We start from the raw sequence: 40,580 nt of genomic DNA, 5'->3' as shown, positions 1-40,580 counted from the left end.
TTCCGAACAGAGAAGTTAAGCCCGCCAGCGCCGATGGTACTGCCTTATGGTGGGAGAGTAGGTCGTCGCCATCTTTACCAAACCCGTTGTTCCTGAGAGCAACGGGTTTTTTTATGCCCGGAAAGTTCTGCCATCACCGGGTTTTACTATCTTTCGGATTGACAATCAACTCCGAAACATGAAGAGCTCTTTCAAGCAAAATCTATTCTATTATAGTGTACTTTTTTTTTGTGTTGCACTTCCCTTATCAATTGCATTAATATCATTGGCAGCAGTGCTTATTCTTATCGCAGCACTGGTTAGCGGCGATTATGCGAATTTGAAAGAGGAGTTAAAGAATCGTAAGAGTCTGGTGATTGTCTCGGCTACATATTTGATAACCATTTTGGGCCTATTGCAGAGCAGGAACTTTAGCGCTGCGCTTTATGATCTGAACAAAGCGTTACCCTTTTTAATCCTTCCATTGTCATTTTCCGTTGCGCCTCGATTGAAGCAAGAGCAGTTCCGAAGGGTATTGGAGCTTTTTTCGCTTTCGGTATTATTTTCAGCATTAATTACTTTTTTTCGCTTTCAATTGACCCGTAATCCCGATATCCTAGATGCGCAGTTTGTCGGTTTTATGCATCATATTCGGTTTAGTTTGATGATTTTACTCGTGTTTGTGGTTCAGGCATTTCTGATGAAAAGATATTGGATGGCTTATAAACCTGGGTGGCGGTTAACGGTGATTCTGTCGAATCTGTTTTTGTTGTTTTTTTTGTTTTGGCAACAGTCGCTTACAGGTATCATCACCCTGGGAGTCGTTGTCTTGGTTTTTTTGTTGGAGCTTATCAGCCGACCGGGAAGCCAGAAGGTACGCATAGGTATCGGAACGGTACTGATTTTAATCCTCTTGATTCCTTCGATTTATATTCTTAAGGTGATTGGTGATTATTACAACAAAGATCAAATTGACCCAAACACGCTGCCGGCAGCTACTGCTGAAGGACATCAGTATGTACATGATTTTTCAAATCCTTTTACCGAAAATGGACATTATATCGGCTTATACTTATGCGAAGACGAGTTGAAGCCGGCCTGGAACAAGCGTTCGGCTTATCGGTACCAAAGTGCTGATGCGAATGGTAACCGGCTATCGGATACACTTGTGCGATATTTAACGTCAAAGAATTTGCCCAAAGATGCTTCAGGAATAGCTGCATTGGATGAGCAGGATATCCAAAATATTGAGGCTGGTATCAGCAATTACAAGCTGGCAGGTGCGAAATTTTCGCTGTACCCCAGGTTGTATGTGAGTGTGTGGGAGCTCGATCACTTCTTCAAAACCGGAAATTCGAACCATAAATCAATTGCTCAGCGAATTGAATATCTCAAGGCAGCATGGATGATTTGGCGTGATAACCTTTGGTTTGGTGTAGGAACCGGTAATTGGAAGGAGGCTTACCGCGAGGCATACCAGGCGATGGGCTCGAAGATGGATGAGAGCCAATATGCCGATGCGCACAATCAATATATGGCGTGGTTGGTGCGCTTCGGAATCGTTGGAACCAGTGCCATTATCATTTTGTTGTTATGGCCCGTCATCGCTTACCGAGCTTATCAAAGTTCACTGATTACATCGCTGTTGTTGATCTTTTTCGTTGCGAATTTGGGCGATTCGAACTTAGATACCCATGCCGGTGGCTATTTATTTCTGTTTTTCTACGCTTTGTTTTTAACGAATCGTCAATATCTACTTTCGTCAGTCAGAAACGCCTGAATAAGGCGAAAGACAAGTGCGCCCGTTTTCGTCTTTATTGCTGCATTTTTTGTTACTTTGAAATCCAGAAAACAAAGAGCAGATGATTCAGAAAGTCACATTGGTGGGAGCCGGAAATTTGGCTACCCAGCTTGGTAAAGCACTTTACAAGTCGGGAATAGATATCTTACAGGTTTACAGCCGCACAAAAAGTTCGGCCGAGTTGCTGGCGAAACAATTGGGCAGCCAGGCAACCAACGAGCTGCACGAACTGAACATGCAGGCCGACTTGTATATATTTGCCCTGAAAGACGATGCGCTTGAACGTATTCTGAAACAAATCGATGTTCGGGGAAAGTTTATTGTGCACACAGCCGGGAGTTTACCGATGCGTATTTTACAGCCTTATTCCGATTCTTACGGCGTGTTTTATCCTTTACAGACATTCTCTAAACAACGTGATGTGGCTTTTGAACAAATTCCGATGTGTCTGGAAGCAGCTAGGCCTGAACTTTTAGCTGAACTGAAGAAATTAGCAGAACGTTTGTCTGGCAAGGTGGAGGAGATTAGTTCAGCGCAGCGGCAAAGCCTTCACCTGGCAGCCGTTTTTACCAATAACTTTGTCAATCATTTTTATCATTTATCTCATCAAATTGTGAAAAAATACGGGGTCGATTTTGAATTATTGAAGCCCCTGATTACAGAAACCGCGGCGAAGGTAATGGAGATCGATCCTTTCGATGCCCAAACCGGGCCAGCCAAACGATTCGATGAAGCGATTATTCAAAAACATCTGAATTTTCTGTCCGACCAACCCGAACTTCAGGAAATCTACAGCTTTGTTTCCAAAAGCATTTTTGAAGCACATAAATCCAAATAAACATGACTTTTGTAAAAGACAAATTGAAAAGTATAAAAGCCCTGGTTTTCGATATCGATGGGGTATTGTCGTTGGATACTTCACCGTTGAATGAAGACGGCGATCCCATGCGCACCGCCAATGTAAAGGATGGTTATGCCTTGCGCAATGCCCTGAATATGGGCTATCATGTTGCTATCATCACCGGTGGAGCAGTTGAGCGGGTGAAACTTCGCTACGAAAAGCTGGGCGTCCCCCACATCTATATGGGCGTTCGCGATAAAGTGCAGCCGCTGAATGATTTTATGCAAAAGGTTGGGGTAACAGCCGATCAGGTTTTGTATATGGGCGACGATTTGATCGACTATCAAATTATGTCGTTGGTCGGATTTCCTTGCAGCCCGAAGGATGCTGTGCACGAAATCAAAGAAATTTCTTCGTATATTTCCGATAAAAACGGGGGCGAAGGTTGCGTGCGCGACGTCATCGAGCAAGTGATGAGAGCGCAGGATACCTGGATCAACGAGAAATCATATTATTGGAGGTCGACATAATGCCATTGACGAATCTTGAAAAATATAAATTGGTTTTAGCATCAGCATCGCCACGTCGGCAGCAATTGCTGAAAGAACTGGGATTGGAATTTGAAGTTAGGCCCGCTGATGTGGACGAGTTTTATCCCGAAAACCTGGGGATGACGGCAATTCCTGAATATTTAGCACAGCTGAAGGCTGATGTTTTAGTGCAGAACATGGCCGACGATGAGTTAATCATCACGGCCGACACGATTGTTTGGAAGGATGACAAAGTGCTGGGGAAACCGGCCGACAAGACCGAAGCTGTTACGATGCTGAAATCACTTTCCGGAACGCAACACCAGGTAATTACCGGGATCAACCTGCAAAGTAAGCGCAAGAAAATTTCATTTCATGCCGTTACTGAGGTCTGGTTCGACGAGCTGAGCGATCAGGAAATTGATTATTACATTGAGAAATACCAACCTTACGATAAAGCCGGATCTTACGGTATACAGGAGTGGATTGGTTTTGTGGGAATTTACAAGATTGAAGGTTCGTTTTACAATGTGATGGGCTTGCCGATTCATAAACTCTACCAATATCTGAAAGAATTTTAGAGGCAAGGGGCCTTTGTTGAATCCCGACTCTTGTTCATCGCATTGAGGTTGAAAAGCAAAAATAGCTTGCTTTTGCAGGGCTTATTTGTACATGCTGGCTTGCCGGCATTTTTTATTTGAAACGATTCATATTAAATACCGTTCACTAGAGCAGAAAAATAGAAAAATGGGGAAATTTAGATTATTACTACTAGGAGTCTTACTGCACGTTTTTGTTGGGGCTATGGCCAACGAAGGGATGTGGATTCCGACTTTGTTGAAGAAATACAATATTGAAGAGATGCAGCAAATGGGCTTTCGCCTCTCTGCCGACGATGTATACAGCATCAACCACAACAGTATGAAAGATGCTGTTGTTTTGTTTGGCCGCGGATGTACCGGCGAACTGGTCTCCAACCAAGGCTTGCTACTGACCAACCACCATTGCGGCTATTCGCAAATTCAGTCGCACAGCTCGTTGGAGAATGATTATCTGACTGATGGTTTTTGGGCTAAATCGAAAGACGAAGAACTGTCCAACCCCGGTTTGGAGGTGCGTTTCCTGGATCGTATGGAAGATGTTTCAGCGCAGGTGTTTGCCGGAACCGACAGCCTGAAGGAGGCCGAAAAGCAATCGGCAATGGCCGAAAATATCCAATTAATTGAAAAAGAAGCGAAAATCGACGATCGTTTCGATGCGGTTGTGAAGCCCATCTTTAAAGGCAACCAGTACTTCCTGTATGTATATAAGGTATATCGCGATGTGCGTTTGGTGGGCGCTCCGCCTTCGGCCATCGGAAAGTTTGGCGGCGATACCGATAATTGGATGTGGCCGCGCCATACCGGCGACTTTTCCATCTTTCGGGTTTATGCCGACAAGAATAACGAGCCGGCCGATTATTCGCCCGACAATGTGCCATACACGCCGAAGAAATTTTTTCCCATCTCGCTGAAGGGAGTGCAGCCCGAAGACTTTGTGCTCATTTTTGGTTTCCCGGGCACAACCAACGAGTATTTGCCATCCGATGCCGTTGAGCTTTTGATGCAGCAAAGCAATCCGGATCGCATTAAAATTCGCAGCCGAAAGTTGGATATTTTGCGCAGTCAGATGGAGGCCGATCCGAAAGTACGGATTCAATATGCTTCAAAATACGCTTCTACCAGCAACTCGTGGAAACGCTGGCAAGGTGAGATCCGTGGTTTGAAACGCATGAATGCGCTGGACATGAAACATCGATTCGAGCGGGATTTCGAAAACTGGTATCAGCAGTCGGAGGCGTTGACCCATAGATACGCTGGGGTATTACCGGCATTCGAAAAGCTGTACACCGAACTACGGCCGTACGACCGGGCTTATAATTATTATAGCGAGATTGTATTTCGAGGAACCGATATCTGGACCCTGGCCAACCAGTTGCCACGCAACAAAGGGGCGTGGTCGGCAGCTTCGGCCGAGGCGCAACAAAAACTGAAGCAAAAACTTCGCACAGCCATCAAAAACCATTTCAAAAATTACCATCAGGCAACCGACGAGCAGGTGTTCGTGGCTTTAATGCGTATGCTGAAGGCCGATTTGGATGCTTCATTTCTTCCCGAATCCTTTCGAACTCTGCTGGAAAAATATCCCGATGAAAAGTTGTTGAAGAAAGTTTACCGCAAATCGCTGTTAACCGATCAATCCAAGCTAACAGCACTGATCGATCAACTGGATGGCAAGCAAATTGAACGCTTGCAAAAGGATCCGCTCGTAGCGCTATACGATCAGCTACGAGGCTATTTTCTGTCCAATATTGAGCGCCCTTATCGCGAAATAAACCTGGAAATCGGCAAACAACAAAAAACATACATGGCCGGCATTATGGCGATGAAAGAAGGACAGGCGCTGTACCCGGACGCCAATCTGACTTTGCGCGTGGCTTACGGAAAGGTGGAAGGATACAAGCCGGCCGATGGTGTGGTGTACAAACATTACACAACATTAAAGGGGATTATCGAAAAGGATAATCCCGAGATCTACGACTACGACGTACCCCAGCATTTGCGCGATTTGTACGATGCCAAAGATTTTGGCCGCTATGGCGACGATGACCGGATGCCGGTTGCATTTACGGCTTCAGTTCATACAACAGGAGGCAATTCCGGAAGCCCGGCCATTAACGCCAATGGCGAATTAATCGGCATTAACTTCGACCGTTGCTGGGAAGGAACCATGAGCGACATCATGTTCGATCCGGATCAATGCCGAAACATCATGGTCGATATTCGCTATGTGCTTTTCCTGATCGATAAATTTGCCGGAGCCGGCTATTTGCTCGACGAAATGAAGCTGGTAACCGAATAAAAGAAAACACCGTTTATCTTTAATCGATAAAGGCGGGATAATTCCATGAATCGGAATTATCCCGCTTTTGTTGTTTATCCTCTTGCTCGTGAAGCAGCAGTGGCATCTGTAAGCACCGATTCGACAACTTGAGTTGAAGTTGACATTTCTTCAACCGAAGGTGGCCTAACTTCGGTCGAAGAAATGTTTTTTTCGGTCGAAGATGCCGTAACTTCGATCGAAGATGCGGCTCCTTTCATCGAAGAAGAAAAATCTTCGATAAAAGAAATGATTTCTTCGATCGAAGACGCGACAACTTCGACTTAAGATGCCGTTTTTTCGATCGAAGATGGCTTAACTTCGATCGAAGTTAACGCTTTATTGTTCAGTACAACCCTGTTTTATAGGTTGAAAAGCAGAAAAATCGAAAATCGTTGTTTTGTTTGTCGTTGCTGTGCTGCTCGGACAAGCGGGATTGAATCGTATAATCCGGGCATAAATCAGACACCAGCCAGCTATGCTTCAATATTTAGCAATCTTGTTGAGTAGGGGAGGCTGTCCAAATTTGTTTTTCGGACAGCCTCGTGAATAAACAGGCTGAGATCACTAAGGATCAACTAACGGGAACGAATTTCTTTTCGCATAAATCCGACATAACTGAAGGCAAAACAAACCAAGGTTAGCGCAATCAGGCCGGTAAGCTGGGGCCAAACAAGCAACAAGCTTTGCCCAATCGGAAGCGGGCTGGGAATCGCTCCCTGTACTTGCTGCATGGTCAACGGGCCAAGACTTCGAACCGAAGGCATCAGCATCGTCGAGGTGGCCTCGCTAAAAAGTGTACTGGGCGATATTCGCGTCAGGTTAAGCATCAGGTTTTCGTGCCCCAGAATAACAGCTGGTGGTGCATATTGCGGAGGCATGGTCGCTTTGTTGATTAAATTGATAATCATGACAAAGAAGATGCTGAAGAATAACCAAACAGCAATACCTGCCAGAGCCGAGGTTGCCGCCTGGCGGAACTTGACGGAAAATAAAATCGACAAGTTGAGCCAGAAAGCAACATAGAAAACACTGATGATGATAAAAAATACAACGCGCCAGAATTCCTCGGCGGTGGGCGGAAGGCCAATAATGAGCATGCCGATTCCCATAACCAGGAATCCCAAAGCGAAAAGCAGCACGCTAATAACGCTAAGCGATGCCAGAAATTTAGCGTTGATCAGATAATCGCGGTGGATGGGTTGAGCCATTAATCTGCTTAAGGTTCCCCGGTTGCGTTCCGAGTTGATTGCATCAAATCCTAAGCTGAGTCCGAGCAGAGGCCCTAAAAAGGAAATGAAAACAGAATAAGAAGGCAGCGAGCCATCCGTTAGGGTGAAAAGTTTCAGAAAAAAGAAATCTGCTTCCGGATCATTCGCTTTGATGGCATGCCCGATATTAGTAAGCGATGTGTAGAGCGAGCCCAGGCAAGTGAGCGCGATGATCCCGAGCAGGATGATGAATTTCCAACTCCGCACCTGATCCGAAATTTCTTTTTGAACCAGCACCCGAAACGGATGAATAGCTTTTGTCTTGAGTTTATGCTGTTTTTTCTGCTTTGTTGGTTCGGCGACTGTATGCGCGTTTAATGTAAGGTCGCTGTCAGGCATAGTCACCTCCTCCCTGGAAATAGCGGTTGTAAATATCGTCGAGCCCGTGTTCGCGTTTGTATAAAGCTTGCAAGCCAGCGCCGCTTTCAACAATTGTTTCAGCTATTTTTTCAGAAATATTCGACGCACATCCCAGTTGAAATTTCAGGCCGTCTTGCTGCAAGCTGATTAAGCCGTCGATTTGTTGCAGTCGCTTTGCAAGCTCCGCTGACTGGTTTGTTTGTTTTGGTGTTACTTCGGCATAAATGGTGAAAGGCTCATTGGCAAAAAGCTGCTGCGACAAACGATGAATATCGCCTTCAGCAATCAGTTTTCCACGCACAAAAATGCCAACCCGGTCGCATACTTGTTGTACCTGGTGTAAGTTGTGCGAGGAAAAAAGCACCGTGATTCCTTCTTCCTTACTCAACTGCACAATCAGCTCCAGAAATTCCTGAACTCCTTTGGGATCGATGCCCGAAGTAGGCTCGTCCAGGATAATAACTTCCGGATTTTTAATCAACACTTCAGCCAAGCCAAGACGTTGGCGCATGCCCCGGGAATAAGCTCCGGTTTTTTTGTTGGCTTGCTCAAGCAGGCCAACCCGTTTCAGAAGAACTTCAGCTCTGTCAGCTGCTTCTTTGGGCGACAGACCATTCAGCTGAGCGATAAACAGCAGGTTATCCCAGCCACTGCGGTCGGGATAGAAGCCCACATCCTCGGGTAAATAACCAACTCTGCGTTTAACGGCAATGGGGTTCTCGGCCGAATTGGTTTGGCATACGCGCACCGATCCCGATGTTGGTTCGGTGAGGCCCAGCATCATCAGGATGGTTGTTGATTTGCCGGCTCCATTGGGGCCAAGCAAACCAAAAACTTCGCCTCGGCGGATCGTCAGGTTGAGTTGGTCAACTGCTGTAAACGATCCGTATTTCTTGGTCAGATCGACAAGCTCAATAATTGACTCGCTCACGATTACCTCCTTCCGTATTTGCGAAACAGAAAACCAACACTGCCCAAGGCGACAAGAATTATCAGGATGCCCATTCCTCCTAAGATCATCGGCGTACGAACCGACATGCGAAATTCGGCGTTGGATGAGGCTTCCGGAGTTTTGGCTGTGAATTTGGTCACATAATCTCCGGCAATGGCGTTCTTCGATGCCTTTACCGTAGCCTGTACGGTTGCTTTTTTCCCCGGTTCAATGCGGATTACAGCTTTGGGATCAAAAGTCACCTCCCAGTCGCTGGGCTTCGAGCTCGTCAGCTTAATGTCTTCCAAGGGTGCCGATCCGGTATTGCGGATAACAAGCTCGACTTGCTTTTTGTCGCCGGCCGTAATTTTGGTGCTTAGCAGTCCGTTTGGTGTGGTGAGGTCCATGCCGTACGATCCGGTGATCACAACAGTCAGATCTAGTTGCGAAGTCATACTGTTGGTTGCGGCAACAACCGGAATTTTGTAGGTGCCGGCTTCAATTTGTGCCGGTGGCTTGATCTCGATGCTTACATCTTTGGCGCTGTTTTCATCCACATTAACCGATGCCACTTGCTTGTAATTGGCTTTGAAGGTAACATCCCAACCACGCGGAGCATGAGCTTCCATGGCGTATACTTGTTTTTCGTCGGTGCTGTTGTTTAGCTTGGCTTTAAAGGTAAACGATGAGTTGGCGTGCCCCGACATATTATTTTGATCGGTGGTAAACTCCGTTTTGAAAGTGCCTTGTTTCGAGACAGTCACCGTAAGCGGAAGGGTGTTGGTGCTTTCGGTTTCAACATTGAAATGGTAGTTCCCTTTGTTCACTTTCAGCGGAACCTGAACATCCAGGGTAAAGGTTTTTTTCTCGCCCGGCAACACCGCCAATTGCTTCACATTGTAGTTTCCCGATTTTAACGAATAGTCCCAGCTTCGAGGTAAACCCGTTATTCGAATGGGTTCATTCCGAAGCTCGTCGCTGTTGTTAATAAGCTCGATGGAATACTTGATTGACTGCCCCGGCGGAACAGATACTTGCGTGTAAGGGGTGTAAAGGGTCACACTTGTTTTTTCATCAGCAGCCTTGGTGCTCGCTGCTGTTAATCCCAGTAGGGAAAATAGAAACAGATAAGAAAAGGTTTTCCGTATTGACATAAAATTTCCTCCATAAATTTTGTTAGACTTCTCAATACGGTCAACAAGTTTAAGTAATGAATAAATTCGATGGCTGTTAAAAGATATCAAAAAGATTAAATGAAGTTTTAAATTCACAGTGATACTGAGTGTTATAAGAGGAGGGTAAGTAAGCCGGAGAGCCTATTTTTTACAAGATTTGGTCTTGTTTTGTTGATGAATTGAATGATAATAACGCCGTGTTGTGCAAATTTTCTATCTGTGTTCGTTTTTATTATGAAACGCGACTGGTGCGGTTTTCAATTCGGTGGTTGAATCATAAATCAGCACAGGTGAAACCTGTGAATATGAATAGCCATGGGGGACAACCCATGGTGAAAATGTATAACCGATGTCGGTACCCATGGTTGCGGATTACCAGCTGTCCCCAACCCCGGAAAGGGGTTGAATAGGATTGAATCCGAAGGAAAACGCTTCACTCAGCCCGTGCTAAAAACTCCACTTCAACCGGGCAAAAGCCAGTTGCCCGATATTCCCGTATTCACTCTCGGCATTGCCTAAAAAAAATTGCCCGGTCAGCATGAGTTCAATATTGGTTTGTAGCGAATAACTGGCAGAAGGCCCCAGATACATCGATCCGTCGGCCGGGTTTACAATGAGTACGCTGCTTGCGTTTAGAAGAGGCGTGATCGGGTAGGAGCATTGCCCGAAGAGTTCGTATTTCCCGAATGCTAACGATTTTGCCGATAAGTTTTCAGTCATAACGGGATTGAGATCAGTCCGTCCCTTTCCTCCTAAGCTATTGAAAAGCGCGCTAAAGTGAATATATAAGGAGGACGCAAAGGTATAATCGGCCGAAACCGAGGCTACCGTTGCCGACTGAGAGTCGGAACCGGATTGTCGGGGAATAAACTGGCTAAACTCGCCTCGGAAACCAGCGCCCTTGATGTCGCCGGACCAGCCACATCCCACAACCAAGTCGGGCCCAACCCAACCACCGAGAAACTGAAAATCGTAGTTCCAGTTTGAAAAGCGGTACAATCCGGCCAAAGCCATGTTGTTGGGACTATCGCCCAGTTTATAGACCAGTTCGGCCGACGAGGTGGCACCAGTGTAATACTGAATGCGGGCAGCATCGGTGCCCGGGCGTTCCTCATAATCGAAATCGAAGTAGGAAAAGCTATTAAAAAGATCATTGGGATTCCAGACCAGGTTGACGCCCCAGTTCACGCGCTGGCGTCCCAGGCGAATCTGCCAGTTGCCGGCAGACCAATCGATATAGGCGCGATCGATCATGCTGTGCAGAAACCAGGAATCGCCGTCGAATGGAATTGCAGACAAATCGAAATAGCCCTGGTCGGTCTTCATTCCGGATTTATAAGTTGGAAAATTCCGAACCAGATTTCCCGCGATAAGACGATTGCGATTTTCGATTACTACGGTGAGTTCATCAGTTGGCAGCCATTCAAAATTCAACCGGTTATGCACGGTATTGGTATATTGGTCATCGATGGAAAATCCGTCGAATGGTTTCGGATGATAATACATGAACAAGTCTTTCACATAGCCGGTCAGTGTCCAGTCTCGCTCCTGTGCGTGCGAGGACCCGGATAAAAATAAGAGTAACAGACAAATGCTAAGAAAATTCAGCTTCATGATGCGGTGTTAGCTAATTGGTTCTTGTTTCCTGTTCTTTTCTGACATCGGAGATGATCTGACCATCCTCGAGGGTGATTACCCGTCGTGCTTTATTGACAACGCGCTGGTCGTGTGTGCTGAAAATAAAGGTGATATTTTCTTGTCGGTTTAACTCTTCCATCATGTCGAGCAGGTTTTCAGTTGACTTCGAATCCAGGTTTGCTGTTGGCTCGTCGGCTAAAACAAACTTGGGTTTCGAGGCCAATGCACGGGCAACGGCAACCCGCTGTTGCTGCCCACCGGACAGCTTGGCCGGTCGGCTGTTGATTCGTTCACCAAGGCCAACCCGATCGAGTAATTCCCTGGCCCGTTGTTGCCGTTCTTTCTTCGGAACTTGCTGCAATTGCATGATGAACTCTACATTTTCAAGCGCGGTGAGCACCGGAATCAGGTTGTAAGCCTGGAAAACAAAACCGATGTTCCGAAGCCTGAAATCGATGAGTTGCGACGAGGAGAGGGTTTGGATATTGGTGCCGCCAATCCTGATTTCGCCATCGCTCGGCTGGTCAAGTCCTCCCAGCATATTCAGCAGCGTTGTTTTCCCCGATCCGGAAGGGCCAACAATGGCTGCAAATTCACCCTGTTCAAATTCAAGGTCAACGCCGTTTAACGCGTTCACCTTTACCTCGGTGGTGTTGTATATTTTTTTCAATTGTTTGACTTCAATTACTTTCATCGTGTTTCGTGTTATGTGTTGCGAGTTGTGGATTTTATGAGTTTCAAATTCTAAGTTTCAAGTTCCAAGTTCCAAAATCCAAATTTCAAGCTTTCTGTTTTGTATCAATCTCATTTGTCCATGGTCTTTATTCTTCTGTCTTTTGCCTTTTTACTTTTAACTTTTGCCTTTTTGTCTTTTGCCTTTCTTTTCATCTTCTACATATCAATCCGAATGGCTTCCACCGGTTTTAGCCGTAACGCTTTTATGGCCGGATAAATAGCCGCGAGCAGGCCTGTGCCAAAAACCAGTACAGCAATCTGCAGGGTGATCGACCAGTTAAGCCGGGTGTAAACCAGCGTATCAAACCCCATCGACTTATAGGCCGTTGACCAGGCGCCCAAATCAATTCCGTGGATGCCCAAATAGATGTTGAGCAGCCATCCCAGGATGATTCCGCATAAACCACCAAGAATGGAAAGCAAGATGGTTTCGGTCATGATCATCGTAAATATGCGGATGCGGTTCATGCCAACAGCCATCAACATACCCAGCTCTTTGGTCCGTTCGAGCACGGCCATCAGCATGGTATTGACAATGCCGAAGAGTAAAGCGAGCAAAATGATACCGATGAAGATGTACATGGTCAGGCCGAAGCTGCTTTCCAGCAGGCTCACTTCGGGCATGATTTCGCGCCAGGTTTTGACGTCTAGTTTGGGCAATTGACTGGTTAAATCCGCTTGTACAGTCGAAAGCGCTTCATTTTGTCTCAGCAGAACAGCAATTTCGTGGCAGCTGTTGTTGTCGATTGCAAGCAGACGATTTAGATCCGATGCCTGAACAAAGACTGTGGTCTCATCATAAATAGTGTTTGATGTTTCGTAAATTCCCACCACCTTAAAAGCTGCTCCGGTGATGTTGCCATTAAAATCCTGCAAGGTGATAACAACTTTTGACTTCAGTTTCACCTTGAGTTTTTCGGCCAGTTTTTTGCCGATAACGATTGGGTTTCGTCGACTGGTTTCAAAATAATCACCTTCAATCAATTTTGAATGGAGATTCGTTACCGCAGCTTCTTTTTCGGGACTGATTCCGGTTATCTTAACGCCGGAGCCTGTTGTGGCCGATTGGATCATGCTGTTGATGATTGTGCGGCTACTAACCGCTTCAACCGCCTCTTCGTTCTGAATAAGTTTGACAATTGAATCCGAGTTGTTGATCATCAGTTTTTTATCCGGATTTTCGAGGTATTGCTTGTTGTGAATCTGAATATGCGATGCTTCGGTTTTGATGGCCGAATTGATCCGTTGGTCGAGCATGCCCTTGTAAAAGGCCATATAGAAGATGCCCGATGCCAAACCGAGTGTTAACGCAATGAGGATCACTAAACTTCGTGTTCTGCTCCTCCATATATTTCTCCAGGCAATTGCAAGTATCATGGTTTTGGGTTTTTAAGTTAGGCTCGAAGTGCTTTGGTCAACTTCAGTCGGACTGTCTTGATTAACGGGTAGCAAAATACCAGTAGCGTGAGGATGAAGATGATGAGCACCTGGCGGGCAAAGATGAACCATTGCGCCGAAAAGTACATGGCCGGCTCGAAGCCGAACTCTTCATAAGCTTTGGCCGACTCGCCCGTTAGCGGAATCGGGTGATAAACAAAATAGGAAATAAAGGGAAGGCTAAAGGCAAAGCCGGCCAATACACCGATGAAGCCAAGCAGCACAATCTCAAAAAAGAGGATTGTACTTAACCTGCCTTTTTGCATGCCGATAGCGACCATGATTCCCATTTCTTTGCGTCGCTCAGCCATCATCATAATGACCGTTCCAAATATGCCAAAGCCCACCAGGGTGTACAAAATTCCTTTGGTGATGTATGCCCCTGATCGGTCGGCATCAATCATGTTTTTGGTGAGCGGATCCATCTCGTCCCAGGTCATGATCTCGTATTGGTTGCCCAGCTTATTGTGAAGCAGATGTTTTTGTTTATTGACTTCTGAATAATCGTTGACCATCAAAACCAGCGAACTGAGTTGATTGGATACTGAAAAGAAGTTTTGTGCGGTTTTCAGGTCGATATAGCCACCCATATTGTTCATCGTGGGCGAGGGGAACTTCAGGATTCCCCGGACCGGAAACAGCGCAGCAGCCGTTGCCCCGTGATATCCCTGGCTCAACAGCACGACCGTGTCGTTGACTTGTACGCTCAGATTTTTGGCCAGATTGACTGCCAGCAAGATTCCATCGTCGTTGGGCTTTAGGTAGGAGCCTTCAGTTACCCATTGCGATAAATGGCTCATCTCATCTTCCTTTTGCGGATCAACACCGATTAGAGCGCCTCCCTTGGTGTTGTTGGCATAAGCCATCAGGGCAAATGACTCCAGTCGGGGGACAATCAATCGAATTTCCGGATTTTTCGCCAGCGATTCCAGCAGCGTATCATCGGGCGTAAAGCAATAGTCGATTGTTTTGTTTTCCCAATAATCAGTATGGTGTATCTGGATATAACCCGAGTAGAAACTTACCACATTGTCGATCATTTTCGAGTAAGTACCTTCCTGCATCGAGGTCATGAAGGTGCTCAGCAAAACGCCGAAGAAAACCGAGGCCGCGGTGATGTATGTTCGTCGTCGGTTGCGCCAAATATTTCGCCAGGCCAATTTAAAGTTCGTAGACATATTTGACGGATTGAGGGATTGAATAATTGAAGGACTGAGGAACAGAAGGATTGAAGTGTTGAATACAGTGCCGGTTTTTCATGACTTTTTTAGTTTGAGTTTTTGCGGGCGGTTGCCATTATTTTCAGGATTTCGAGGCTTTCGTTGTGAAGCCTTTTTGTTTGATCGTTATTGCTGATCTCTGAAAGGATCAGTAAGTCGAGCCACATTTCGGTTTCATCGGCTTCCTCGACGACGATGCTGAGTTTTGCGAAGAACTCATTTCTCGAACGTGCCCGGCATGCTGCTCTGTAGTTTGCATACACTGAGCTCCCCGACCGGATGAGCTGAGCTTTGAGTGTTTTCGATTCTTGGGAATAGGGAATCTGTTCGGTCATTTTCAGCAAATCGAGTACGAAAGTTCTCAATCGAATTTTCATTTCATTTCGAAAATTAATTTGATCTGGTGTCGTCATATTTTGGTTTTTAAAGTTTAATTCCGATCGGTGTTCCGGGTTCAGCTAATTCAATCCGTCATTTATTCTATCCTTCAATCCTTCTATCCTTCAATCCTTCTTTCCTTACTTTATTCTTTTCATATTCTGAATGGAGAAGAAGGATTCCTGTAAATCGACATTGAATTTGATCCGCTCGAACACCATGATCGTTTTTTGTCCGGGCTTGTCTTCCGGGATCATTTCCAGGTGTGTTGGCATCATCCGGTCGTCCATCATTTTGATGTCGGACAGGATTTCGGTATTGATCAACTCTTCGTCTTCGTCGTAGTATTCCGCCTTCAGCCACAAAAAGTCGTCTTTACTGACCCACATGACGATTTTGCCCCAGACAACGGCTGCATCTTCATGCGGGATCAATTCAATTTTGTAGCAGGCATAGTTTTCAATCGTTTCCGTTCCGATCAGCTTTTGGTCGTAGTCTTTCACCAGCGACGATTCTTTAACCAAATCATCGTTGGTAAAATCGGAGCCCATCCACGACTGCATCATCATCGAGGGCGGAATTTTGATGGTGCGTTCAATGCTGGGCATCCAGTTCCACATTTCATTTTCGCGTTTCAGGAAAACCTGTCCGCGTTCTTTGGCCGGAGAACTAATGTAAATCAGCGAATATTCGGTTCCCAAGGTCCAGCTTTTCATGCGAATGGTTCGCGACCAGTTCGAGCGTTGAATAGTCATGCTCAGGGTTCCTTCGCTGGATTGTCCCCGAAACTTTTCGTCGGCCTGCCTGACAATATCTTTAATGTCGATTTCCTGAGCTTGCCCGACCAAACTTAGAAGGAGAACTGCGAAAATTAGCTGGATTCGTTTCATGCTTGCACGTTTTTACCGGTTTGTACGATTCAGAAGAGTCGATCGATGCCTGAACCAATGCTAAAAGTTAACGCATGAGGAAACTAAATCCAATTAAATTGGATTTTAAATGATGGCTTAGGCCATTCGGACAGCTGTGCTATTTAATTGAGAGGCAGAAATCCCAAAAAGCGGTGACCGAAAATGGCTTGCTCAGGTAGGTCCACTGAAAGGCCCGGAACGCCAAGCCGCCCGATCATCACGAGCCGTTGATGCTATTGGGGACGAAAAACAGAAAACCATGACAACTTGTGATAACCTGATAACCCAACAACCGGTGACAACCAAGACAAAAAGATCTCAGATACCCCGCAACTTTTACTCGGTTGGAGATTCTCCATGAATCAGGCGTTTTTCGGTGAAAGTCCCTTCTGCTTTTCCTTTCTATCTAATGTACCCACCCTGGCCCTCCCTCGCGAGGGAGGGAAATTCCGACTTTGTCGGAATGGGAGGGTCAATCTAATTCAAAAGCATCCACTTTCATCCCTTTGGGTGATTCTCCGCAATCATGTCGTTTTTTTCTGCATCATCTCAACCGGAAAAGGCTTGGTTGCCTCGCCGGTATATACACTGATGTGCGGAAATGGAATTTCAATTCCCTCGCGGTCGAAGGCTTCTTTAATCTCGATGATGACACTGTTTTTGGCGTCGCGGTAATTATTCTTTTCAAACCAAACCGCAAACAGAATGTCGATGCTGCTGGCACCGTAACCTTGGAGTAAAATTAAGGGTTCCGGCTCTTCCAGGCAGAGTGGGTTTTTGCGGGCCACTTCTTTAAGTACTTCAAACACCTTCCGCAAGTCTTCTTTGTAGGCCACCCCGACCGTAACATCCAGACGGCGAATGGGGAAGCGCGTGACATTGATGAGCTCACTGCTGATGACCGTTTGGTTGGGGATGCGCAGCAGTAGGTTGTCGTAGGTGCGGATTTTAATGCTCAGCAAATCGACGGAATAAACGGTGCCGGCTTTGTCGCCAATGCGGACAACATCGCCCAGCTCGAAGGATTTTTCCGACACCAGAAAGAATCCGCTGATGATGTTGCCAATGCTGGTTTGCGAGGCTACCCCAATGATGATCCCGACTACTCCGGCAGCACCAAAAAGAGCGGTAATGTCGAAATTTAGCTCTTTGAGCACCATGAAGCTTAACAGGGTATAACCGGTATAAACAATGATCCGGTTGATAATCATCCGCGATTGTTTCGACAGGCGGTGCGTTATGCTTCGCTTGATCAGAAAGGCAACGCCCTGAATGACAAATACGGACAAGAGAATCAGAAATGCAATTCGGATGATTTTATCGAGCGTTTCAGTATTGAAGTATTGGGCGAAATCAAAGTTCATAAGCATCATTTTTAGGCCGGTTAAAGTTGCGTGATTTGTTTAATAACGTGGAAGCTGTGTCCCAGGATTGTGCGGTTGGAGGCGATGCGCGATTTGGCAATTTGATGCGGCGTTGCCCCATGAATGGTTTTGTCGGTCGCAAAATTCAGTTGGCCGGTATGTCCCTGTCCTTTAAACTCGATGGTGCCAAGGTCCGCGATTAGCTGATGATTTACCAGGTAGATATTCATTAAATCGACGCGCACCAGCAGGCGTTGCAGATCGAGTAGCTGCGAACTGTTGTTGAGGATGTTTACCGGGACGATAATTTCGTGAGGCTGTGCTGCCAGTTCTTTAGCTTGCAGGGCAAAACGGCTGCCAACGGTAAAAGCCGGTGTTCCGCTGTCGGGTTCGCCAAACCAGGTATCGCTCAATCGCTCGGTTTCAAATTCGCACAGTAAGTTGTCGCTTTCAACCTGTTTGTAGTACAGCTGAATGTAGAGCGGAACCGCCAGGTATATGCGCAGGCTTTGATGTTGGCGGATGCTGATCTTTTTGCTATTGCGAAAAACAATGGGTTTGGGAGGCATGGCCGGCAAAATGTGCAAAACGGAAGAGCGTCCGGTTTGGTATACCTGAGCCTCGGCGATGGATTGATTGTCAGTCGTTAGCCCCAGGCTAAGCTCCCCGGCGAGCTCATTGGCTTTTTCATACTGAATCAGCCACCCACCGGTTATGGATTGCATTCCGAGCGAGCAGTAGCCACCACGCAGCCTGGTTATTTCGCTTGTCTTGCCTTCGTGTTTTCCCCAAATTTCTTGCTTTCGGCTCATAATTTTAAGATTGATGCTTTCCACAAAAATAAATTTATTTTGAACGAATCTAAATTTGAAAAATAAATTCTGATGGACAAAACAGAGAAAGAGGATTTGTGTGTTATTTATTAAAGTCGCGACACTGGGCGGTGAGGAGTCTGAACGCCAGGAAAAAGGTCACTCAGAAGACGCAACTGAGAAATTGAATCGGTTAGGAGAAAAATAGGATGGGCCTTCAGTATTTCCTATCGATGGAAACTGATTTCCTGTTTTTATGAGCTTTTTGCTAGAATAGCGGGAAATTTTCCGCTTGTGCTGGAAAACTGCCTGATTTTAGGGAAATTTCTAACATTTTGTAGGAAATTTCTTTTCAGAGAGGCAATTTTCCCTCAAAACAAGGAATTTTCTCCTGTAGCAAGGAAATTTGCTTGTGGCAAGGGGAATTACAACGACAAAACCGGACTTTCAGCAAGGGGGCCGACCGCCCGGTTTTCCGGTTAAATCGTTAAGGCTTGACGTCGATATCCAACGCTCCGGTAATTTTGCCAATGTTGGCCGGATCGATCACGCCCTGAATGCTGATCAGTGTGTTGTCGTCGCCACCGATGACCAGCAGCAACTCCGAAAACTTGCCATTGTCGGCTTTGCGGGCATAAAAGCGAACAACTTCATCTTTCTCGGTAATCTCCATCAACGACTCGTAGCCATTCTTTTTGAAGAAACTGTCGCCTTCCATTTCCTTGTAAAAGTCGAGCGATTTGTTGAGGCTTTCGTCGTCGACCGTCAGTATTCGGATGCCTTTCAGTTGCGAAATCATATCGGCTTCGGCTGATTTTCCATCGGCCTGGGCGGCAAACGAGAGTAGTGCGCCGCTAATATTCACGGTGGTCATGCCGTCTTTGTTGGCATATTTTTCAAAAAGCTTATCGACTGGGCTTTTTTGAGCCATCCCTGCAAAGGGGATCAGTACAATCAAAAAGAAAAGTACGCGGTACCAGATTTTTAATGTTGTTTTCATGGCTATTGTTGTTTTAGTTTTTCATTGATTTGTTTCAGCTCTTCAACTTGCTGAAAACCTTTGTTAACGCGTTGCAGACTATTATCCAGCGGTTTTACTGCCTGGCTCACTTTGGCGACCGGTTTTAGCTGCCCCATACCAGCCTGGTATTTGGCTGCAACAAAATGCAGGGTTTTAGTGGCTTCGGCGTAAGCAATATTCGGATCATTAAAGCTGTCGTCCCAGTGTGTTTTATCTTGTTGTGAGGTATAAACCAACAACGCAATAAGCAGGGCTGCGGCAATGGAGCTAACGGTTTGCCAGAGATACCGTATTTTGCTCTTCTCCCGGTGTTCGTGCTCCAGGATGTAGTCCATCAGCTGTTCTTCTGATGGTGCCTGCTGATCTTGTTGCAGTTCGCTCACTCCGTTAAATAGTTCAGCATAGGGCAGAAATTCGGCATCAATTTCACCGGAGCTGAAATAGGCGTGCAACTCTTGTTCTTCGCTCAGGCTGCTTTGTCCGTCGAAGTAACGATCCAGTAATTCTTTGATGCGGTTATTTTCCATCGTTCTGCTTTATTAGTTCATCTCTCACTTTTTTACGGGCTCGCGACAGATTTACCCGAATGGCATTGACCGTCAAGTCGGTCATCTGCGCAATTTCGTCGTACTCGTATTGCTCGATATCTCGCAGGTGCATCACCGTTCGCTGAATGTCGGGCAAATCACGGATTATTTGACGAACCAGTAAGGCCGATTCCGAAAGTTCAATTTGTTGTTGCAGATCGCTGCTGGCAACTGCTTTTTGCTTCATGAAATCGTCCTGGGCCAATACCGGCTTTTTCGCTTTAAACAAATCCAGACAGCGGTTGCGGGTCATGCGCATGGCAAAAGCTTCCATATTTTCGACTTGTGCCAGCTGGTCTTTTTTCTGCCACAGCTTCAGGAACACGTCCTGAATAATGTCCTGTGCCTGATCCTGATCGTGCAGCAGTTGCGAGGCAAATCGCATTAACTTACTGCTCAATGGAAGCACTTTGGTTTTAAATTCGCTGGCTAGCATCCGCTTGTTTGTTTTGTTGCATTCAAATTTATGACGAGCGGAGCAGAATATCATTACATCCGAAGAAAGTATTTTTTTGGAAAATAGCTGATTATTCCTTTTTATACCGTTTTGCAAGCTAATTTACACGCTGAAATATTCCGGTGTGATGCCGTCCCGATTAATCGGGAATGAAAATCAAAAAAAACATTCATGATTCCCGGGAATCACCAACAGGAATGAAAGTTTACTATTTTCGACAATGCTGTTGTCGTTGTTCTCAAAAGTTGTCGGGTTGTTGTTCCACTTCTAATCAAAACCAGTTATCGACATTGTGCTTTAGCGTCTTTACGTGGTAGACTTTCAGAAAAAAGAATAGTTGGTTGACTTTTTATAATCAGCGGGCTTTTTGTTCTCGATGAATTTGTCGAGTGGTTAGCCCAAACACGCTAAATTAAGCTGTAATAAATGGCTGATGGTCTGAAAATCGAACGATCTATTGATAAAAAGGGAGGTGGATTTATCGGGCAACTTCAGACACAAATCGGCATTAACGGTTTGCCTGCTGTGTGCTGAAAAGCTTTTTAAAGACCATAACTCCGGTACCTTTCAGTCCCGAATGCTCGGCCAAGGCGGAGATCTCGATTTTGACGTTTGAAAGAATATTCTCCAGGCAATATTGATGCAGAGCCTGTTGGATGGTCGGCAGCAGATATTGTTTGGGAGCGGAGAGGGGCCCGCTCAGCAGAATAAGTTCGGGGTTGTAAAGCTGAATCAGAATGGATAAGCCCCAAGCCATATTTTTACCCAGTTGGCTGATCAGGTTGATTGATAGCTCGTCGCCTTTTAGGGCACTGGCAATAACAGCCTTGACGGTTAGTTCGTCCGGGCGGTGCTGAAAGTCGTTGGTTAACTGTGATATTTCTTTGTTGGCAATAGCTTGTTTAGCCAGATCGAGTAAATGCTGTGCTCCGGTAATTGTTTGCAAACATCCGCGTTTGCCGCATTCGCACAGTTCGCCGTCCTCTACCACGCGGATATGACTGAACTCGCCGGAGCAGCCATTGCTGCCGGCAAAAATTTCGCCGTTGATAATCATCCCTAAGCCAAGCCCCCAGCTCCAGTTAATAACCAGGGTATTTTGTGAATTTTTGGCCTGGCCGAACACAAACTCGCCGAGGGTTTGCATGCGTGCATCATTTTCGATATAGGTGGACAGTTTGAAATGTTTTTCAACCTGCTGAGCAATCGAGCGTCGTGCCGGATTTTTGATGGTTTGGTTCACACCTGTCCGCGGGTCGATCAGTCCGGGCATACCGATGCCGATAGCGTTTACCTGCGTTTTGCGGATGCCTGAACTTGTTTCCAGACGATTGAAGGCCTGGTCGAGTTTGCTGATAAATTCGGGATCGTCGATATTGCTGTCGAATTGAAAAATCTCGCTGCATGGTTCATTCAGACAGTTCAGAATAACGGCTTGGGCATTGTATTGATCCATCTCCACGGCGAGAATGTGGAACGCTTCGCCGTTTAAACTGTAAAGCACCGGTTTACGCCCACCGCTGGATTCGCCGGTTCCTTTAATGAGAACAACCTCTTCGTCGATCAGCTCGTTCAGCATACTCCGTGTCGACGGGAGGCTGATCGCTAGTTTTTTGCTGAGCTGAACAGCCGACTGTGGGCTCTTTTTGTAAAGTAACCGAATGATCTGCATCCGCAAATTATAGCGTTTGAGCTCGCTTAATGCTTGATCTTTTAGTTTTTCTGGCGTTTTTAAAGGCATAGTCGGTAAACGTGAGGTTACAAAAATAAAAAATATTGATAAAAGGCTTTGCTGTCGTACAGCTAAAAAGCAGCATGGCGGGGTAAAAAAAGAAGAATGAGGTTACCGATTTCGATAACCTCATTCGATGTATTGTTTTGTACTCGATGAATGTAATCAGTACAAATAATTGGGCTTATTGTGCATTCGGACCTTCACCGAAGTTAGGTGCACCTTCATCTTGCCAAACACGCTCGGTGTTCAGTAAGTTTGTTGGAATGCTGGTTCCCGAAGTGAATCCCTGATTGCTGTATGCCTCTACTTTGATGTCGTACATCAGGTCGGTTACCGAAGGAGTGCTCACTTCGAAACGACGAGGAATCTGCGTGTAGCTGGGCTCCTGGAAGTCGGTCCATGCGAACATGGAGCTGTTGCGGGCAGGAATACCTGAACGACGAATAACGTTGAACTGATCAGAAGGAGCAAACATGAAGTGCAGGATTTCCTGAACGTAGATTTTCTCCAGCTTTTCAGCGGTTGATCCACTGAAGGCAACGTCAGGCATCGTCATCATGGTTTCAATTTCTCCGTCTTGCAGATCAATTACTTTTTCATTCGGGTCGTAGCCATAAGTTTTTCCGTAATACGGAATTTGGTTCAGGCTCGCCAAACGATCGTATTCCTGTACCGAGGCTTCAACGGCTGCATTATAGTAAGCTTCTGCTGTGTTCGGCAGGTCGGCACCCAAAAGGGCCAGCTCTGCAAAGTAGAAGTTTACTTCGGCAGTCGACATGTACATACCCCACCAAGGGTTGTCCTGAGAGTCGGTAACGGGAACATCTTCCGGTGCAGCCGGGATTGTGTAGTCCAGGCGGCCACGGACCAATTCTTCGTTGAAACGAGATGTTGCCTCGTAAGTATATTCCGATCCTTCGCTGTTTTTCAAGGTGTACGGGCTGGTCTTGAAGTAACCGTCATAAGTGCCGTCCTGGTTGGCATTCATTACCATTGGCAAGCCATAGTAGCGTACCCAAGGTTCGCCCAGGCCTTTCCAGTTCGAGAAGGTTTTGTTGCCGTTGGCATCTTCGGTATATTCTACATTGTCGGCAATGAAATCAGGCAATTCGATATCCTGATCGAAGAAAGCCTGTACAACTTTCGAGTTGTAGTCGTTTTTCGAGAAGAAGAAACGAATACGCGGATCCTGATTGTCGAGCATGAACTCAGACACCAGTTGAGTAGGTGCAAGGCTGCTCAACACATTGTTTCCGAAGTGGTAAACTTTGTCGCCATCGTTGTCTGATACCGCCGTAGCTTTGTTGAATACAAAGTCGTCGTCGGTACCATTCAGAACGCCGGCAGGGCTTTCGGCAACTGTTTTGGCAACTTGCAATGCTTTTGTTTTGTCTTGCGACAACAAGCGAACGGCAATTTTCAGACGCAACGAGTTGGCTAACTTGGCCCATTTTGCAGCATCGCCTCCATAGATCAAATCTTGTTTGGCGATCCAGTTTTGGTCAGTTGCGGTGGTCAATGTGGTTACATAAGTATCCAGTTCTTCCAACCATTGGCTGTATAAGCTTTCAACCGTGTCGTAAGCCGGAGTCAACAACGAAGGACTCGTATAGCGGGCCAGACAAGCCTCGTTGAAAGGCATATCGCCGTACATGTCGGTGTCGAAAATACCCAGGTAAATGGTCAGCGTACGCAAAGCTGCCAGTTGTTGCTGGTAGCCTGCTGCTTCTTCTGCCGACATTTGCTCCAGTTGGTATTCAAAGTCGCGAACGTAGCGCAGCACCTGGTAAGTTTGTTGTCCCTGGCCACCGTATTCGGTGGTTTCCTGGTAGGTTGAATTAAAGCCGGTAGTACCGATTCCGATTTCACCCCATTTGTACATCATGGGAGCGTTGTAATACCAAAAGGTATAGTCGGAAGGCTCAAAGTTGATCAGTGCCTGGGTAAACAGGTAATTCACGTCGCCGTTTGTAATACTGGCCGGATCGGTGTTGATGTCGGCAAATTTGTCTTGGCAGGCATTGGTTGTAAGCAATGCTGCGGCCATGGACATGTAAACCGCTATTTTTTTATAGTTCATCTTTCTTGTGTTTTTTAAGTTTTAATGCTTTCTATCAGAATGTTGCTGAAATTGAGAACATATAGCTTGCTGTATAGGGCGAGTATGAACGCATCCGGAAGTTGTAAGCTGATGTACCACGAACCGATTCCGGGTTTTCACCACCAGGAGCCGTATTCAACAAGTAACCCAGGTTGCGGCCTGACAAGCCAAAGGTTAAACTACCGGCACCGATTTTCTGTGCAATTTCTTTCGGGCAGTTGTAGAAGAACGATACTTCGCGCAGGGCGATATAGTCCAGTTCTTTCACCCAGTCGTCGTTGACAACACCACGGCCCCAGCTGTTGATATAATAGTTCCAGGCAGAAGCATGGTTGGGCTCAATTACACCTTTTTCGTACAGATCGCGGTAGGTTTCGCCACCTTCGGCAACGGTGTAGCTTGTTCCGTTAGCCTGGCTGATAGCTGTTCCGGCAGCAAAGATCCCTTCGGGGATGATTCCGTCGGAGTAGGTGATATCGTCAAATTTCGAAGTCCAGCTTACACCACCGTATTCGGGAGCAGAACCGTTTAACGAGGCTTCAGTATATCCATAAGCTGTACCGTAGCGGCTACCATAAGAAGCCACGTAGCCACCAAAACGCATATCCAGACCAACTTGCATGCTGAAGTTTTTATAACGCAATTTGGTAGAAACAGAACCCAGGAAGTCAGGCATTACTGATCCGATTTCCTCTTCTTTTCCGCTTCGTTCCTGATAAGCAGTTCGGCGTGTGTCGTTCCAGCTTAATACCGGAAGACCCGTTGCTTCGTCAATTTTAGCTTTCGAGTCAGTCATCAACAGACCATAAGCACCACCCACTTTGGCAACTGCTCCAATACGGTAGTTTCCGTAGTTTGTATTACCGTCAAGCAAAATGTAGTTGGCTACGTTTTCGTGCAGTGAGATAATTTTGCTTGAGTTTTTCGTATAGGTGAAGTCTACATCCCACTGCCAGTCGTTTGATTTAACAGGAATGGTGTGCAGTGCGATTTCAATCCCTTGGTTTTGGATATTACCGGCATTCACCAGCTGGTTGTTCACACCCGAAACATTCGGAACTGAAATGCTCATAATCTGGTTGCGAGTATTCTCTTTGTAGTAGGTCGCGTCGATTCCTAAACGGCTACCCAAAAATCTCCAGTCTAAACCAAGTTCCCACGATGTTTTCTTTTCGGGTTTCAAATCCCGTGAATACATGGTTGTCGGGATGGTCAGCGAGTTTACTTTTTGTCCGTCCACTTCGCTTGTCGCCAGCGAATAGGCCGAGTTAATCAGGTACGATTCGGTATCGTTACCTACCTGTCCCCATGAAGCACGCACTTTACCGAACGAAATCCAATCGGGCAGGTCCGTCATTTCAGTTACGATTCCGGCAAGGCTAACCGATGGGTAGAAGTAAGAGTAGTTTCCGCTACCGTCGGAATAAACCAAGGATGAAGACCAGTCGTTACGGCCGGTAACATCCAGGAAAATTTGGTTTTTCCAGGCTACACTAGCTTGAGCCGCAAGTGATAACATTCTTTTTTTACCTAACAAATAAGAGCTGTAACCAACCGATTTTACAGAGTTGTTGATAAAGTACTGGTCGGGAACAACCAAACCACCACTGGTCCAGGTGCCCATGTAGCTCTGTTTGTTATCATAGTAGTCACCACGAAGGAAACCGGTTACGCTCCAGTCGTCGTTAATGGTTTTGTTGAACATGAAAGCGATATCGGCATTGGTTTGCTTTTTCGTGGTTTGAGTCATGCTATAGCTACCTGCACCGGTTTCGTAAGTTCTGGCGTAACCCGAGTTCGGATTCTTCACTTCTTTGTCGGTGAAGTAATAGTTATAGTTGGCTTCGGCTTTAATCTTCAACCAACTTGTAGCGTCGATGGTAAGGGCCAAATAAGGGCGTACCGAAGTCTCGTGTTGTACCGACGAGTTTTCGTTAAGTGCCCACCAAAGGCCTCTTCCCGGAATGTTGGCATACTCATCGCCATAGTTCGATGAAGCCAGACCTCCGTGTGAACCTTTGTATTTGTTTTTGTAATAAGAAGGATCGTATTCGCGATCGAAGGTACCATTGATGAAGTATTCACCAACGTTTGGCAGCGGGTTTTTCGGTGTCGACTCGGCGAAGTTCATGCTCGCTTCAACCGATACATTATCCGCTAATTTGTGTGTTGCTTTAGCCAGGAATGCCAGGCGGCTGAATTCGTTTTTACCCAAAGTTCCGTTGGCATGTTTGTAAGATACCGACGAGTAGAAGGTTGTTTTTTCGTTTCCACCCTGAACAGCAACGTTTGTGTTGGTGTTGAATCCCAGGTCGAACATATCGCGGTAGTTGTTTTTTACCGCGCTGTAGCTTGTCATCTCGTTGTCGTAACCTAAAATTGCACTGCCGTCGAAACGAGGACCAAATCCCATTTCCCAACGGTTGAATTTCCGTTGTCCGTCAACATTATAATAGAATTGCTCCTGGTTTTGCCAGGCATAGTATTGGGGTTTACCATTTTCACCAATATAGGTATCACCGTAGTCAACCCAGCCTGATAAGGCACCGTCGCCATAGACGTTTTGCAGGTCCGGTTGCTTGTAAACATGGTCGATGCCGAAGGTTTGAGAAACCGATACACCTAAGCCTTTTTGGGCTTTTCCGCTTTTTGTTGTGATAACGATTGCACCGTTCAAACCACGCGAACCATAAAGAGCTGTTGCAGGAGCACCTTTCAAAATCGATACTGATGCAAAGTCGTCCGGGTTCAGGTTTTTCAATTCGTTACCCCAGTCGTCTGACGCGGAAGACCAGTCGGCATCACCTGAATCGGCTACGCTGTTGTCCAGGATAATTCCGTCAACCACATAAATCGGTTGGTTGTTGCTTCCCAGAGTTGAGGCACCACGAATCAAAACTTTTGTCGATCCGAACATACCACCGTCCGATTGTGCAATGTCAACACCGGCTGCTTTTCCCTGAAGGGCGTTTACCGGGTTGATGGCGTTTACGTTGATGTCGTCGCCGTTCAGTTCGGTCATGGCGTATCCAAGCGCTTTAGCTTGTTTTTTGATACCCAGTGCTGTTACCACGACTTCGTCAACCTGCTGAACATTTTCAGCCAGCACTACATTAAAAGTTGTTTGGTTGCCGACTGTGATTTTTTGTGTTTCGAATCCAACAAAGGAGAAAATCAAAACACTGTTTTCGCCAGGTACTTCAATGCGGAAATTACCGTCGAAATCGGTAATCAATCCTTTTGAAGTTCCTTCGATGGCAACAGCAACACCAAAGAGTGGTTCGCCGTTCTGATCCGTCACGGTACCACTAACAAGTTTTCCCTGATTTTGCTCTGTTCCGACCAAGTTGCTCGTGTTGGCCGGGCTGCTTGCTTGTGCATTCGTGATTGCACATAGTCCCAGGATCACCGTCATCATTTTCATCGATCTTTGCAGACCATGACGAAGGGATCGTAACAAGGTTTTTTTCATAAAAATTGAATTAATGTTTGAAGTTTACATTGCTTGAAAACTGCATATATATACATGAGAGTTTCTCTCCTGTGATTTCATCCGCCATGATTTGCCCTTTTATGCCCGCAACAAGATGCGCTGATGCGATTCTGTCGAGCTCAATTTCGGGCAATAAACGCCTGTCTATTATTTAAATGATTTTAACTATTCGACGACAATATTAAAGAAATTTTAAACTTTAACGACAATCTTTAGAAAAAAATTACAAAAGAATCCATGGCGAGAAAAATAATAGGCAAACATTTGTGCGTAGTGTGTTGGTTTTCGAAATCAGCGTTTTGTTGACTTTCTTGGTTTACTGTAGTTTAATGGTCTTGGAATACAGGTCTCTGTGGTTGCTGCGGGGTATAGGGTTATGTTTTATTTTTGTAGGCGAAGCTTTTGGCGTTGGTGTAGGTGACAAATGATAATTAATTTGGGTAGTTTGTTGCATAACGGTTGTTGACCGACGGATTCGGTGTCGTTATGTGTCGGTACTTCTGTTTTTAGCCATCAGGCAGGGATGGCTTTAGAGGATAATGTTTTCGTTGTACACAATTTTTTATTTTGGCTATTTCCCGAAGTCGATTTCCGGCATTACATTATCTTTGTCCGCGAAACTGAAAAATCCCGCAATGATGAATGATCGTCCCTTGATATTGGTTACGAATGATGATGGTATATATGCCAAAGGTTTGAGCGAGCTTACCGAAGTGATGCGCCTGTTTGGCGATGTCGTAGTAATTGCTCCCGAAGCGGCCATGTCGGGCATGTCGAATGCCATTACCACCGGAAAACCTTTGCGGGCAAGTAAGTTGGAGGAAGAAGAAGGTTATGTGGAATATAAGTGTAGCGGCACACCTGTCGACTGTATAAAGATGGGATTTAACCAGTTGCTCGATCGCCGGCCCGACTTTGTGGTGTCGGGCATTAATCACGGAGCCAATACCTCGGTTAGCGTGGTATACAGCGGCACCATGGGGGCAGCTATGGAGGGCTGTCTGCACGGTGTTCCGTCCATCGGATTTTCCTTATGCGATTTTGATGCCGATGCCGACTTTACCCGAGCCAAAATGTGGGTGGCGCGAATCTTTCAGGCTGTTGCGCAAAACGGACTTCCACAATTCACTTGCTTAAATGTTAATATTCCCCAAGGTGAGGTTCGCGGAATTCAGCTGTGTCGACAGGCTGCCGGCAAGTGGGTTGAAGAAATGGAAAAACGAACCGATCCACACCAAAAGGATTATTACTGGCTGAGCGGCTATTTCAAGAATTTTGAGCCCGATACGCCAGGAACTGACATGCATGCCCTCGAAGATCAAAAAGTTTCGGTGGTGCCGGTATCGGTGGATATGACCTGTTTCAATACGCTGGAAAAAATGAATAGCTGGCAGTTTTAATTCGGAGCAGGATGAAAAAGAACAGAAACAAACTCATGACCGGTTTTGTGCCCGGCTTAATCATACCACTTGTGGTATTTGTGCTGCTATATTTCTTCAGCAAACAGGAGGTCAGCCTTTCTGAGTATCTTCAAACCCTCTGGCAGTTGGGTGCTCTGCTTAAAATTTTAAGCTTGTGTGTACTGCCTAATCTTTTGCTGTTTCTGAATTTCTACCGGCAAAAATACGATCTCGCAGCGCGCGGCGTCATTATGGCAACTTTTGTTTATGCCTTCGCGGTCATGCTTGTTAAAGTGTTATAGCTGCTCGATCAGATTTCTTACGATCCAAAAGGCTACGATAATTGCCAGTACAGTGTAGATTGCCGCGATTCCGTACAAGCTTTTGCGGATGCGCAGGAGGCTTGGCGAAGGATTTTTGATCAGGTCGAGCAGGGCTCCGAAAAGCATATACGGAAGCATGACCACTAATAACGGATTGCAATGCCATGCTCCGCGAATGTTCATGTGCAGCAGTTGATAGAGCGCACGTTGCGATCCACAGCCGGCGCACTTCAGCCCGGTTAGCGCCTTGAAGGGGCACGAAGGAAAGTGATTGGTGGTTGCCGGGTCGAATAGCCAGTAGTTGGCCATGATGAACCCAAGACAGACCACAATCACCATCCTTTTTCGCTTAATTGGCCAGGAATCCAGCAGCAACTCCGAGTAGCATTAAAATGAAGTAAATAGCGATGCCTGCAATGCCGATGAAGAAGCCGATTTTGGTCCACTTGCCTGCTTCGTTGGAGGAGCGTTGTGATCCCTCGATGTCGCCGGCATAAAAGCGCGATTCTACTTTGGCGGCATTAACGATACCGGCAATGCCAAATGGCAAGCAACAAAAAATGGTCACTAAAATAGATTCAACCAGCCAGGTTTTTGGCGGGCGTTGGTTGGTAGATTGGGTTTCCATATTCCGCAATATTAACGTTAGGTGAATAAAAATTTAGGTGAATGTACATATTTCAGTACGGTAAACAAACAACTTTTTTAATTAAAGACGAAAACTTGCGGTTATTCGCGTCGGATAGGCCGAGTATATTTTCGCTGCGATGTGGCACTTTCAACTTTATAAATTACTTTTGATAGATTTCAAGCATAAGCACTTTATGAAATACTTCTTTATAGCCGGCGAAGCGTCGGGCGATTTACATGCTGCAAACCTGATTCGGGAGTTGGTGCAGACTGATCCGACAGCCGAAATCAGAGGCTTTGGAGGCGACTTGATGGAGGAAGCCGGTATGAAGCTATACAAGCATTATCGCGAAATGGCATTCATGGGCTTCATTCCGGTATTGATGCATTTGCAAACCATTCGAAAAAATTTTCGCCTTTGCGAGGATCGCTTACTGGAGTTTAATCCCGATGTGTTGATTTTGGTCGATTATCCGGGCTTCAACCTGCGCATTGCCGAGTTTGCCAAGTTGGTTGGCATTCGGGTATATTATTATATATCGCCCAAAGTGTGGGCATGGAAAGAGGGGCGGGTGAAAAAAATCCGGCAGCTGGTAGATGAAATGTTTACTATTTTCCCGTTTGAAACCGAGTTTTATGCCAGTCACGATTATCACCGGGTAAATTTTGTGGGCAATCCCATCATGGACGCGGTTGAGGAACATAAAGTGACAAAAACGACCGAACAGTTTTGCCGCGAGAATAATTTAACCGACAAGCCTATCCTGGCTTTGGTGCCGGGGAGCCGTATGCAGGAAATAAAGTCGCTCTTGCCGCGGATGCTGAAGGCTGTTAATTCAATCAACTCGCATCAGGTTGTGGTGACGGCAGCACCGGGAATACCGGATCATGTTTATATCGGGCTGGTGTCGGGCTACCATGTGAATGTGTTGCGCGACAAAACCAACGAACTGTTACAAATGTCCGATGTGGCGGTGGTGGCTTCCGGAACCGTTACCCTGGAAGCGGCCATTGTGGGATGCCCGCAAGTGGTTTGCTACCGGATGGCCGGCGGTGCTTTGTTTTTTGGTATCGGCAAGTTTTTTCTGCATATAAAATGGGTGTCGTTGGTGAATATTATTTTGCAGCGCACAGCGGTGAAGGAGCTTTTGCAGCACAACTGCACGGCCGGAAATATCCGCAAAGAGTTACAGCGTATTTTGGGAGATACGGAGTATCGACGTCAAATTGAGGCGAGTTATCGCGAGTTGCGAAAAAAACTGGGTGGCCCCGGTGCTTCTAAACGGGCCGCACAGCTGATTGTGCAGAAGCTTCGCTCGTAGCGTGCCGGGCCTCGCTTGCTAAGCCGACCGACAATCTGTAATTTTGTGCCCGAATCAACTTGTTATTCCCAACCAGCGACGATAACCGGGCAATAACAAGGCAACAAAAACAACATCTAAAATCTACCTGCAAGCTATGTATAGTCTGTTTCGAAAGGAAATTACCAGCTTTTTTGGATCGATTACCGGTTATCTGGTCGCTTTTGTATTTTTGATAGCCAACGGGCTGTTCTTGTGGGTTTTCCCCGGTGCTTACAACTTGCTCGAAAATGGATATGCCTCGCTAAGTCCCTATTTTTCATTAGCGCCCTGGATTTTTCTGTTTCTGATTCCGGCCTTAACCATGCGTTTGTTTGCCGAGGAAAAGAGACTTGGAACGCTCGAGATCTTGATCACCCGGCCGTATTCGTTATTGCAACTGGTTTGGGCTAAATACCTGGCGGGTTTGTTTTTGGTGCTGGTCTCCTTACTGCCTACACTCATCTATTTTTATTCGATATACAACCTTGGAAACCCGGTTGGTAATTGGGATAGCGGTGCCGCCTGGGGATCGTTTATCGGATTGTTTCTACTGGCGGCTTTCTATGTTGCACTGGGGCTTTTGGCTTCATCGCTCACCGATAACCCGGTGTTCGCCTTTATTGCAGCTTTGTTTTTATGTTTCTTCTTTTACACGGGCTTCGATTTTGTTGCGGCGATGAATATCGCGCCGGGCGTGAAATCGTTTTTTCTGAAACTTGGAATTAGCGCGCATTACGAGTCGGTTAGCCGTGGGGTGCTCGACTCGCGCGATATGCTGTATTTTGTGGTGGCGGTAGCTTTTGTGTTGGTGCTAACCAGTATGTTGTTGCGTCGCAAACAGCAAAATCGACGGCAGCAGACAAAAAAGCTGCTCGGTTTGTTGGTGGGGGTGTTGGTGCTGATGACTCTTGGCTCGCAGTGGTTTTTTCGCATCGATTTAACCAGCGAAAAAAGATACAGTCTTTCGCCGGTGTCGAAAGAGATGCTCACAGGCCTGGACGCACCGCTCAAAGTTGATTTGTATCTGGCGGGCGATTTGCCGCCGGGCTTTCGGCAGTTGCAGCAAGCCGTTGCCGAAAAGGTGCAGGATCTGGATGCCTGGGCTGCTCAGTCGGTGCGGCTCGAACTGCGCGATCCCTATGAAATCAGTAATACCGATAAGCGGAATAAATTGTTTAACCAGCTGGTGGCCCTGGGGATTCAACCTACCGATTTGCGACAAAGTCAGGAGCAGGGAACGGTTACCAAGTTGATTTTTCCCGGAGCGGTGATCCGCTATGGAGACCAGACAATCGGTGTCAACTTACTGAAGAATAACCCATCATTGGCCGCTGAACAGAATCTGAATAATTCAATTGAAACGCTCGAGTTTGAACTGATGAATGTCATCAGGCAGCTGTTGCAGGGCGAGAAGCCCGAAGTGGTCTTTTTAACCGGACAGGGCGAGTTGTCCGAAGCGGAAACCTGGGACATCCGGAGTAGCTTATCCGAAAATTTTCGGGTAACCGAAAAAACAGCCGGGCAGCTTCTTGCGACCGACAGCTTAGCCCGGGCAGTAATCATTGCCGATCCCTCAAGGCCTTTTGGCGAACAGGAAAAATTCTGGATCGATCAGTACCTGATGCGCGGCGGCAACTTGCTTTGGCTATTCGATCCGGTACAGGTGAGCCTCGACAGTTTAAGTCGCGGCGAGACCACCATAGCATTCCCCCGCGACCTGAACCTGATGGATCAGCTGTTTAAGTATGGCGTTCGGGTCAATCCCGATCTCTTGCAAGATGTGGAATGTATCCTGATTCCGGTGAATACCTCGCCGGTGGCATCGCAACCCAAGTTTAGCCCGGCGCCCTGGTACTACTCGCCTTTGCTGACCCCGGCGGATGATCATGTGATTAGCCGAAACCTGAACAGTTTAAAGTCGGAGTTTGTGAGCTCCATTGATACGGTTGGTCGAAATCCGGAAGTGCATAAATCGGTCATCCTGCATACATCGCCTTATTCGCGGAAGGTGGGCACTCCCGAAGAGATTAGTCTGCGAAGCATTAACAGTCCGCCGGCCCGCGAGCTGTTTCAGCAGTCCAATATTCCGGTTGGCGTTTTACTGGAAGGACAATTTCCTTCGGTTTTTGCCAATCGCATGACCAACCAGTTGAATTCACCAGGTATTCAGGTGTTGACTAAATCGAAGTCGGCTCGGATGATTGTCCTGGCCGACGGAAGCCTGATTGCCAATAAAGTATCGCGCCGCAACGGGCAAATCAGAACCCAGCCGTTGGGCTACGACGAATATTCGCAGCAGACTTTTGGCAATAAAGCTTTTTTGCTCAATGCGGTTAACTACCTTTGCGACAACTCGGGCATGATGGCCTTGCGTTCGCGGGTATTTAAGATTCGCTCGCTCGACAAGGTTCGCCTGCGCGAAGAAAAGACCTATTGGCAAGTGCTCAACCTGGCGGGACCCTTGGTTATCATTCTTTTATTCGGATTGATCTTTCAGCTGATCCGCCTAAAAAAATACCGTGGTTAATTACTTTGTATAAATTGTGAATATTTAATCACAGGAAACCAAAGCAAAGTTTGTATATTCGTGTTTCGCGCGGTGGAAAGCCAAAAGCGCTCAATTGTTTAAGGTAAGTCAAACTAAAAGAAAATATCAATGAAATTTGTTGTTTCCAGTACCGAATTACTCAGTCACCTGAATGCAATCAGTAAGGTGATCAGTTCGAAAAATACATTACCCATCCTGGATAATTATTTATTTCAACTGGAAGATAATCGGCTAACGGTTACTGCTTCAGATTTGGAGTCAACACTGATTACCAGCCTTGAGTTGGACAATGCGGAAGGCAAAGGCGACATTGCTGTTCCGGCCAAGCTGTTGAACGATACCTTGAAGGAATTTCCGGACCAGCCCTTGACCTTTAAATTCGACCTGGAGACCTTTGGAATTGATATTTACTCGGATAATGGTAAGTTTAGTATTGTTGGTCAGGATGGCGATGAATTTCCGCAATTGCCCGAGCTGAACGAAGCCTCTGCATCCACTATTCAGGTTCCGCACGATGTGCTGCAAAGTGGTATTCAGCGTACCTTGTTTGCCACTGCCGACGATGAACTTCGTCCGGTGATGAACGGAATTTTTATGGAACTGGGTAGCGACGACTTAACCTTTGTAGCATCGGATGCACACAAGCTGGTGCGCTACAAACGGGCCGATGCCAAGGCCGAAGTGGAGTCGTCCTTCATTTTACCCAAAAAACCGGCTGCCTTGCTGAAGAACCTGCTGCTGAAAGAAGATTACGATGTTAAATTGCAGTTCGACGAGAAGAATGCTTTTTTCAACCTGAGCAACTATAAACTGATTTGCCGCCTGGTGGAAGGAAACTATCCGGCCTATAACTCGGTGATCCCAACCAACAACCAGAATAAACTGACGGTTGACCGTTTGGAGTTCTACAACACCATCAAACGTGTATCGGTATTTGCCAACCAGGCCAGCAACCTGATTAAGTTCCACATTCAGGATAATCAACTGGTGATTTCGGCCCAGGATGTCGATTTCTCAATTTCGGCTGTTGAACGCATCAAGTGTCAGTACGAGGGTGAGGAGATTGAAATTGGCTTTAAATCGACTTTCCTCTTGGAAATTCTCTCGAACATTACCTCATCGGAAGTTCGTGTTGAGTTGTCGGACCCAACACGTGCCGGCTTGTTGCTGCCCGCCGAGAAAGATTTCGATGAGGAAGATGTGTTGATGCTGCTGATGCCGATGATGATTAATGCTTAAATTGTAACTAAAATAGCTTGGAAAGCCTGGCAGAAGACCTTCTGTTGGGCTTTTTATTCATAATGGGCTTTTCAAGGGCCCGAAAAAAGAACAGAATGAAACTGAATTTGAAGAATCCACTCATTTTTTTGGATCTGGAAACAACCGGAATTAATGTGGCAACCGATCGTATTGTCGAAATTGCCTTGATTAAAGTTCAGCCCGACGGAAGCGAGGAAACCAAAGAGATGCGCATTAACCCGGAGATGCCCATCCCGGAAGCCGCCAGTAAAGTGCACGGTATTTACGACCAGGATGTGAAAGACTGCCCGACTTTTAAGGAAGTGGCCAAGTCGTTGGCGAAATTTATGGAGGGCTGCGATCTGGCCGGTTTTAACTCCAACCGTTTCGATATTCCGTTGCTGGCCGAGGAATTCCTGCGGGTAGACGTAGACGTGGATTTTAAAAAGCGCAAATTTGTGGATGTGCAGGCGATTTTTCACAAGATGGAAAAACGGACCCTGGCTGCTGCCTATAAATTTTATTGCCAGCAAGAGTTGCAGGATGCCCACAGCGCCATGGCCGATACCAAAGCAACCTACGAGGTGCTGAAATCGCAGTTGGATATGTACCAGGATACCGAATTTGAAGATGCCAAAGGAAAGTTGAGCAAGCCGATTCAAAACGATGTGAATGCCCTGTGCGAGTTTTCTTCTTACGATCGCAATGTCGATTTTATGGGGCGCATTGTTTATAACGACAAAGGTGTTGAGGTATTCAACTTTGGGAAAAACAAAGGCATCCCGGTTGAGAAGGTGCTGCGCGAACAACCCGGCTATTTTGGTTGGATGATGCAGGGCGAGTTTCCGCTGTACACCAAAAAGGTGCTGACAGCCATTAAGCTGCGAATGAAAGACAACTAGCAGGGGAGGAGAGAAAAGGCCTTGGAGCCAATATTGTAAATCACAGTCTCAGTCTCGCGACCAGGCTATTTACAATAGCCGAATTTGTCATTTTTGATTGGTTGGAACGCTCTAGCAGCTTGCAGCCAATAACTTGGAACTAGTTTAGAATTTGAATCATGAAGATTATTTGTATTGGACGAAATTACGCCGATCACGCTCGTGAGCTGAACAATGACGTTCCCGATGAGCCGGTCATCTTTATGAAACCCGACTCGGCTTTGTTGCGCAATAACGACCCGTTTTACATTCCCGCTTTTAGCAGCGATGTGCATTACGAATGCGAGTTGGTGGTGCGCATCAACCGATTGGGCAAAAATATTGAGCCCCGCTTTGCCAGCCGTTATTACGACGAGATTGGCCTGGGGATCGACTTTACAGCTCGCGATTTGCAGGCTCAGTTGAAGGCGAAGGGACTACCCTGGGAAAAGGCCAAAGCTTTCGATCGGTCGGCAGTAATCGGTAACGATTTCATTTCGAAAACCGAACTGCCCGATGTGGGGCACATTCAATTTGAGTTGAAAAAGAATGGGGAAGTAGTTCAGAACGGCGATACAGCACAGATGCTTTTCCATATTGACGAGTTGATTAGTCAGGTGTCGAATTATTTCACCCTGAAAATTGGCGATTTAATCTATACCGGAACACCGGCAGGTGTCGGTCCCGTCGCTATTGGCGACCGGCTGGAAGGGCTGCTGGAAGGCCGGAAAATGTTCGACTTCGAGGTGAAGTAAGCCAGACATTTCCACATCAACCCGATCCGGTTAAAACAACGGGAAGGAGCATTTCTGAAGAAGGAATGCTCCTTTTTCGTTTGGGGAATGAACGGTTTCGGCGGTGAAAAATCAAAACCGGTAAAATTCATTGGTTGGCTGCGGCAAAATTCTTACCTTAAGAAAGTTGACTGAAGAAGAAAAACTGTGAAATTCAAACCTGAAACTATGAAAGCTTTATTAATTATGGATATGCAACGCGGAGCATTCGACCCGATGGATGCACGTTACGATGCGGAAAATGTGCTCGAACGAATCAATCTGTTGTCCGCCAGATTCCGAAGCCTTGGCTTACCTGTTATTTTTATTCAGCACGATGGCTCGCGCGAAGGCTTTTTCATTCCCGGAACCAGCGAATGGGAGATCCTCGATGAGCTGGGTAAACGCTCCGACGATGTGGTGATTGTGAAAACAGCAAACGATTCGTTCTACAAAACGGAGCTGGATCAAGTGCTGCGCGAAAAAGGAGTGGACGAACTGGTGATTACCGGATGCTCGACCGACTTTAGCGTCGATTGCACCGTGAAGGCCGGCCTGAGCCGCGACTATCTGATTACGGTCATCTCCAATGCACACACAACCCGCAGCCGCCCGCAGATGACTGCCATGCTTGCTGTGGAATATTTCAATATGCTTTGGGCTCGCCTGGCACCAACCAAAGAGAAAATAAAATTGCTAAGCTGCGAGGAGTTTCTAAAAAATAGCTGACAGGCTCGCTTCTAAAGATGCAGACCGGATAGCTGGTAATCACGATCAGGAATGAAAGTTTACTACTTTTCGACGATGCTGTTATCAAAAGTTTTTGGGTTGTCTTGCTGTCAAAAGTTATCAAGTTGTTGTCCAAAACAGTGTCAACGCTCAAGGAAGTCGTTTGATTAATGAGGAAGAGTTGGGACCGAGTGCCCTATTTTTTCGAGGCCGAAATCAAACGAAAAGCTTCCTGCAATCCCGGAGGGATGCTATTTGGGTAGCTTAACGACGACAGGGGAAATACCGTCCCGTATGGGCCGGGAGAATCTTTGTGTTATCGTTTGTGCTACCCAAATTATACCGTTTTGAAGGCTAATTTATGCTCTGAAATAGGACGGTATAATGCCGATAGACTGAAAAAGGAGCATTGGAACGAAGTGATACGATGCGACACTTTTGAAGCTAATCGGTATTGAATGGCTAAAGCCATTACAGAAAAATGAAAACCCGTCCGGTAGGACAAAGTTCCTTTTTGATCAAGAGTAGAAATAGAAAAAACTTCATGATTCCCTGGAATCACCAACAGGGATGAAAGTGGATTCTTTTGAATTAGATTGACCCTCCCATTCCGACAAAGTCGGAATTTCCCTCCCTCGCGAGGGAGGGCCAGGGTGGGTACATTAGATCGAAGGTAAAAGCAGAAGGGACTTTAAAAAAAAGAACCTCCCCGAAAGGAGGTTCGCAGGTTTCTCAACGCGAGGTTAGGGAGCAATAAGGTTGGGAAATCTCCCTGACGTTTCTGTACGTATTGGTTCTGTTGCAATGTGACACTTGAGAAACCTGTATCGTAGTCTGTTGACGCCGCTGAAGCCCCCTGCACGAGGGGGCACAGGAGTTCGAAGGGTGGTTGGGTATACAATTTTTTTAGAGCTGCCACGCTCGTCACTCCTGTTTAATCCTTACAAAATAGAACTGCATTTTCAATAGTCAGGTTTACGATCTGTGTTCGTTTTATGTTCGCATGTTATTTAGCATTTTTTTTTTATAGATAAATTTTTATCGGGATAGCGGCGCAGGTGATCGCTTCAGGCGGCTCGAATCGAGGGTGCAAGCCTGTTCTGCCGCTTTTGTGTGCTGTTTTTATTCCTGTTTTTTCGGATAAGCAACGACGCCCGTTGGTTTAGGCCTCCCGGCTTTTTCGCGTGGCTTCATCATTTAATGATAGCTTCCCCAGCGGTAGTTGGGCTCTTCATTATTTAATGACGGTTCCCCCAATGGCAGGTGGGCTCGTTATTATTTAATGACGGCTTCCCCGGCGGTAGTTGAGCTCTTCATTATTTAATGACGGCTTCCGCAACGGAGCGCGGCGTTATTAAATGATGCTAGCTGCTTTCCCCGGCCAGGCAGGGCATGCTGCAAGGAAAATGCTCGTTCGATTTCGACTTTCGCGAAAAAAAATAACCCCCGCAAGCTTCCGCCGGCGAGGGTTCCCTTTTCTCTATCTGTTGTTAAGTTCCTTATTCGACTACCAAATTTACGGTCAGGTAGAAATCGTCGTAAATCACTTTGTCGCCCAGGTTGTCGAAGAATGATTTGGAACCGTAGCGTACGTCGTATTTCGAGCGGTCAACGGTAATTTCGGCAGTGTACGTATTCCCGTTTTTTGTTACCACGAAGCTTACCGGATGGGTCGCTGCTTTGATGGTCAAGTCGCCGGTCACGGTTGCTTTGTCGCCGGAGAACGCAGCTTTGTTTGTGATCACCAATTTAGCTTCCGGGTATTTTTCAACGCCGAAGAAATCGTCTGATTTCAGGTGGCCAACCAGTTTACCGTTCCATTCTGCATCGGTCAGGTCGGTACATGCCAGGCTGTTCATGTCCACCACGAACTCACCACCGGCAATGGCGCTACCGTCTAATTTTAACTCACCGCTTTTCAGCTTAATGGTTCCCGAGTGTTCACCACCTACTTTTTTACCTAACCAGCTGATCGAGCTTTTCGCGGTATCAACGTTTACTGTTTGCGCCTGAGCGCCTAAACCCACTGTCAGGGCAATTGCTGCTAAGATTACTTTTACTGTTTTCATTTTTTTTCGATTTTGAATGATTTGTATTTGTTTTAATTTCTTTTTTAATTGATGTTCATCGGTACTTCCATAAGCAGAAGCTGGCTGTCTTTTTCGGCTTTAAACTTTACGCTGTTGGTTTCCCAAATACCCAGTCCGTCGCGATCGCTCAGTTCGTGTCCTTCTACTTCAACCCGACCTTTCAGTACAAACACATACAGGCCTGAGTTGGTTGCATGAAGCTTGTAGCTTGTTGCCGTTTCGCGGGTGAAATTGCCCAGGTTGAACCAAGCTTGCTGGTGTACCCAAACGCCTTCATCGTCGGTGTTGGGCGATAAAATTTGAAAGAACTCGTTTTCTTTTTCCAGCTCGCGGATCGATATTTGGTCGTACCGGGGGGCGACATTCTTCCGGTTCGGGAAAAGCCAGATTTGCAAAAATTGGCTTGCTTCGTCCTGCTTTTTATTGTATTCCGAGTGAAAGATGCCTGTTCCGGCGCTCATCACCTGTACCTCTCCGGCTTGGATGACAGCGGTGTTGCCCATGCTATCCTTATGTTCCAATGCTCCGGAAATCGGGATCGAAACAATTTCCATATTGTCGTGGGGGTGTGTGCCGAAACCTGTTCCCCCGGCAATGGTGTCGTCGTTCAATACCCGCAGCGCGCCAAAATGCACCCGCTCGGGGTTGTAATAATTGGCAAAGCTGAAGGTGTGGTGCGAGTTCAGCCAACCATGATTGGCATGTCCCCGCGTGTTGGCTTTGTGTAAAATTGTTTTCATGGCTTCAACCTTTCTTGTTTCTGCTTCAATTTAGCCTCGTGGGCTTTGCTTGAAATTGATAATACAAAGATAGAGGATGCTCAGGTCTTTTAATTTATAAAAATCAGGACAGAGATTACAAAAAACCGGTATCGTGAGAAGAAGATAAA

34 protein-coding genes and 1 rRNA gene are annotated in these 40,580 nt (G+C 46.4%); 14 read left to right on the top strand and 21 right to left on the bottom strand.

Annotated features, from left to right (window positions below; genetic code table 11):
- From rrf to C8N47_RS04650, 6 genes are all read left to right on the top strand, one after another.
- A 5S ribosomal RNA gene (gene rrf / locus C8N47_RS19090) occupies positions 1 to 74 on the top strand; the annotation flags it as partial.
- Positions 75 to 694: 620 nt separating this feature from the next.
- Positions 695 to 1,759 (top strand): O-antigen ligase family protein, encoded by a 1,065-nt coding sequence (locus C8N47_RS04670; protein ID WP_170111289.1) that lies wholly within the window; start codon positions 695 to 697, stop codon positions 1,757 to 1,759.
- Positions 1,760 to 1,841: 82 nt separating this feature from the next.
- Complete coding sequence (locus C8N47_RS04665) at positions 1,842 to 2,618, top strand: Rossmann-like and DUF2520 domain-containing protein (protein ID WP_107821350.1); 777 nt, start codon at positions 1,842 to 1,844, stop codon at positions 2,616 to 2,618.
- 2 nt (positions 2,619 to 2,620) lie between these two features.
- On the top strand, positions 2,621 to 3,151 hold the full coding sequence (locus tag C8N47_RS04660) for a KdsC family phosphatase (protein WP_107821349.1): 531 nt from the start codon (positions 2,621 to 2,623) through the stop codon (positions 3,149 to 3,151).
- 29 nt (positions 3,152 to 3,180) lie between these two features.
- Complete coding sequence (locus C8N47_RS04655; RefSeq protein WP_245915665.1) at positions 3,181 to 3,732, top strand: Maf family nucleotide pyrophosphatase; 552 nt, start codon at positions 3,181 to 3,183, stop codon at positions 3,730 to 3,732.
- 166 nt (positions 3,733 to 3,898) lie between these two features.
- A complete protein-coding gene (locus C8N47_RS04650) occupies positions 3,899 to 6,052 on the top strand; it encodes a S46 family peptidase (RefSeq protein WP_107821374.1) in 2,154 nt (717 codons plus the stop codon).
- Between the two features lie 596 nt (positions 6,053 to 6,648).
- Here the strand turns inward: C8N47_RS04650 and C8N47_RS04645 are convergent.
- The 17 genes from C8N47_RS04645 to C8N47_RS04565 form a co-directional block, all read right to left on the bottom strand.
- Positions 6,649 to 7,680, bottom strand: a complete 1,032-nt coding sequence (locus C8N47_RS04645) for an ABC transporter permease (RefSeq protein ID WP_107821347.1) — start codon at positions 7,678 to 7,680, stop codon at positions 6,649 to 6,651.
- Positions 7,673 to 8,632 (bottom strand): ABC transporter ATP-binding protein, encoded by a 960-nt coding sequence (locus tag C8N47_RS04640; RefSeq protein WP_107821346.1) that lies wholly within the window; start codon positions 8,630 to 8,632, stop codon positions 7,673 to 7,675. The genes C8N47_RS04645 and C8N47_RS04640 overlap by 8 nt, the downstream gene beginning before the upstream one ends.
- Before the next feature lie 2 nt (positions 8,633 to 8,634).
- Positions 8,635 to 9,786: a COG1470 family protein gene (locus C8N47_RS04635; RefSeq protein WP_107821345.1), complete on the bottom strand. Its 1,152-nt coding sequence runs from the start codon at positions 9,784 to 9,786 to the stop codon at positions 8,635 to 8,637.
- A gap of 468 nt (positions 9,787 to 10,254) precedes the next feature.
- The gene (locus C8N47_RS04630) at positions 10,255 to 11,421 is read right to left on the bottom strand and encodes a hypothetical protein (protein WP_146161431.1); all 1,167 of its coding nucleotides are present in this window, start codon (positions 11,419 to 11,421) and stop codon (positions 10,255 to 10,257) included.
- Positions 11,422 to 11,434: 13 nt separating this feature from the next.
- Entirely contained in the window at positions 11,435 to 12,139 is a 705-nt protein-coding gene (locus C8N47_RS04625; protein WP_107821343.1) for an ABC transporter ATP-binding protein, read from the bottom strand.
- A gap of 197 nt (positions 12,140 to 12,336) precedes the next feature.
- Entirely contained in the window at positions 12,337 to 13,557 is a 1,221-nt protein-coding gene (locus C8N47_RS04620; RefSeq protein ID WP_107821342.1) for an ABC transporter permease, read from the bottom strand.
- Positions 13,558 to 13,574: 17 nt separating this feature from the next.
- Entirely contained in the window at positions 13,575 to 14,795 is a 1,221-nt protein-coding gene (locus C8N47_RS04615; protein ID WP_107821341.1) for an ABC transporter permease, read from the bottom strand.
- 89 nt (positions 14,796 to 14,884) lie between these two features.
- Complete coding sequence (locus tag C8N47_RS04610; protein ID WP_245915663.1) at positions 14,885 to 15,250, bottom strand: four helix bundle protein; 366 nt, start codon at positions 15,248 to 15,250, stop codon at positions 14,885 to 14,887.
- Between the two features lie 105 nt (positions 15,251 to 15,355).
- Positions 15,356 to 16,105, bottom strand: a complete 750-nt coding sequence (locus tag C8N47_RS04605) for an outer membrane lipoprotein-sorting protein (protein WP_107821339.1) — start codon at positions 16,103 to 16,105, stop codon at positions 15,356 to 15,358.
- 545 nt (positions 16,106 to 16,650) lie between these two features.
- On the bottom strand, positions 16,651 to 17,490 hold the full coding sequence (locus C8N47_RS04600) for a mechanosensitive ion channel family protein (RefSeq protein WP_211316034.1): 840 nt from the start codon (positions 17,488 to 17,490) through the stop codon (positions 16,651 to 16,653).
- Positions 17,491 to 17,510: 20 nt separating this feature from the next.
- Positions 17,511 to 18,302, bottom strand: coding sequence for a DUF432 domain-containing protein (locus C8N47_RS04595; protein ID WP_107821338.1), 792 nt, complete (start codon positions 18,300 to 18,302; stop codon positions 17,511 to 17,513).
- Positions 18,303 to 18,789: 487 nt separating this feature from the next.
- Entirely contained in the window at positions 18,790 to 19,302 is a 513-nt protein-coding gene (locus C8N47_RS04590) for a DUF4252 domain-containing protein (RefSeq protein WP_107821337.1), read from the bottom strand.
- A 2-nt stretch (positions 19,303 to 19,304) separates the two neighbouring features.
- Positions 19,305 to 19,850 (bottom strand): hypothetical protein, encoded by a 546-nt coding sequence (locus C8N47_RS04585; protein ID WP_107821336.1) that lies wholly within the window; start codon positions 19,848 to 19,850, stop codon positions 19,305 to 19,307.
- The gene (locus C8N47_RS04580; RefSeq protein ID WP_170111288.1) at positions 19,840 to 20,346 is read right to left on the bottom strand and encodes an RNA polymerase sigma factor; all 507 of its coding nucleotides are present in this window, start codon (positions 20,344 to 20,346) and stop codon (positions 19,840 to 19,842) included. The genes C8N47_RS04585 and C8N47_RS04580 overlap by 11 nt, the downstream gene beginning before the upstream one ends.
- 529 nt (positions 20,347 to 20,875) lie before the next feature.
- Complete coding sequence (locus tag C8N47_RS04575; protein ID WP_107821334.1) at positions 20,876 to 22,108, bottom strand: ROK family transcriptional regulator; 1,233 nt, start codon at positions 22,106 to 22,108, stop codon at positions 20,876 to 20,878.
- A 175-nt stretch (positions 22,109 to 22,283) separates the two neighbouring features.
- Positions 22,284 to 24,182 (bottom strand): SusD/RagB family nutrient-binding outer membrane lipoprotein, encoded by a 1,899-nt coding sequence (locus C8N47_RS04570; RefSeq protein WP_107821333.1) that lies wholly within the window; start codon positions 24,180 to 24,182, stop codon positions 22,284 to 22,286.
- A gap of 34 nt (positions 24,183 to 24,216) precedes the next feature.
- On the bottom strand, positions 24,217 to 27,675 hold the full coding sequence (locus C8N47_RS04565; RefSeq protein WP_211316033.1) for a SusC/RagA family TonB-linked outer membrane protein: 3,459 nt from the start codon (positions 27,673 to 27,675) through the stop codon (positions 24,217 to 24,219).
- Between the two features lie 656 nt (positions 27,676 to 28,331).
- Here C8N47_RS04565 and surE point away from each other — a divergent pair.
- Complete coding sequence (gene surE / locus C8N47_RS04560; RefSeq protein WP_107821371.1) at positions 28,332 to 29,096, top strand: 5'/3'-nucleotidase SurE; 765 nt, start codon at positions 28,332 to 28,334, stop codon at positions 29,094 to 29,096.
- Between the two features lie 11 nt (positions 29,097 to 29,107).
- Entirely contained in the window at positions 29,108 to 29,398 is a 291-nt protein-coding gene (locus C8N47_RS04555; RefSeq protein WP_107821332.1) for a hypothetical protein, read from the top strand.
- Here C8N47_RS04555 and C8N47_RS04550 read toward each other — a convergent pair.
- Positions 29,393 to 29,758, bottom strand: a complete 366-nt coding sequence (locus C8N47_RS04550; RefSeq protein WP_107821331.1) for a DUF2752 domain-containing protein — start codon at positions 29,756 to 29,758, stop codon at positions 29,393 to 29,395. The genes C8N47_RS04555 and C8N47_RS04550 overlap by 6 nt on opposite strands.
- 10 nt (positions 29,759 to 29,768) lie before the next feature.
- Positions 29,769 to 30,047, bottom strand: a complete 279-nt coding sequence (locus tag C8N47_RS04545) for a CD225/dispanin family protein (RefSeq protein ID WP_107821330.1) — start codon at positions 30,045 to 30,047, stop codon at positions 29,769 to 29,771.
- Positions 30,048 to 30,243: 196 nt separating this feature from the next.
- On the opposite strand from C8N47_RS04545, the gene lpxB reads away from it, so the two are divergent.
- The 6 genes from lpxB to C8N47_RS04515 all read left to right on the top strand — a co-directional run bounded on the left by lpxB (position 30,244) and on the right by C8N47_RS04515 (position 37,601).
- On the top strand, positions 30,244 to 31,371 hold the full coding sequence (lpxB, locus tag C8N47_RS04540; RefSeq protein ID WP_107821329.1) for a lipid-A-disaccharide synthase: 1,128 nt from the start codon (positions 30,244 to 30,246) through the stop codon (positions 31,369 to 31,371).
- A gap of 136 nt (positions 31,372 to 31,507) precedes the next feature.
- Positions 31,508 to 33,919 carry a gliding motility-associated ABC transporter substrate-binding protein GldG gene (gene gldG, locus C8N47_RS04535; RefSeq protein ID WP_107821328.1) on the top strand — a complete coding sequence of 804 codons (2,412 nt, stop codon included), beginning with the start codon at positions 31,508 to 31,510 and terminating at the stop codon, positions 33,917 to 33,919.
- A gap of 129 nt (positions 33,920 to 34,048) precedes the next feature.
- Positions 34,049 to 35,179 carry a DNA polymerase III subunit beta gene (gene dnaN / locus C8N47_RS04530; RefSeq protein ID WP_107821327.1) on the top strand — a complete coding sequence of 377 codons (1,131 nt, stop codon included), beginning with the start codon at positions 34,049 to 34,051 and terminating at the stop codon, positions 35,177 to 35,179.
- Positions 35,180 to 35,274: 95 nt separating this feature from the next.
- The gene (locus tag C8N47_RS04525; RefSeq protein ID WP_107821370.1) at positions 35,275 to 36,081 is read left to right on the top strand and encodes a 3'-5' exonuclease; all 807 of its coding nucleotides are present in this window, start codon (positions 35,275 to 35,277) and stop codon (positions 36,079 to 36,081) included.
- Positions 36,082 to 36,239: 158 nt separating this feature from the next.
- A complete protein-coding gene (locus C8N47_RS04520) occupies positions 36,240 to 36,854 on the top strand; it encodes a fumarylacetoacetate hydrolase family protein (RefSeq protein WP_107821326.1) in 615 nt (204 codons plus the stop codon).
- 207 nt (positions 36,855 to 37,061) lie between these two features.
- Positions 37,062 to 37,601, top strand: a complete 540-nt coding sequence (locus C8N47_RS04515) for a cysteine hydrolase family protein (RefSeq protein WP_107821325.1) — start codon at positions 37,062 to 37,064, stop codon at positions 37,599 to 37,601.
- A gap of 1,499 nt (positions 37,602 to 39,100) precedes the next feature.
- Here C8N47_RS04515 and C8N47_RS04510 read toward each other — a convergent pair.
- Positions 39,101 to 39,670: a YceI family protein gene (locus C8N47_RS04510; RefSeq protein WP_107821324.1), complete on the bottom strand. Its 570-nt coding sequence runs from the start codon at positions 39,668 to 39,670 to the stop codon at positions 39,101 to 39,103.
- 44 nt (positions 39,671 to 39,714) lie between these two features.
- Complete coding sequence (locus C8N47_RS04505) at positions 39,715 to 40,431, bottom strand: pirin family protein (protein ID WP_107821323.1); 717 nt, start codon at positions 40,429 to 40,431, stop codon at positions 39,715 to 39,717.
- Positions 40,432 to 40,580: the final 149 nt, after the last annotated feature.

The organism is Mangrovibacterium marinum (assembly GCF_003046625.1).
Classification (GTDB): domain Bacteria; phylum Bacteroidota; class Bacteroidia; order Bacteroidales; family Prolixibacteraceae; genus Mangrovibacterium; species Mangrovibacterium marinum.
This window is presented reverse-complemented; position numbering and strand designations above follow the sequence as displayed.

What these genes read in the sequence shown, in the direction of transcription:
- C8N47_RS04670 (WP_170111289.1), top strand. Translation starts at nt 695, where the DNA reads ATGGCTTATAAACCTGGGTGGCGGTTAACGGTGATTCTGTCGAATCTG.
- C8N47_RS04665 (WP_107821350.1), top strand. Translation starts at nt 1,842, where the DNA reads ATGATTCAGAAAGTCACATTGGTGGGAGCCGGAAATTTGGCTACCCAG.
- C8N47_RS04660 (WP_107821349.1), top strand. Translation starts at nt 2,621, where the DNA reads ATGACTTTTGTAAAAGACAAATTGAAAAGTATAAAAGCCCTGGTTTTC.
- C8N47_RS04650 (WP_107821374.1), top strand. Translation starts at nt 3,899, where the DNA reads ATGGGGAAATTTAGATTATTACTACTAGGAGTCTTACTGCACGTTTTT.
- C8N47_RS04645 (WP_107821347.1), bottom strand. Translation starts at nt 7,680, where the DNA reads ATGCCTGACAGCGACCTTACATTAAACGCGCATACAGTCGCCGAACCA.
- C8N47_RS04635 (WP_107821345.1), bottom strand. Translation starts at nt 9,786, where the DNA reads ATGTCAATACGGAAAACCTTTTCTTATCTGTTTCTATTTTCCCTACTG.
- C8N47_RS04630 (WP_146161431.1), bottom strand. Translation starts at nt 11,421, where the DNA reads ATGAAGCTGAATTTTCTTAGCATTTGTCTGTTACTCTTATTTTTATCC.
- C8N47_RS04625 (WP_107821343.1), bottom strand. Translation starts at nt 12,139, where the DNA reads ATGAAAGTAATTGAAGTCAAACAATTGAAAAAAATATACAACACCACC.
- C8N47_RS04620 (WP_107821342.1), bottom strand. Translation starts at nt 13,557, where the DNA reads ATGATACTTGCAATTGCCTGGAGAAATATATGGAGGAGCAGAACACGA.
- C8N47_RS04615 (WP_107821341.1), bottom strand. Translation starts at nt 14,795, where the DNA reads ATGTCTACGAACTTTAAATTGGCCTGGCGAAATATTTGGCGCAACCGA.
- C8N47_RS04610 (WP_245915663.1), bottom strand. Translation starts at nt 15,250, where the DNA reads ATGACGACACCAGATCAAATTAATTTTCGAAATGAAATGAAAATTCGA.
- C8N47_RS04605 (WP_107821339.1), bottom strand. Translation starts at nt 16,105, where the DNA reads ATGAAACGAATCCAGCTAATTTTCGCAGTTCTCCTTCTAAGTTTGGTC.
- C8N47_RS04600 (WP_211316034.1), bottom strand. Translation starts at nt 17,490, where the DNA reads ATGAACTTTGATTTCGCCCAATACTTCAATACTGAAACGCTCGATAAA.
- C8N47_RS04595 (WP_107821338.1), bottom strand. Translation starts at nt 18,302, where the DNA reads ATGAGCCGAAAGCAAGAAATTTGGGGAAAACACGAAGGCAAGACAAGC.
- C8N47_RS04590 (WP_107821337.1), bottom strand. Translation starts at nt 19,302, where the DNA reads ATGAAAACAACATTAAAAATCTGGTACCGCGTACTTTTCTTTTTGATT.
- C8N47_RS04585 (WP_107821336.1), bottom strand. Translation starts at nt 19,850, where the DNA reads ATGGAAAATAACCGCATCAAAGAATTACTGGATCGTTACTTCGACGGA.
- C8N47_RS04580 (WP_170111288.1), bottom strand. Translation starts at nt 20,346, where the DNA reads ATGCTAGCCAGCGAATTTAAAACCAAAGTGCTTCCATTGAGCAGTAAG.
- C8N47_RS04575 (WP_107821334.1), bottom strand. Translation starts at nt 22,108, where the DNA reads ATGCCTTTAAAAACGCCAGAAAAACTAAAAGATCAAGCATTAAGCGAG.
- C8N47_RS04570 (WP_107821333.1), bottom strand. Translation starts at nt 24,182, where the DNA reads ATGAACTATAAAAAAATAGCGGTTTACATGTCCATGGCCGCAGCATTG.
- C8N47_RS04565 (WP_211316033.1), bottom strand. Translation starts at nt 27,675, where the DNA reads ATGAAAAAAACCTTGTTACGATCCCTTCGTCATGGTCTGCAAAGATCG.
- surE (WP_107821371.1), top strand. Translation starts at nt 28,332, where the DNA reads ATGATGAATGATCGTCCCTTGATATTGGTTACGAATGATGATGGTATA.
- C8N47_RS04555 (WP_107821332.1), top strand. Translation starts at nt 29,108, where the DNA reads ATGAAAAAGAACAGAAACAAACTCATGACCGGTTTTGTGCCCGGCTTA.
- C8N47_RS04550 (WP_107821331.1), bottom strand. Translation starts at nt 29,758, where the DNA reads ATGGTGATTGTGGTCTGTCTTGGGTTCATCATGGCCAACTACTGGCTA.
- C8N47_RS04545 (WP_107821330.1), bottom strand. Translation starts at nt 30,047, where the DNA reads ATGGAAACCCAATCTACCAACCAACGCCCGCCAAAAACCTGGCTGGTT.
- lpxB (WP_107821329.1), top strand. Translation starts at nt 30,244, where the DNA reads ATGAAATACTTCTTTATAGCCGGCGAAGCGTCGGGCGATTTACATGCT.
- gldG (WP_107821328.1), top strand. Translation starts at nt 31,508, where the DNA reads ATGTATAGTCTGTTTCGAAAGGAAATTACCAGCTTTTTTGGATCGATT.
- dnaN (WP_107821327.1), top strand. Translation starts at nt 34,049, where the DNA reads ATGAAATTTGTTGTTTCCAGTACCGAATTACTCAGTCACCTGAATGCA.
- C8N47_RS04525 (WP_107821370.1), top strand. Translation starts at nt 35,275, where the DNA reads ATGAAACTGAATTTGAAGAATCCACTCATTTTTTTGGATCTGGAAACA.
- C8N47_RS04520 (WP_107821326.1), top strand. Translation starts at nt 36,240, where the DNA reads ATGAAGATTATTTGTATTGGACGAAATTACGCCGATCACGCTCGTGAG.
- C8N47_RS04515 (WP_107821325.1), top strand. Translation starts at nt 37,062, where the DNA reads ATGAAAGCTTTATTAATTATGGATATGCAACGCGGAGCATTCGACCCG.
- C8N47_RS04510 (WP_107821324.1), bottom strand. Translation starts at nt 39,670, where the DNA reads ATGAAAACAGTAAAAGTAATCTTAGCAGCAATTGCCCTGACAGTGGGT.
- C8N47_RS04505 (WP_107821323.1), bottom strand. Translation starts at nt 40,431, where the DNA reads ATGAAAACAATTTTACACAAAGCCAACACGCGGGGACATGCCAATCAT.